General features: G+C 69.9%; 45 protein-coding genes and 1 riboswitch. Of the genes, 34 read left to right on the top strand and 11 right to left on the bottom strand.

Going from position 1 to position 46,493, the window contains the following annotated elements:
- Positions 1-49 precede the first annotated feature (49 nt).
- Together ABGB18_RS46325 and ABGB18_RS46320 are read right to left on the bottom strand one after the other, a co-directional pair.
- Positions 50-307 carry a DDE-type integrase/transposase/recombinase gene (locus ABGB18_RS46325; RefSeq protein WP_347702093.1) on the bottom strand — a complete coding sequence of 86 codons (258 nt, stop codon included), beginning with the start codon at positions 305-307 and terminating at the stop codon, positions 50-52.
- A 602-nt stretch (positions 308-909) separates the two neighbouring features.
- On the bottom strand, positions 910-1,044 hold the full coding sequence (locus ABGB18_RS46320; RefSeq protein ID WP_347702091.1) for a hypothetical protein: 135 nt from the start codon (positions 1,042-1,044) through the stop codon (positions 910-912).
- Between the two features lie 185 nt (positions 1,045-1,229).
- On the opposite strand from ABGB18_RS46320, the gene ABGB18_RS46315 reads away from it, so the two are divergent.
- The 6 genes from ABGB18_RS46315 to ABGB18_RS46290 all read left to right on the top strand — a co-directional run bounded on the left by ABGB18_RS46315 (position 1,230) and on the right by ABGB18_RS46290 (position 7,404).
- Positions 1,230-3,524, top strand: coding sequence for an ATP-binding cassette domain-containing protein (locus ABGB18_RS46315; protein WP_347702090.1), 2,295 nt, complete (start codon positions 1,230-1,232; stop codon positions 3,522-3,524).
- Between the two features lie 247 nt (positions 3,525-3,771).
- Positions 3,772-4,377, top strand: coding sequence for an MFS transporter (locus ABGB18_RS46310; RefSeq protein ID WP_347702089.1), 606 nt, complete (start codon positions 3,772-3,774; stop codon positions 4,375-4,377).
- On the top strand, positions 4,374-5,246 hold the full coding sequence (locus ABGB18_RS46305; protein ID WP_347702088.1) for an alpha/beta hydrolase: 873 nt from the start codon (positions 4,374-4,376) through the stop codon (positions 5,244-5,246). Before ABGB18_RS46310 ends, ABGB18_RS46305 begins: the two co-directional genes overlap by 4 nt.
- Entirely contained in the window at positions 5,234-5,959 is a 726-nt protein-coding gene (locus ABGB18_RS46300) for an alpha/beta hydrolase (RefSeq protein WP_347702087.1), read from the top strand. The genes ABGB18_RS46305 and ABGB18_RS46300 overlap by 13 nt, the downstream gene beginning before the upstream one ends.
- 100 nt (positions 5,960-6,059) lie before the next feature.
- Positions 6,060-6,869 (top strand): SRPBCC domain-containing protein, encoded by an 810-nt coding sequence (locus tag ABGB18_RS46295; RefSeq protein WP_347702086.1) that lies wholly within the window; start codon positions 6,060-6,062, stop codon positions 6,867-6,869.
- Position 6,870: 1 nt separating this feature from the next.
- Entirely contained in the window at positions 6,871-7,404 is a 534-nt protein-coding gene (locus ABGB18_RS46290; RefSeq protein ID WP_347702085.1) for an SRPBCC family protein, read from the top strand.
- A 6-nt stretch (positions 7,405-7,410) separates the two neighbouring features.
- Here ABGB18_RS46290 and ABGB18_RS46285 read toward each other — a convergent pair whose 3' ends face one another.
- Both ABGB18_RS46285 and ABGB18_RS46280 read right to left on the bottom strand, forming a co-directional pair.
- A complete protein-coding gene (locus ABGB18_RS46285; protein WP_347702084.1) occupies positions 7,411-7,899 on the bottom strand; it encodes a GNAT family N-acetyltransferase in 489 nt (162 codons plus the stop codon).
- A gap of 162 nt (positions 7,900-8,061) precedes the next feature.
- The gene (locus tag ABGB18_RS46280) at positions 8,062-8,946 is read right to left on the bottom strand and encodes a LysR family transcriptional regulator (RefSeq protein ID WP_347702083.1); all 885 of its coding nucleotides are present in this window, start codon (positions 8,944-8,946) and stop codon (positions 8,062-8,064) included.
- Between the two features lie 174 nt (positions 8,947-9,120).
- On the opposite strand from ABGB18_RS46280, the gene ABGB18_RS46275 reads away from it, so the two are divergent.
- Positions 9,121-9,486: a hypothetical protein gene (locus ABGB18_RS46275; protein WP_347702082.1), complete on the top strand. Its 366-nt coding sequence runs from the start codon at positions 9,121-9,123 to the stop codon at positions 9,484-9,486.
- On the top strand, positions 9,483-9,683 hold the full coding sequence (locus ABGB18_RS46270; RefSeq protein ID WP_347702081.1) for a hypothetical protein: 201 nt from the start codon (positions 9,483-9,485) through the stop codon (positions 9,681-9,683). Before ABGB18_RS46275 ends, ABGB18_RS46270 begins: the two co-directional genes overlap by 4 nt.
- A 43-nt stretch (positions 9,684-9,726) precedes the next feature.
- Here the strand turns inward: ABGB18_RS46270 and ABGB18_RS46265 are convergent, their stop codons facing one another.
- Complete coding sequence (locus ABGB18_RS46265; protein ID WP_347702080.1) at positions 9,727-10,242, bottom strand: NUDIX domain-containing protein; 516 nt, start codon at positions 10,240-10,242, stop codon at positions 9,727-9,729.
- Between the two features lie 5 nt (positions 10,243-10,247).
- Complete coding sequence (gene thiD, locus ABGB18_RS46260) at positions 10,248-11,051, bottom strand: bifunctional hydroxymethylpyrimidine kinase/phosphomethylpyrimidine kinase (protein ID WP_347702079.1); 804 nt, start codon at positions 11,049-11,051, stop codon at positions 10,248-10,250.
- A riboswitch (TPP riboswitch) is annotated at positions 11,043-11,138 on the bottom strand. (Overlaps the previous gene by 9 nt.)
- A gap of 303 nt (positions 11,139-11,441) precedes the next feature.
- Here thiD and ABGB18_RS46255 point away from each other — a divergent pair.
- Genes ABGB18_RS46255 through ABGB18_RS46245 form a run of 3 tightly spaced genes read left to right on the top strand, consistent with a single transcriptional unit; the run spans position 11,442 to position 14,360 of the window.
- On the top strand, positions 11,442-12,650 hold the full coding sequence (locus ABGB18_RS46255) for an MFS transporter (RefSeq protein WP_347702078.1): 1,209 nt from the start codon (positions 11,442-11,444) through the stop codon (positions 12,648-12,650).
- A 2-nt stretch (positions 12,651-12,652) separates the two neighbouring features.
- On the top strand, positions 12,653-13,273 hold the full coding sequence (locus ABGB18_RS46250) for a Type 1 glutamine amidotransferase-like domain-containing protein (RefSeq protein WP_347702077.1): 621 nt from the start codon (positions 12,653-12,655) through the stop codon (positions 13,271-13,273).
- On the top strand, positions 13,167-14,360 hold the full coding sequence (locus tag ABGB18_RS46245; RefSeq protein ID WP_347702076.1) for a beta-eliminating lyase-related protein: 1,194 nt from the start codon (positions 13,167-13,169) through the stop codon (positions 14,358-14,360). Before ABGB18_RS46250 ends, ABGB18_RS46245 begins: the two co-directional genes overlap by 107 nt.
- A 156-nt stretch (positions 14,361-14,516) precedes the next feature.
- Here ABGB18_RS46245 and ABGB18_RS46240 read toward each other — a convergent pair whose 3' ends face one another.
- Positions 14,517-14,687 (bottom strand): hypothetical protein, encoded by a 171-nt coding sequence (locus ABGB18_RS46240; RefSeq protein ID WP_347702075.1) that lies wholly within the window; start codon positions 14,685-14,687, stop codon positions 14,517-14,519.
- Between the two features lie 98 nt (positions 14,688-14,785).
- On the bottom strand, positions 14,786-14,971 hold the full coding sequence (locus tag ABGB18_RS46235; protein ID WP_347702074.1) for a hypothetical protein: 186 nt from the start codon (positions 14,969-14,971) through the stop codon (positions 14,786-14,788).
- A gap of 65 nt (positions 14,972-15,036) precedes the next feature.
- On the opposite strand from ABGB18_RS46235, the gene ABGB18_RS46230 reads away from it, so the two are divergent.
- The 8 genes from ABGB18_RS46230 (at position 15,037) to ABGB18_RS46195 (ending at position 22,328) form a co-directional block, all read left to right on the top strand.
- Positions 15,037-16,275: a transposase gene (locus ABGB18_RS46230; RefSeq protein ID WP_347702073.1), complete on the top strand. Its 1,239-nt coding sequence runs from the start codon at positions 15,037-15,039 to the stop codon at positions 16,273-16,275.
- Positions 16,276-16,539: 264 nt separating this feature from the next.
- The gene (locus ABGB18_RS46225; protein WP_347702072.1) at positions 16,540-17,940 is read left to right on the top strand and encodes an alpha/beta fold hydrolase; all 1,401 of its coding nucleotides are present in this window, start codon (positions 16,540-16,542) and stop codon (positions 17,938-17,940) included.
- A gap of 28 nt (positions 17,941-17,968) precedes the next feature.
- Positions 17,969-19,252 carry a histidine kinase gene (locus ABGB18_RS46220; RefSeq protein ID WP_347702071.1) on the top strand — a complete coding sequence of 428 codons (1,284 nt, stop codon included), beginning with the start codon at positions 17,969-17,971 and terminating at the stop codon, positions 19,250-19,252.
- On the top strand, positions 19,249-19,896 hold the full coding sequence (locus ABGB18_RS46215) for a response regulator transcription factor (RefSeq protein ID WP_347702070.1): 648 nt from the start codon (positions 19,249-19,251) through the stop codon (positions 19,894-19,896). Before ABGB18_RS46220 ends, ABGB18_RS46215 begins: the two co-directional genes overlap by 4 nt.
- Before the next feature lie 177 nt (positions 19,897-20,073).
- Positions 20,074-20,754, top strand: a complete 681-nt coding sequence (locus ABGB18_RS46210) for a hypothetical protein (RefSeq protein ID WP_347702069.1) — start codon at positions 20,074-20,076, stop codon at positions 20,752-20,754.
- 12 nt (positions 20,755-20,766) lie between these two features.
- Positions 20,767-21,642 carry a recombinase family protein gene (locus ABGB18_RS46205; protein ID WP_347702068.1) on the top strand — a complete coding sequence of 292 codons (876 nt, stop codon included), beginning with the start codon at positions 20,767-20,769 and terminating at the stop codon, positions 21,640-21,642.
- 272 nt (positions 21,643-21,914) lie between these two features.
- Positions 21,915-22,076 carry a hypothetical protein gene (locus ABGB18_RS46200; protein WP_347702067.1) on the top strand — a complete coding sequence of 54 codons (162 nt, stop codon included), beginning with the start codon at positions 21,915-21,917 and terminating at the stop codon, positions 22,074-22,076.
- 99 nt (positions 22,077-22,175) lie between these two features.
- Entirely contained in the window at positions 22,176-22,328 is a 153-nt protein-coding gene (locus ABGB18_RS46195) for a hypothetical protein (protein ID WP_347702066.1), read from the top strand.
- A 153-nt stretch (positions 22,329-22,481) separates the two neighbouring features.
- Here ABGB18_RS46195 and ABGB18_RS46190 read toward each other — a convergent pair whose 3' ends face one another.
- Complete coding sequence (locus tag ABGB18_RS46190; protein ID WP_347702065.1) at positions 22,482-25,289, bottom strand: BTAD domain-containing putative transcriptional regulator; 2,808 nt, start codon at positions 25,287-25,289, stop codon at positions 22,482-22,484.
- Positions 25,290-25,510: 221 nt separating this feature from the next.
- Here ABGB18_RS46190 and ABGB18_RS46185 point away from each other — a divergent pair, with 221 nt between their 5' ends.
- The 7 genes from ABGB18_RS46185 (at position 25,511) to ABGB18_RS46155 (ending at position 35,436) form a co-directional block, all read left to right on the top strand.
- The gene (locus ABGB18_RS46185) at positions 25,511-25,792 is read left to right on the top strand and encodes a hypothetical protein (protein ID WP_347702064.1); all 282 of its coding nucleotides are present in this window, start codon (positions 25,511-25,513) and stop codon (positions 25,790-25,792) included.
- Positions 25,793-25,907: 115 nt separating this feature from the next.
- A complete protein-coding gene (locus tag ABGB18_RS46180) occupies positions 25,908-26,879 on the top strand; it encodes a helix-turn-helix transcriptional regulator (RefSeq protein WP_347702063.1) in 972 nt (323 codons plus the stop codon).
- Between the two features lie 413 nt (positions 26,880-27,292).
- Complete coding sequence (locus ABGB18_RS46175) at positions 27,293-29,740, top strand: DUF4135 domain-containing protein (RefSeq protein WP_347702062.1); 2,448 nt, start codon at positions 27,293-27,295, stop codon at positions 29,738-29,740.
- Positions 29,737-30,996, top strand: a complete 1,260-nt coding sequence (locus tag ABGB18_RS46170; RefSeq protein ID WP_347702061.1) for a hypothetical protein — start codon at positions 29,737-29,739, stop codon at positions 30,994-30,996. Before ABGB18_RS46175 ends, ABGB18_RS46170 begins: the two co-directional genes overlap by 4 nt.
- Positions 30,993-32,204 carry a cupin domain-containing protein gene (locus tag ABGB18_RS46165; RefSeq protein WP_347702060.1) on the top strand — a complete coding sequence of 404 codons (1,212 nt, stop codon included), beginning with the start codon at positions 30,993-30,995 and terminating at the stop codon, positions 32,202-32,204. Before ABGB18_RS46170 ends, ABGB18_RS46165 begins: the two co-directional genes overlap by 4 nt.
- Positions 32,176-33,537, top strand: coding sequence for a lanthionine synthetase C family protein (locus tag ABGB18_RS46160; RefSeq protein WP_347702059.1), 1,362 nt, complete (start codon positions 32,176-32,178; stop codon positions 33,535-33,537). The genes ABGB18_RS46165 and ABGB18_RS46160 overlap by 29 nt, the downstream gene beginning before the upstream one ends.
- A gap of 252 nt (positions 33,538-33,789) precedes the next feature.
- Positions 33,790-35,436 (top strand): alpha/beta hydrolase, encoded by a 1,647-nt coding sequence (locus ABGB18_RS46155; RefSeq protein WP_347702058.1) that lies wholly within the window; start codon positions 33,790-33,792, stop codon positions 35,434-35,436.
- 287 nt (positions 35,437-35,723) lie between these two features.
- Here ABGB18_RS46155 and ABGB18_RS46150 read toward each other — a convergent pair whose 3' ends face one another.
- Entirely contained in the window at positions 35,724-36,200 is a 477-nt protein-coding gene (locus tag ABGB18_RS46150; RefSeq protein WP_347702092.1) for an ArsI/CadI family heavy metal resistance metalloenzyme, read from the bottom strand.
- Between the two features lie 84 nt (positions 36,201-36,284).
- On the opposite strand from ABGB18_RS46150, the gene ABGB18_RS46145 reads away from it, so the two are divergent.
- From ABGB18_RS46145 to ABGB18_RS46110, 8 genes are all read left to right on the top strand, one after another.
- The gene (locus ABGB18_RS46145) at positions 36,285-36,683 is read left to right on the top strand and encodes a metalloregulator ArsR/SmtB family transcription factor (RefSeq protein ID WP_347702057.1); all 399 of its coding nucleotides are present in this window, start codon (positions 36,285-36,287) and stop codon (positions 36,681-36,683) included.
- Between the two features lie 106 nt (positions 36,684-36,789).
- The gene (locus tag ABGB18_RS46140) at positions 36,790-37,329 is read left to right on the top strand and encodes an N-acetyltransferase family protein (RefSeq protein WP_347702056.1); all 540 of its coding nucleotides are present in this window, start codon (positions 36,790-36,792) and stop codon (positions 37,327-37,329) included.
- 116 nt (positions 37,330-37,445) lie between these two features.
- On the top strand, positions 37,446-37,799 hold the full coding sequence (locus ABGB18_RS46135; RefSeq protein ID WP_347702055.1) for a hypothetical protein: 354 nt from the start codon (positions 37,446-37,448) through the stop codon (positions 37,797-37,799).
- A 172-nt stretch (positions 37,800-37,971) separates the two neighbouring features.
- Positions 37,972-39,396, top strand: a complete 1,425-nt coding sequence (gene rox, locus ABGB18_RS46130) for a rifampin monooxygenase (RefSeq protein ID WP_347702054.1) — start codon at positions 37,972-37,974, stop codon at positions 39,394-39,396.
- A gap of 379 nt (positions 39,397-39,775) precedes the next feature.
- Complete coding sequence (locus ABGB18_RS46125; protein ID WP_347702053.1) at positions 39,776-41,041, top strand: CHAT domain-containing protein; 1,266 nt, start codon at positions 39,776-39,778, stop codon at positions 41,039-41,041.
- Between the two features lie 9 nt (positions 41,042-41,050).
- Positions 41,051-41,560 (top strand): hypothetical protein, encoded by a 510-nt coding sequence (locus ABGB18_RS46120; RefSeq protein WP_347702052.1) that lies wholly within the window; start codon positions 41,051-41,053, stop codon positions 41,558-41,560.
- 1 nt (position 41,561) lies between these two features.
- A complete protein-coding gene (locus tag ABGB18_RS46115; RefSeq protein WP_347702051.1) occupies positions 41,562-43,079 on the top strand; it encodes a hypothetical protein in 1,518 nt (505 codons plus the stop codon).
- Between the two features lie 8 nt (positions 43,080-43,087).
- A complete protein-coding gene (locus ABGB18_RS46110) occupies positions 43,088-45,787 on the top strand; it encodes a hypothetical protein (RefSeq protein ID WP_347702050.1) in 2,700 nt (899 codons plus the stop codon).
- 342 nt (positions 45,788-46,129) lie between these two features.
- On the opposite strand, the gene ABGB18_RS46105 is transcribed toward ABGB18_RS46110, so the two are convergent.
- On the bottom strand, positions 46,130-46,493 hold a 364-nt coding region (locus ABGB18_RS46105), incomplete at its 5' end, for a hypothetical protein (protein WP_347702049.1).

Genomic DNA, 46,493 nt, shown 5'->3' with positions numbered 1-46,493 from the left:
GAGCACGGATGGTCGCACATCCGCTTCTATCGAGGGCTCCATGCTCTTGTCAGGCGATCGACGACACCTCCACATCCATGGTCATCCGATCGCTATCACCCGGTTTGCCTGCTGAGAAAACTTCACTGCCCCTGTCCGAGTGAAAAATCGTTCCAACGGGAATATCGACCCGCATCGCGGGCATATCGAGGGCGGCGCACACCAAACCGGCCGGATATCGCACATCCAATGCCCAGCCGATCACCGCCTTCGAAAAGCAATCAATGACAGTAGCCAGATAGAGCGGCCCTTCTCCGTAGGCATTCAGTAGCTCTCGATCTTGCTGGCGTGAGGGCTGTCCGCGAGGTGCGATGATCTTTGGGTGCCGAAGATCCCGGAGCGCCGTCCGTCGTATGACGAGCTGGCATCGCTGGTGGTCCGGCAGATGGCCACGATCGAGGCTCAGCGCGAGACGATCGCGAAGCTGGAAGCAACGGTGGAGCGGCTGACCGCCCGGGTCGCCGAGCTGGAACGCCGGCAGAACCGCAATTCGGGGAACTCCTCGTTACCGCCGTCCAGCGACACCTTCGTCCGTCCGGAGAAGCAGCCGCCGGTCAAGAGCGGGCGGACACGGGGGCGCCAGCCCGGCGCTCCGGGAGGCGGCCTGGCCATGGCCGAGGTCCCCGACGAGGTCGAGGACCACCTCCCGGCGGCCTGCGGCGGATGCGGGAAACAGCTGTCGGCCACCGACAGCGTCGGCTACTCGCGCCGCCAGGTCCGCGACATTCCCCTGGTCACCGTGACGGTGACCGAGCACCGGGCGCATCGCTGCCGGTGCGGCGGGTGCGGCGCTGTCACCGGCGCGGACATGCCCGGGCAGGTGGCGGGTGCGCCGTCGTCGTACGGGCCGAACCTGCGCGCACTCGCCGCCTATCTGCTGGTGTTCCAGCACGTGCCGGTGGAGCGCTGCGCCCAGCTGATCGCCGACGTCACCGGGGCCCAGGTCTCGCCCGGCTGGGTGTCGTCGATCCTGGCCGAGGCCGCCACACTGGTCGCCGGCAGCATCAAGGTGATCCGCGCGCTGCTGACACTTACGCATGTGCTGCACGTCGATGAGACGACCACCCCGGATCGGGGCGGCGCGCCGCTGGCTGCACGTGGCCTGCACCACCACCCTGACCCTGCTCGGCCTGGGCGAACGCTCCCGCCAGGGCGCCAACTCCCTCGGCGTCCTGCCCGAGTTCCGCGGGGTGCTGGTGCACGACTCGCTGTCGCTCTACAACGGCCACCCGCACACTCGTCACCAACTGTGCGGGGCACATCTGGTCAGGGAGCTGACTGCGGCGGCCGAGGATCATCCCGGTCAGCGGTGGCCGGCGCAGATCCGGTGGGCGCTGGCCGAGTTGAACAAGCAGGCCATCAGAGCCCGCGCGGAGGGGCTGGCCGAGATCCCGCCCGAGCGGGCGCGGATCTACCTCGAATCCTTCCATCACGGGATCGCGGTCGGGCTGTCGCTGCATCCCCGCGCCCCTGGGCGGAAACAGTCCCCGGCCCGTAACCTGCTGGAACGCCTGCGGGACCGGGCTGATGAGGTGCTGCGCTTCGCCGACTTCCCCGGCTGGGTGCCGTTCACGAACAACACCGGGGAGCGTGCGCTGCGCCCGGTCAAGACGCAGGTGAAGATCTCCGGCTGCCATCAATCCGAAGACGGTGCCGCGCACTGGCTGACGGTCCGTTCCTACCTCGATAGCGCCCGCAAGCCGCTCCTTGCCATGGCTGTCCATCTGGCGTCCGGCTGCGCGGCGGCGTTCGGCCTGCTCGCCACGGCCGACGTGTTGGCCGCGCTGCTTCGGCAGGGTCCGACCCCGGCGCGGCTGCTGGAGTCGTTGCCCGCTCTGGCGGTGGTGGTGACGGCGTTCGCTGCGCGCGGGGCCCTCGACGTGGCCGTCGATGCGGTTGTGGGGATGCTACGGCCGCGCGTCATGCTGGCCGCGGACGGAGACGCCGCGGCGGCGCTGGCGGGCGTTCGCCTGCTGGCGTTCGAGGATGCCGAGTTCCGCGAGCTCGCACGCAAGGTCGAGCGTTTCGGACTCCCCGCGATCGAGGGCGGCGTCTCCGCCACCGCGCACCTGTTGTCGTCCGGTGTTTCGCTGGCCGCGGCACTGGTGGCGACGGCCTTGCTCAGCCCGTGGCTGGTCCTGACACTCGCGCTTGCCGCGGTCGCCGACGCGTCGGCCGTGGGGAAGGTGTCGACGTTGAGATACGGGATCTTCCTCGGTGCCGTGACCCGGGACATGCGGAGATCGGTCATCAAGGAGGTCGCCACCTCACGCGGGATGGCACTTGAGCGCAACGCGCTGAACCTACGGCAGCGCCTGCTGGCGGAATACCGCCGGGCCTCGGCAGAGCTCGCGCGGGAGGAGGTCCAGCTGGCCCGGAGCAGCGCGACGGTGCGCCTGATCGGCCGCGCGGCCGCCGGCTGTGGCGCCGGTGTCGCCTACCTGACCCTCGGAGTTCTCCTGTACACCGGATCACTGCAGCTGGCGCTCGCCGGTACAGCGATGCTCTCGATGCGGGCCGCCGCGCTCGCCATGTCCAACACCGTCAAGGCCGTCAACTCGCTGTACGAGGGCTCCTTCTACATCGACATGTACCGGCGGTTGTTCGAAGAGGCCGCCGCTCGACGGCCGACGCGTTCGGCCGTACGGGCACCCGCGCGGCCGAGCGTGATACGCCTGGAGAACGTCTCCTTCACCTACCCGGGACAGGACACCCCGGCCATCCACCACCTGAGCCTGGCGATCCGCTGCGGCGAGGTCGTCGCGCTGGTGGGGGAGAACGGTTCGGGCAAGAGCACGCTCGCCAAGATCATTGCCGGTCTTTATCCGGTGACCAGCGGCGCTGTCTTCTGGGACGACGTCAACCTCGCCACGGCCGACGAGGAGTCGGTCCACGACCGGATCGCCGTCATAGCCCAGAACCCGGCGCAGTGGCCCATGACGGCGTTCCACAACATCACCGTCGGCCGCGTCGATCAGGTGGACCCGGACCGTAGCGCCTGGCAGTCGGCACTCCGCCGGTCCGGTGCCGATGATGTGCTCGCCACCCTCCCCCACGGCGCGGATACCCTCTTGTCGAGGTATTTCCAGAATGCGCAGGACCTCTCCAGTGGCCAGTGGCAGCGCTTGGGCGTCGCCCGCGGCCTCTATCGTGCCGCATATCTACTCATCGCCGACGAGCCGACCGCCGCGCTGGACGCCAAGGCAGAGTTCCAGGTGCTGGAAGCGCTCCAGCACCGAGCGGCGAACGCGGACGATGCCGGGATCACGCTCGTGGTCACCCATCGGCTGGCCAACATCAGAACGGCCGATCGAATCCTCGTTCTCGATCGGGGGCGCCTGGTGGAGCATGGAACGCACACCGAACTGACGGCGGCCGACGGCCTGTACCGGTCGCTGTACGACGCACAGTCAAGGCCTGTCAACCGCGCCGATCAGCCGCTCAGGGCCCGGAATTCCAATGAAACGATCATTCTTACCGAATGAGCTCATCGCGGCCCCGAGGACAGCATGCCCATCATGACGTGGCCGTGGTGCTTGCCGCCCGTGCGGAACCCCCCTGCGCCGGCCCTCCTCCACGAAACCGGCCGGCTCTGGCCCCTGTCCATGTTCCGCGCCAGCGAGATCGGCGGGTCCGCGTTCATCCAACGGCCGATCTCCGGGTCGTGATGCCGGCGCCACGGCGCTTCGCTGTCGCGTAACAGTCGTTGCGCACATTAACGCAACGACTGTTATGCTAACTCGCCCCGTCTCCCCCGCTTCTTCCGGAGGTTCCGCTGTCTCCGCCCCCGCGCCCGCCGGTGGCCATCTGCGCCGCTGGCCGATTCTGTACGCCCTGTGCATCGCCCTGCTGGTCATGAGCTCCAGCGTGATGGCGGTGACGAACGCGCTGCCCGCCATCGCACTGGAACTGCGGGCCACCACCGCCCAGCTTCAATGGATCACCGAGACCACCATCCTGGCCCTCGCCTCCCTGCTGATCACGATGGGCGCGCTGGCCGACCGCCACGGACGCCGGCGGGTGTTGCTCGCGGGGCTCGCCGTGTTCGCCGCCGCCTCGCTGCTGGCCGCCGCCTCTCGGAACCCCGGAGAGCTGATCGCCGCCCGAGCCCTGCTGGGCGTGGGCAACGCCGTGGCGGTCACCGGCGCAATAGAGACGGCGGCCCGACTCGGCGGACAAAGCGGCGATGCACTCGCCGCACTGGCCCGCGACGCGTTCGTGGCCGGGTTCGCTGACGCCGCGCTCATCGCCGCTGGGCTGGCACTGACCGTGGCGTTCCTCACCACTGCGTTCCTGACCGATCCGCATCACCGCGACCTCGAGGAGAAACTAGGATGACGACCCCCTTGGCAAGCCCCGTCGAGAAATATGCGCTCATTGACGGCCGGCGGCTGGCCTACGTCGACTTCGGCGGTGCCGGGATACCGGTCCTGGCCCTGCACGGACATTTCGGCCGGGCCAGGATGTTCGCCCCGCTGGCCGCCGCCCTGGCCCCTGCCTACCGGGTCGTCTCCTTGGAGCAGCGCGGTCACGGCCACAGCGACGGCGGCGACTTCAGCCGGGAAGCCTACGTCGCCGACGCCGCCGCGTTCGTGCGCCACCTCGACCTCGGCCCGGTGGTCGCACTCGGGCACTCGATGGGCGGGGTGACCGCCTTCCAGCTCGCCGCCCGGCATCCGGACCTCGTACGCGCCCTGGTCGTCGAGGAGGGCGGGGCCTGCAACCGGCGGCCGGAGATCCCCCACCCGGTCCTGGACGTACGAGCCTGGCCCCGCCGCGCCGCCACCCTGCACGAGCTGCGCAGTCAGGTCGAGGCCCGTGGCATCCCCGACGCGAGCTACTTCCTGGAGAGCGCCGTCGAGCACCCCGACGGCTGGGGCTTCCTGTTCGACTACGCCGACATGATGGATTCCCAGCAGGCCCTGGTCGGCGACTGGTGGGCCGACTGGCTCGGCTCACACTGCCCGGCCCTGTTCGTGCACGGTCTGGACAGCTTCGTCCTGCCCACCACGATGGCCAGGCAGATGGCCGAGCGGCGGCCGGCCACCGAACTGCGGGAGCTACCCGGCTGCGGGCACTGGGCCCACGACGACGACCCGGCCGGTTTCGCCCGGGCCGTACGGGACTTCCTCGACTCGCGGGTGAAAAGCGGTGATATGCCGCGCACCCCGGGCGGCTCGTATGATCCGGGCACATGGGCTCAATGACGCCGGAGATCCGGCACGGCAAGGTCTCGCTCGGAGACGTGACGATCGCCTTCCGCGAGGTCGGCGTCCCTCGCGGGGTGCCGGTGGTGCTGCTGCACGCGTGGGGCAGCACAGCCGGGACGTGGGACGGCTTCGCGGCCCGGATGGCCGCCTGTGGCCGCCACGTCCTCGCCCTGGACCTGCGGGGGCATGGTGACAGCACCTGGACGGGGACGTACTCGCTGGCGTCGATGTGCGACGACGTGCTCGGCTTCCTCGACCACCAGGGGATCGACCGGGTGGACCTGGCGGGGCATTCGATGGGCGGGGCGGTCGCCGTCCTGGTGGCGCAGCGGCAGCCCGGCCGGGTCCGGCGCCTGGTCGTCGAGGACACCCCGCCTCCCCCGGAGACACGGCCGGGGGAAGCCGTCGCCCCCATGGCGGAGCCGGCCACCCCGCTGCCGTTCGACTGGCGCTCGTTCGAGCCGATCATCACGGAGATGAGGACCCCCGACCCCGGCTGGTGGGAGCGCCTGAAAGCGATCCGTGCGTCCACGCTGCTCATCAGCGGCGGGCCGAGCAGTCACGTCTCGCCGGACGCGCTGGCCCGGACGAGCGGGATCATCGGCGACTGCCGGCTGGTGACCGTCGGGGAGGCCGGGCATCGCGTGCACAGCCTGAAGCCGGAGGAGTTCTGGTCCGTCACCGCTCCCTTCCTCTGCGCGGAGCAGTGACCAACTCCCCGGGAGGCCGGCGGCAGGTCACGCGTTGACATGCAGCTGTTTGGCTGCTTATATCGAAAGGCAGCCAAAAGGCTGCATGATTGAGGAAGGCATGGACGACGTCTTTCGGGCGCTGGGCGATCCCAGCCGCAGGCTGCTGCTCGACCGGCTCAACGAGCGGAACGGTCAGACCCTCCGCGAGCTGTGCGCCGGGCTGGGCATGGCACGGCAGTCGGTGACCAAGCACCTGGCCATCCTCGAAGCGGCCAACCTGATCACGACAGCGCGGCAGGGCCGGGAGAAGCTCCACTTCCTGAACGTCGTGCCCATCAACGAGATCGCCGAGCGCTGGATCAGCCGCTACGACCTCGACCGAGTCCGCGCCCTGTCGGACCTGAAAAGAGCCTTGGAGGACACCCCGATGCCGGGCACAGAATTCGTGTACAAGACCTACATCAAGACGACGCCGGAGCTGCTGTGGCAGGCCCTGACGGATCCGGCCTTCACGATGCGCTACTGGGGAGTGGCCCTCGAGACCGACTGGCGACCGGGCTCGGAGATCACCGTCAAACTGAAGGAGAACGGGGTCGTGATCGCGGACCCCGCCCAGGTCGTGCTCGAATCCGAGCCCTGGCGCCGGCTCTCCTACACCTGGCACACCTTCACCCGCGAGTGGGCCGACGCGTACGGCCTGAGCGACGAATACCTGACCCGGGTCACCGCCGAGCCCAGGTCCAAGGTGACCTTCGACCTCGAACCGGATGGCGACGTGGTCAAGCTGACGGTGACCCACGACGGCTTCGAGCCCGGCAGCGCCGTGCTGGAGGGAGTCAACGAGGGCTGGCCGTCTATCCTGGCCGGCCTGAAGACCCTGCTGGAGACCGGCGAGCCGCTCATCGCCGAAACCCCGAAGAACAAGTGACATGCCTACTGGCAAGCTCGAAATCTCCGCTGTTCCCGAGGCCAAGGCGGGAATGCTCATCCGCCGCAGACCGGCCGAGGTGTTCCAGGCCATCGTGGACCCGGAAATCACCACCAAGATCTGGTACACCAAGAGCAGCGGAAACATGACCCCCGGCGCCGAGCTGCTCTGGGAATGGGAAATGTACGGGGCATCGAGCCGCGTGGTCGTCAAGGAGGTGGAGGAGAACAGCCGCATCCTGTTCACTTGGAGCGGTTACACCCCCGACAACCCGACCACGGTGGAGTTCCGCTTCATCTCCGCGTCGGGCGGCACCACCTACGTCCAGGTCACTGAAAGCGGCTTCACCGGCAGTGGCGACGAGGTCGTCCAGTACGCCATCGACTCCACCGGCGGCTTCACGTTCCTGATCAGCGGGCTGAAGGCCCTCCTTGAGCACGATCTCCCTCTCGGGCTCATCGGCGACGCCCATCCAAGGACGTGGCAGCATGAGGCCGGCCTCCGAGCGAGCCCGACACCGCCGAGCGGTGCGTGACCAAGCTCAAAGCCGCCGGTACATGATGTGCAGTCCCACGTAGCCGTGAACCGGATGGTGGAAGCCTGCCGGAAGGGTGGTCATCACTTCGAAGCCGAGTGACCTCCACAGCGCCACCGCCCGGGCGTTGGTCTCCACGACGGCGTTGAACTGCATCGCTCGAAAGTCGTCCTTACGTGCCTGTTCCAGGACATGCTCGCCGAGCGCCCGGCCAACTCCCCGGCCGGAGTGGCTCGGATCGACCATGAAGCTCGCGCTGGAGATGTGTGCGGCGCCGCCACCGTGGTTGCGGACGCTGTTAGCTGTGCCCAGGACGGTTCCGTCCGCGTCCACGGCGACGAAGGTGCGGCCCGGCGGCTTGGGGAACCACATCTGCCTGGCCTGAGATTCGGGGGTGCCACGATCCCACGAGAATGTCTCACCGGCCCGCACGATGCCCTCCATGAACGCCCACATACTGGGCCAATCGTGGGCCATCGCCTCTCTGATCATCATGGCCGCCAGCATGGGTCAACCAGGTAGGAGCCGCAACTGAGTTTCGACGGAGGAGGTGGCCAGGCCGAACCCCGACTATATGGTGCCTCGCAAAGCGATCACCTGATCCATGGGACAGGCCCTTGACGCGAGTTTAGAATCCCCGGGACTACGTGAACCCCTTCAACTGGGCTCATGGGGGGCGTCGATCAGGTGGCGCAGCAGCGCGTCGGCCACCGGGTTGGCCGGTCGTGGGGTGCGGGTGGCCAGCGCCACCCGCCATTCCACCTTTGGTTGCACCAGGGTGGCAGCGGGCAGTCCCGAGCGGTCAGCCCGGCTCCGGGTGACGATCGCCACGCCATGGCCGTTGCGTACCAGCCCGGCCTGGAGATCCAGCTGGTTGGTCTGGGCCACGAACCGGGCCCGCAGGCCGTGGTCCATGAACAACTGCCGGATGCGCTGCGCCAGTGCCGTGCCCGGGCCGAAGCCGACCAGCGGCTCCCGGCTCGCCTCGGCCAGCGACACCTGGTCCCGCCTGACGAACGGGTGCCCCGGCCCGGCGATCACCACCAGTTCGTCGGCGAACACGTGGTGCACGGTCAGCCCGCCCGGCACGGCGCCGCCCAGCACCAGATAGGCCAGGTCGAGCTGGCCAAGCCGGAGCGCCTCCACCAGTTCGTCGACGACCGTGTCCCGCACCTCGACGTGCACTCCCGGATGCGTGCGGCGGAAGCGCGCCAGCTCTGCGGGCAGGTCGACGTGCGCAAGCGACTGGATGGCTCCCACGCTGACCCGGCCGGTCCGCAGCCCGGCGACCGCGGCCACCACGTCGCGCACCGCCTCGGCGTCGGCGACCATGCGCCGGGCCAGAGGGATCACCTCCCTCCCGGCCGGGGTCAGCACGACCCGCCGCGTGGCGCGGTCGAACAGCGGGGCGCCGAGCTCACGTTCGAGGTTGCGGATGGACGTGCTCAACGCCGACTGCACGATCAGCACCTCGCGGGCCGCCGCGGTGAACCTGCCGTGTTTGGCGACCGCCAGGAAGTGTTCGAGCTGACGCAGCTCCATTCATCTCCTCCATCGATTGCCGGGTGCTGATTCATGTGTTGGGCAGGGCAAAGTGATCAGCACGGTGATGAGCGGCCTGCTGATCGGCATCCTGCTGTCCCGCACCGTGGCGGGGGTGATCGCGCAGTTGGCGGGCTGGCGCGCGGTCTACCTGTTGGTGCCGCCCTGACGGCGGTGGTGGGAGTGCTGCTGTGGCGGCAGCTGCCGGTGCTCGCGCCGCTGACGCGGATGCGCTATCCGGCGCTGCTGGGTTCGGTGGTGCGGCTCGTCCGCGAGGAGCCGGTGCTGCGCCTGCGGATGGCCTATGGCTTCTTCACCTACGCCTCGTTCGGCGTGCTCTGGGCCAGCTACGGTTTCCTGCTCGCCCGCCCTCCCTACGGCTGGGACCAGGCGGCGATCGGGCTGTTCGCCCTCCTCGGCGTGACCGGGGCGACCGCGGCCCGCTTCGCCGGCAAGCTCGCCGACCGAGGCTGGGCCAGGTATGCGACCGGCGGGTTCCTCCTGGCCTGCGGCGCCAGTTACCTGCCGCCGCCTACATGACCGCCTACTTCCTCGGCGGCGCATCGGGCAGCGGCCTGTCGGCAGCCATCTATGCCAGTCATGGCTGGGCGGGCGTCTGCGTGCTCGGCGCCGCCTTCCCCGCCGCCGGTCTGCTGCTGTGGGTGATCGAGATGCTGGCCTCCCGGCGCGCCTCGGCCCGCCGGGCCGAGGCCCGCGCACCGGCCGTCCAGGACTGACTCTCGTGCCGGCCACACACCCGCCGCATAGGACCGGCGTGTCTCAGGGGTACAGCTCGAATGGCTCGGCGATGCTCACCTCCGCCAGGAACTCCGGCAGGAGCTGCGGCAGCCGGCGCGGGTAGACCCGATCCGTGCTGGAGCCGACCTCGGCGACCGGCCACCAGCGGAAGCCGAAGTAGTCCTCGATCTCGAAGTCCAGCATCTCCGAGCGGTCGATGTCCGGGCCGGGGACGTCGAGGCGGACGCGGACCACCACCTCGTGTTGCAGCCGCCGCGCGCCCCGGTAGCGGAAGGAGCTGTCACGCCGCCAGGTGGGAGCGCCGATCTGCGCGGGGCGGGTACGGATCCCGGTCTCCTCCCTCAGCTCCCTGATCGCCGCGTCGACATAGTCCTCGCCGTCGTCGATCCCGCCGCCTGGGAGCTCCCACCAGGTTCCCTTCTCCGGCATCGTCGGATCGCGGGTGTGGAAGAGCAGCAACCGATCGCGGGTGTCGAGGACGACGAGCCGGACCACGTCCCTCTCGATGATCGGCAGGTCGTCGGGCGGCTCGGCCATCCGCCTCACCACACCGCGTGGAAATGGTGGACGGGGCCGTGACCGCCCCCGACGCGCAGGCTGTCGGCGGCACGCAACGCGCCGGTCAGGTAGTCCCTGGCCGCTCGCACGGCGGCGAGCCAGTCCCGGTGACGCACGCGCAGCGCCGCGACCGCCGAGGACAGGGTGCAGCCGGTTCCGTGGGTGTGGCGGGTCGCGACCCTGGGCCCGGCGAGGTCGACCGGCTCGCCGCCGGCACTGAAGACGTCGACGCAGACCTCGCCGTCCAGATGGCCGCCCTTGAGCAGCACCCGCCGCGCACCGAGCGCGTGCAGCCGCCGTACCTGCTCGTGCATCTCCGCCACGGTGCGGGCCTGCGGCTCGCCGAGGAGGTCCGCCGCCTCCGGCAGGTTGGGGGTGATCAGGTCGGCGCGCGGGAGCAGCACCTCACGCAGCGCGGACACCGCGTCGGCCGGCAGCAGCCGGTCGCCGCTCTTGGCCACCATCACCGGGTCGAGCACCACGTACGGAGGAGAGAACCTGTCCAGTGCCGCGGCCACCGCGTGGATGACGGGGGCCCGCCCCAGCATGCCGATCTTCACGGCGTCCGCGGGGACATCGGCGAGCAGCGTGTCCAACTGAGCGCTGACGAACTCCGCGGGCACCTCGTGTACGCCGCGCACGCCTGTGGTCGTCTGCGCGACCAGAGCCGTGGTCACCGCCATGCCGTAGCCGCCGAGGGCGGAGAAGGTCTTCAGATCGCCGTGGATGCCCGCGCCACCGCTGGGGTCGGTGCCGGCGATAGAGAGGATTTTGGGAACGGAGGTCACCCGTGACGTCCCTTCGCTAGTGCGAACTAGATCAGGTTCTACGGGTGTGATCTCAGCCCGGCTCGCCGGGCACCCCGCGTCGCATACGAGCGTAACAGGCGCCGTAACGGTAACCCGGCTGCACCAGGTTTCGGACCCGTCACCGCCCGGCGAGGGGCAGGGGACCTACCACGGCCAACCATCGGCTACAGTGCTCATCGCCGCATGACTGAGGTGTCCTCCCTTTCGGGGTGAACCTCCGAGGACACTCGTGCCAAGCCCAGTCGACGCGGCCCGCCGGCTGATCCCTGCGGTTGCGTCCCCCGGATCCCCGCCTCCTCGAAACCACTTGGCGGGTGCGGTCCGGGTGACGGCACTGCCCCGTTGGATCGACCGGTTGGAGGAAGAACCGTGGCGTTGGAGCGTGCCCTGGTGCGGCTGCTGGAGCTGACCTGTGGCATCACGATCGCCAATGTCTACTACGCGCAGCCGTTGCTCCCGACGATCGCCCGCGAGCTGGGGATCGGCCCATCCGCGGCGGGGATGCTCATCACGGTGACGCAGGTGGGCTTCGCCTGCGGGCTGGTGTTCGTGGTGCCGCTCGGCGACATCATCGCCCGCCGCCCGCTGATCACCACGTTGCTCGCGATCGACGCCGTGGCCCTCGCGGTCAGCGCGGCCGCATCCGGGCCGCAGGTGCTGGGGGCCGCTGCCATACTGGTGGGCGCCTCGTCCGTGGTGGCGCAGATGGTGATCCCGTACGCCGCGACGCTGGCGCGCCCGGAGCACCGGGGCCGTACGGTCGCGACCCTGATGGGCGCCCTGCTGCTCGGGGTGCTGCTTTCGAGGACCTTCGCCGGGCTCGTCGCCGAGGTCTCCGGATGGCGCTGGGTCTATGGCGTGGCGGCCGGGGTGATGGCCGTCATGGCGGCGACCATGTACCGGATGCTGCCGGCCGGGGGCCGCGAGGTCGACCTCGGGTACGCCGCCCAGATGCGGGCCGTGCTGCGGCTGGCGCGCGGCGAGCCGGTCCTGCGCTGGCGGTCGCTGATCGGCGCCGCGCAGTTCGCCATGTTCAGCTGCTTCTGGTCCACCGTGACCTTCCTGTTGTCGGGCCCGCCGTTCGGCTGGAGCAAGGCGGGGATCGGCTTGTTCGCGCTGGTGGGCGCCCTGGGTGCGCTGTGCGCGCTGGGCGGCGGGCGGCTGCTGGACCGGCGGCGGACGCGCCTGCCGGTCACCGGGGGCGCGATCGTGCTGCTGGCGGGCTCCTTCGGCGTGCTCGCCGCCGGGCGGAGCAGCCTGGTCTGGCTGGTCCTCGGCGCGCTGCTGATGGACGTGTGCTGCCAGGTCGTGCACGTGACCAACCAGGCGGTCATCTACGACCTGGTCGACGCCGCCCGGTCCCGCCTGACCACCATCTACATGACCACCTACTTCTTCGGCGGTGCCCTCGGCACGGCCGTCGGCATCAGCGCCTACGACCGCTACGGCTGGGGCGGCGCCTGCGCGGCCTCGGCCGGCTTCTGTGGTCTGGCGGCGCTGGGCTGGCTGGCGACGTACCGGCACGAACGGCCCACGGCGGCGCGCCTGCCCGCGATGAGCGACCAGAGGGAGAACTGAACGTGCGGAAAGTGTTCCTCGGCTCCGCCGGACTGGGTGCCCTGCCGCCCTGGCTGGCGTCGCTCCCCCTGACGGCGAGGCACGCGGTCCTGGTGCCGACCGCGGCCAATCCGCTGCCCGCCGCCCCGTGGGTCGAGGCGGCGGACAGCCTGCTGCGGGGGGAGGGCATGGTGGTCGAGCGCCTCGACCTCGAACGGGCGGGGGCGGCCGATGTCGAACGCGCGCTGCGCGGGGCCGACCTGGTCTTCGTCGCCGGTGGGTATCCCCTGTTCCTGCTGGAGCACGTACAGCGGACCGGTTTCGACCGCGTCGTCGCGCCGGCGGTGCGCGAGGGCCGCCTCGGCTATGCCGACGTCTCGGCCGGCGCGGCGCTGGCCGCGCCGGACCTCGGCTACTACCGCGAGGCCGACGCCGCCATCGACCCCGGGGATCCAGGCGCGCCCGAATCGACGCGCGGCCTCGGCCTGGTGCCCTTCCTGGTGCTCGCCCACCGCAACCGGGGCCGGGCCGAGCGGCATGACCGGCAGGTCGCGCGGCACGGCGAGCAGGCGTACCTGTCGATCAACGACGACCAGGCCGTGGTCGTCCACGGCGGCACCTGGAAGGTGCGCGCCTCTCCGTGACCGCCCGCCGTCACGCCTGGGCGGCGGTGCTACTGCTCGTTCGGTAACCGCCATCATCCCTTCCAGCCGCGCCTTCATCAGCGACAACATGGCCGGCGCCTCGCCCGAGATAGTGCGGGCCGTCGCCGCGGCGACGGCCGGGGATGCCCCTCCCTACGGCAACGACCCCTTCACCGACAGCGCCCGCCGCAAGCTGAGCGAGATCTTCGAGCGGGACGTCGACATCTTCCCCGTCTCCACCGGAACCGCCGCGAACTGCCTGGCCCTGGCCACCCTCACTCCGCCTTGGGGCAGCGTGCTGTGTCACCCCGACAGCCACATCAACAACGACGAATGCGGCGCGCCGAAGTTCTTCACCAACGGCGCCAAGCTGGTCGGCGGCCAAGGCGACGACAGCAAGATCGACCCCGGCGCCCTCCACCAGGCGGCCCGCCGCCGGGCCGGTGACGTACACAGCGTCCAGCCGTCCGTACTGAGCATCAGCCAGGCCACCGAAAGCGGCAGCGTCTACTCCCTCGACGAGATCCGCCGCCTGGGCAGCATCGCCAGGGATGCGGGACTGCGCGTCCACATGGACGGCGGACGCTTCGCCAACGCCCTGGACCACCTCGGCGCCACCCCGGCCGAGATGACCTGGAAGGCCGGCATCGACGTGCTGTCCTTCGGCGCCCTCTCCAGCAGCAGTTTCGGCCCGAACGCCAGCAGGACGGCCGCCGCCGGGTTCCCGGGCTGCGCCGCGAAGAGGTCGCGGTGCTGGCTGCTGCGCGCCGAAGCCGGACGCGAGCCCCATGACCGGGCCCTGCGCGACCTCGTCGGTGAGCTGTCCATGCTCAGCACCGAGTTCCGCAGCCAGTGGGCCGTCCACGACGTGCGCATCCGCCACGACGGCAGCAAGCGGCTGTGGCACCCCCAGATCGGCGACCTGGAGCTGACCTACCAGTCTCTCGACCTGCCCATGTCCAACCGGACGGTGTACGGCCTCACCATCTACACCGCCGAACCGGGCAGCACCTCAGAAGAGCGGCTCAAGCTCCTGGGCAGCCTGGCGGCCACCCAGCCGGCACACCCCACCAGCCAGCCGCGTTGAAGCGCGCCGACCTGCTCACCAGCGCGGCCAGAGGGGCACTGCGAACGATTCGCCGTGCCCCAGGGGACTCCGCACCCTCCTCGTCCGCGCCCCGCCGTCGGGGGACAGCGGGAAGGTCGGGAATCTTGCCGAGCTGCCGCAGGCCCGGGGCCGGGGCTATGCGCGCCGGCCGGCGTCTATCAGAGCCTGGACCAGGCGGGCCGGGTCCTCGGCGATGCGATTGCAGACGTAGAGCCACCACTGGGTGCCGAACACGACGTACTCCCTGATCGGATGCCCGAGATCCCGCATCGTCGACAGTTGGTCGATGCCGAGTCCCCGCAGCATCTCGACCTCGTACCTCCCGGAATCCGGCCGCAGGTGCGGCTGCAGTTCGGTCAGGAGGTCGAGGTCGTGGGTGGCGATCGAGCAGAGGTGGCCGCCGTTCAGCAGGAGGGTCGCGTAGGCATGGTGACGGCGACGTGGTCGAATCGCTCGCAGAGGCGTTCGTGGGTCCACAGGATGAGGTCCGCACGATCGGACCCTTCAACCGAGATCATCATTTCCTGGCCCGCGGCGGCGGTGGCCTCGGCCAGCCGGGTGGCGTTGGCCAGCCCCAGCTCGCGGTCCACCGCCGAGCCGATGTGGGACAGGTCGAGAGAGACCGAGCAGTTCGTCCCGCGGGCCGCGGCCTGCCGTGACAGATCCAGGAACAGCTCGTCAAGCTCGGGGCGCTGGCCCGATACGGCGTCCTGCTCCCGAAGCTGACCCCAGCCCCAAAGTAACGCTGTGTACTTGCGCCGGTGGATCGGCGGATCAAGGGGTCGCCGTAGTATCCGCCGAACTGTTCCTGGACTGCTTCACCCACGCCGGTGGCAAGCAGGCGCGCAGCGGCGAGCTCAAGCGCAATCTGCTGGCGGTGCTCATCGGCCATGCCACCAACCTGGGCCTGAGCCGGATGGCCGAAGCCTGCGGTATCTCCTACGACACCCTGGCCTGGACGGCCGAGTGGTACGTGCGAGAGGAGACGCTGACCGCCGCCAACGCCGCCCTGGTCAACTACCACCATCGGCTGCCACTCACCCAGGCCTTCGGGACCGGTACTCTGTCCTCCTCCGACGGACAGCGTTTCCCCACCCGCGGCAGATCAGTCATCGCACGCGCCGCCAACCGGTGGTTCGCCGACCGGGGCCTATCCACCTACACCCACGCCTCGGACCAGTTCTCCACCTATGGCACCAAGGTCATCGTGGTCACCCACCGCGAAGCGCAGTACGTGCTGGACGACATCATGGGCAATGCCACCGACCTGCCCATTACCGAGCACGCCACGGATACGCACGGCGTGACCTTGGTCAACTTCGCCCTGTTCGACCTGGTCGGGCTGCAGCTGTCGCCCCGGATGCGGGACCTCGGCAAGATCACCATGGGGCGGTTCGGCTCACGTGCGGCCACCGAGCGGTCCTGGCCGCTGGCCGCACGGCTGCTGACCCGCCGCTTCGACCTCGACCTGATCGCCGAGCAGTTCGACGACCTGCTGCGCCTGGCCGGCTCCATCAAGTTCGGCCAGGCCACCGCCTCGCTCATCGTCGGCAAACTTTCGGCCTCCACCCGGCAGAACACGATGGCGGCCGCACTGAAGGAATACGGCATGATCCGCCGTACCGTCTACGCCACCCGTTACCTGTCGGACGAGGCCTACCGTCGGCGCATCGCCAGGCAGCTGAACAAGGGCGAGAGCCTGCACGCGCTGCGCCGCGACCTGCGCTACGCGCACGGCGGCGCCTTTCGCAGCCCGCATCTGACCGGGCAGAGCGAAACCGTCAACTTCTTCGGCGCCATCAGCGTCGAAATCGACACAGAACTGGCCGAGCTGGATGCCACCGGCTACCGGCCACTGCGGTCCTTCGAACGCGTCGTCACCCCTCCTCCATGATGACCGGGCAACGATCCTCGGAACACGAGAAACGGGACCTTCCATGATGGTCCGGGTGCCGGTTGCCGGAATTGTCGGCACACATGCGCGACGTGATCTGCACCCCCGCAGCGTGCATGGCTGGTCGTAGGTATGTCTTGTGGCAGATGTGGCGGGAGATCGGCGTGCCTAGTCTGTGGGGTCATCTGCGGCGCTCGCCGCACCATCCTGTTGGAGGATTCGATGATCTGGCCTCGATCGGCACTGCTTGCCTTGCCCCTCGTGATGACGATAGGGGCATACGCTCCAGCCGCCTCCGCCTCGTCCAGCGGAACGCCGGCGCCGCCCCTGACTTGGTCGGCCTGCGGCGAGAAGATCTCGGCGGAGCTGCAGTGCGCCACGTTGACCGTCCCCGTCGACTGGTCGAAGCCCGGCGGAAAGACCATTGCCCTCACCGTGGGCAGGGCGCCGGCGACCGGTGCGGCGACCGTGGGCACCGTCCTGTTCAATCCCGGAGGTCCCGGTGGTGCCGGCGTTCAGGAGCTGTCGCGGGCGCTGCCCCATTTCGCCGGTCTGCGTACCCGGATGGACGTCGTCACCTGGAATCCGCGGGGCGGGGTGAGCGGTGAGCACATCCCGCTGGCCTCGTGCGCGGCCGGTCCCGCCTTCGCCACTCCGGACAGCCGGCGCGAGTACGATCAGGCGCTCAAGGCGAACGCCGCTGGGATCGCTGCCTGCCGGGACGCCGTGCCCGAACTGTTCGCCAACCTGGACTCCGCCACCCAGGCCCGTGACATGGACGCCATCCGCGCCGCCCTGGGCGAGGAGAAGATCTCCTTCTTCGGCAACTCCTACGGCGGCGTGCTCGGGGCCTCCTACGCTCGGCTGTTCCCGCAGCGGCTGCGCGCGATGGCGGTGGACAGCGTGCCCGACCATGTGGACCCGTTCGCGACGTCGGAGCGGCTGCAACATGAGGGTCTGGAGGCGGGCTTCCAGCGGTTCGTCCGCTGGTGCGCCGGCTCCTCCGGCTGCGCGCTGCGCGGCACTGACGTGGAGAAGACCTGGCAGGCCGTCGTGCGGCGGGCCGAGCGCCGGCCCCTGCCCGGCGCGCCGGCCGCCGGTGAGCGCCGCTACGACGGTGACGACCTGAAGTTCCTGGCCTACGGCCTGGTCGACAGCACAACGGAGTGGCCCGCGCTGGCCAAGGCCATCGCGAGCGCCGCCAAGGGCGACGCGTCCGGTTTCGACCCCCAAGGCCGCGGCCTGCCGCCGCGGGTGACCGCCATGCTCGCGGTGAACTGCGCCGACGGGTTCCGCTACGACGGCTACCACGCCTACCGTGCGGCCGTGCGGCGCTCGGCCAAGGTGTCGCCGAACTTCTCGGGCATGCGGGAGAACGCCTGGCTCGCCTGCTCTCCGTGGGCGGCCAAGGCAGCCAACCCGCCGGCGCCGCTGCCGGCCCGCAAACTTCCGCCGCTGCTCGGCGTCGGCCCGGTCTACGAGTACCCCTCTGTCCGTGCCATCACCGATCAGGTTCCCGGGTCGGTCACGATCAAGTACGACGGCATCGGCCACGGCCGGTATCTGAACGCCGGGGACCCTTGCGTCATCGGCCACGTGGACCGGTACCTGATCGACGGCAAGGTGCCCGCGTCCGGCACCACGTGCCCCGCCCGGCCGGCGTGATACTGGTCGCGTGAGACGATCAGCTGCTTTGCGCTCCTTTGTGACCGGCGTCTGGCGACGTTTGCCGCTCATCGGCCGCGACGCCCTGCTCGCCTGCGCCGTGGCGATCATTGCCTTGACAGGCTCGGCACTGGACGCATGGTGGCGCGGTGAGCCTGCCGAGGTCACCGGCGTGGGCGCGGCGGCGGCGTGGGCGGCGCCGATCCTGGCCGTCTGCGCGCCGCTGGCGCTACGCAGGCGGCTGCCGCTGACGGCAGTGGCCGCGTCCGCGACAGTGATGCTGGTGCTCGGCCTCGCGCTGGAGCGCGACGCCGGGATCTGGGTCCTGGGCCTGATCGTCGCCTCGGCGGCCTACCATCGCCATCGGCTGCGCTCGGTGCTCCTGATCGGTTCGGTCGCCTGGGCGGTGGCGGCCGGCCTCGGCGGCACCTTCGTGCCGGACCTCGCCACCGTGTCCGTCCACGCGGCGGCCGGCGCGGCACCGGTCGCCATCGGGTACGCGCTGCGGCTGCGGGCCGACCGCGCCGTCCAGGCCGCGCGGCTGCAGCGTGCCCGGGAGGAGCAGGCCCGCTCACAGGAGGCCGCGCGGATCGCCCGGGAGGTGCATGACGTCGTCGGGCATCACCTCAGCGCGATCAGGCTCCAGGCGGTCGGTGCCCGGCGGGCGCTGACCGGTCACGACTGCGCGGCCGACCGCGCGCTGGCGGGGATCGCCGGGCTGTCGGCCGAGGCGCTGGCCGAGATCCGGGCACTGCTCGCGACCTTGGTGCGCTCGGATCGTGGGGACCACGCTCACAGCGGCGGCCTCGCCGACCTGCCCGCGCTAGCGGAACGCAGCGGCGGGCCAGAATTGACCGTCGCCCTGAAGATCGACCCCCGCCTCGACAGCACCATCCACCCCGAGACAGCGGCCTGCGCCTACCGGATCGTGCAGGAGGCACTGACCAACGTGGCCCAGCACTCCACGGCCGCGCTTACCTCGGTCACGGTCCGTGCGGTGAGCAACCGGGTCGTCGTCACCATCGACGACCCCGGCCCGCCCCGACCGCCAGCCGACGACGACGTCCTGAACGGTGGGCACCGCAGTGGGCAGGGCCTGGCGGGCATGCACGAGCGGGTGGCGGCGCTCGGCGGGTACTGCCATGGCGGCCCGCACGGCAGGAACGGCTGGCGGGTGCGCGCCAGCCTGCCCGTGCTCCCCCCGCATACGCTGGACGAGCACAGACCGGCGGTGACGGCCGGCGGCACAGAAATCGGCCCCTTCACGATGTCCTCCACGAACGATCCTCCGGCCCGGCAGGTAGTCCCGTGATCCGGCTGCTGATCGCCGACGACCAGCACCTCGCCCGGGAGGGCCTGCGGCAGTTGCTCAGCCATGAGCCCGACATCGCCTTCCTCGGCGCCGCCCGCGACGGAGCCGAACTGATCAGCATGGCGCGCGAGCACCAGCCGGACGTGATCCTCACCGACCTGCGGATGCCGGGCACGGACGGGATCACAGCGATCCGGCGGCTGACGGCCCGCGCCCCGGACAGGCCGATCATCGCGCTGACCACGTTCGACACCGACGAATACCTCTTCGGCGCCCTCGAGGCGGGCGCCGTGGGCTTTCTGCTCAAGGACGGCGACCCCGACCTCTATCTGGCGGCGGTGCGCGCGGCTCACCGAGGCCAGGGACTGATCGACCCGCAGGTCACCCGTAGGCTGGTGCGCCGCTTCGCCACCCCACCGGTGCGGGGTCAAGGCCCGGAGCTGACGCTCCGGGAAACAGAGGTCCTCCGCCTGGTCGCGCTGGGTCGATCCAACGCCGAGATCGCCGCCGAGCTGCGTATCGCCGCAGGAACGGTCAAGATCCACGTGTCGCGTGTCCTGTCCAAGATCGGTGTGCGCACGCGTGTCCAAGCCGCAATCCATGCTTATCGCTCAGGATTGGTGTCCTCGGACGAGAAGAGGTGAAAGCCACCATCGCCGCCGCAGGGCCCATGCTGCCGCCGGGTGTCCACCTTACACCCGCAACACCCGAAGATCCTTTCAGTGAACTGCACGATACGGAACGTCAGCATATGGAGTGGTGCAATGAGTCGAAGTCGCAGAACGTGGCTGTGGCTGCTGTCCCTAGCCACCGGATTGGTCGTGGCCGTGGTGACCGGTGTCGTGGTGGCCTTTCCGTCGGTCGCCGCCACGACCTGTCCTGGCTGCTACGGCATGAAACAGGTCAGGCCCGGCCTGTATCTGGAGCCTGGGCTGCCGCCCGTACGGGAGCGCCAGGTGGCTGAGGTGATCGATGCGGCCAACCGCCGGGTGGCAGACTTCTACGGCGGACGCCGGAGCTCTCCCGACATCCTGGCCTGCGTGACCACCACGTGCTACCGGAAGATCGGCGGAGGCGGGGAGCGTGGCATCGCTGTAATGAACCGCGCGGTCATGCTCTCGCCGGAAGGCATCGACGCGGTGATCGCCTCACACGAGATGTCACACGTCGAACTGCACGCCCGCCTAGGATCCGATGCCGGGCCCCTACCGCAATGGTTCGACGAAGGATTGGCCGTTGTGGTCTCCGATGACCCGCGCTACCTGAAGCCCGAGGGAACCGGCGACCGGTGCCGGGTGGCCACGCAGGGAGCCCTGCCCCAGACGCTTGACGACTGGCTGCGCACCACGAAGGCTGACCAGGACACTTATGCCAAGGCCGCCTGCCGGGCGAGCCAGTGGCTCCAGGCGAACGGTGGGTCCAGGGCGGTCCTCGAACTGATCGAGCACATGGTCGCTGGTGGTGACCTGCCCGCCTCCCTGACAGCTGCGACGCGTGGATGAAACACTTCCGGGGTGCACGACGACGACTACCTCCGCGTGGAGGCCCACGACTGCCCGATGACCTCCTGCGCCGCCCCGGCCGGTTCCCCCTGCCGGACCGGCAAGGGCAAGGTGGCCGTCCAGTACCACACCGCCCGCTTCCGGCTCGTACCCGCGCTCGCCAAGATGCTCACCGTAGCGACCCCGGCCGTCCGCAAGCCGGGCACGCTCTGGATCCAGATGCCCCGCCAGGCCGCGACCGGCATCGAGCCGGCGGGGCACGTACGCATCGGCTACGCCCGCGCCTCCACCGTCCGCCAATCCATGGACACCCAGCTCGACGCGCTCCAAGCCGCGGGCGTCACCCGCGTCTTCTCCGAGAAGATCTCCACCCGCGCCACCACCCGCCCCGAACTCGACAAGGCCGTCACCTTGGCCCGCGAACTACGGTCGGCCGGGGTCGCGGTCACGCTCATGGTGCACGAGCACAAGCGGCTCGGCCGCGGCCTCGACCTGGCCGCCCTCGCCGAGCAGCTGCGCGCCGCCGGCATCGGCCTGGAATTCCTCACCGGCGAACTGCAGGGCTCCCACGACCCCTCCGGCGTCGTATTCACCGTGCTCGCGGCCCTGTCGGGGATGGAACGCGAGTACATCCGCGACCGCACCCTGGAAGGCCACGAATCCGCCCGCAGCCGCGGCAAGGCCATCGGCGGCGCCGCCGTCACCGACGACGCCATGCTCTCCATGGCTTTGCACCTACGCTCCCAGGACCTGAGCCTGCGCGACATTGCCGCACGCCTCGTCATCACCAAAGGCAAGAAGAAGGGCCGTCACCCCTCCCCGGCCACCGTCCTGCGCATGCTGCGCGAACACGACGAAGCCGCCGCAGTGCCCACGAACACGGGGTGAGCCACCCGTTCTCATCTCCTGCCGCGGCTGGGGCGACCCGGACCGGCTCCGGCGGGCGCTCGACCTGATCGCCCAGAACGGCCCGCCGCCCGTGGACCGGGAGGCGACCGTACGGGCGTTCGCCGAGGCTGCGGGTACAACTGCTTCACCTGGGTACAGGACGCGCACCCCGAGGACATCGGCAAGGTCGACTGCGGTGGTGCACGAGTGCGGCGAGCAGCAGCGCGGCTGGGCCGATGCGCGTCCGAAGACAACGATTCGAAAGTGAACTCATGAAGGTCAACAAGCGTACGTTCCTGATGGCAGGCGTCGCCGGCGCCATGGCCGTCCTGGTCAGCGCCACCCCGGCATTCGCGGGGACGGACATCGGATGGACGTACAACGGCGACAAGAAGGCCAGCGCCCGATTCGTACAGAACGGCGACAAGATTTAAATCTGTGACCGCGCAACGGACGGCCGGAGGGCCCGTGCCCGCGTCTGGGCGGGCAAGCCTTTCACTGGGACCAGTGGCGGCCTGAAGCATATCGCCGACGTGGACGACACGACCGCAAACGGCGACTGCGTCGTGCACAACCTGAACAGCAAGATCCCCGAGGGACTCCGGGTCATGTTCAAGATCTGCACATACCACGCGTCCACCAAGAAGTACTACAGCTGCAAGCAGAGCAGGGAGGGCCGCGCGTAGCGGTCGGCGGCCGCTACGCGCTCATCCGGACCCCGCCGAGGCCGATATCCCTGTCATCCGACGTGATCGCCTCGGCGGAGTCCTTCACGAATACTTACATGCCGCTTGAAATGCATGGGTTTGGTTTTCAGCGTGTGCGACACCGCACAACGCCTACATGTTCCTGCGGATGATTTCCGGCGTGTCCGGGTTGTCGCTGGTCTCGATGATCCGCCGCTCGCCCATGCTGATCAGGCCGAGCCGGTCGAGGATGGCGACGCATCTGCCGCGGCATTCCCTGGCCCGGTCCCGGTCGCCCAGGTCGTCGTAGGCCCGGCCGAGTCCCCACCAGTGTTCGGCTTCGAGAGGTGTTTCGAGCATGTTCGCCACGCGGTCGGCATCCAGCGCCTCAAGGTAGCGCTTCACCGCGGCTTCGGGTGCCCGTGTCATACAGTCGATCTCGGCGAGATGGCCCACGGCGACCGCTATCCCGGTCGCGTTGCCCACCTCTTCCGCGATGGCCAGCGATTCTGTGTGCGCATCGATGGCCTCGCCGAGGTGACCGGCCTTCTGGTAAGTGTTGCCGAGGTTGGTGAGCGTGATCCCCTCGATGAGCCGGTTACCCTGCCGACGGTCGATTTCGAGGGTTTGCTGGAACAAGCTGATGGACTCGTCGAATTGCCCCGACTGGCGGTGAGCGATAGCCAGGAGGTTGAGCTGCGCCGACTCGCCCCGCAGGTCGCCGATCTTCTGATAGGCGGCCAGAGCGGTCTTCAAATAGGTGATGCCCTCTGCGATGTTGCCGAATCGGGTATGCGTGCCGCCCAGGTCGCCGTAGGCGATCGCCCGCCAGCGAAGGTCGTCCGTACGGTCGGCCGATTCGACGGCGATTTGACCGACGACGAACTGCTCCCTCCAGCGGCCACGTACGTAGAGCGGCCCGTAGATCGCGGCGGCCAGCGCGACCGCCAGTTCGGGGGAGGCGCTGCCCGCCTGGGCTACGATCGCGGGCAGATTGTGCGCCTCGGCGTCTATCCAGGCGTAGACGTCGTCCGTGCTCTCCAGGGCCATTCCGGGCAGGCCCGGGTCGGTACCGATGTCGATCAACTGCTGCCTTCGCGCAGCGACCACCCGGGTGGCCGACCGGGCGGTGGCGAGGTACCAGTGCAGGACGCGCTCCACGGCCTGCCGGCTCTCCTGCTCGGGCTCCTCCTCCAGCACGCGCTCACGGCCGAAGAGCCGGAGCAGGTCGTGCATGACGTACCGGCCGGAAATGCGGGTTCCGGCCAGCTCGGCGTCGGTAAGCCGGTCGAGGAGGGTCTCGGCGTGATCCACCGAGACGCCGGCGAGAGCGGCGGCGGCGCCCACCCCTATGTCGGTGGTGTCCAGCAGGCCCGTTAAACGGAACATGCGGGACGATAAGTGGTCCAGGTCCCGGTAGCTCGGCATGAAGCTGGCACGGACCGCGCGATCGTCGACCTCCAGCTCCGACAGGCGGTTTTCCTCGGCGGCGAGCCGGTCAGCCAGCGTCCGTACCTCCCAGGCGGGGCGGCCGATCAGGCGCGCGGCGGCGATGCGGATGGCCAGGGGCAGGCAGCCGCACCGGCGTACGACCTCGGCCGCCGCCTCGGGTTCGGCGGCCGCCCGCGCGGAGCCGATCAGGCGGCCCAGCAATGCGTGCGCGTCGTCTTCCGGGAGCACGTCCAGCCGCTCGTGGACGACGCCGTCCATGGTGGTGAGCATTTTCCTGCTGGTGACCAGCACCCCGCAGGTCGGGCTCGCGGGCAGCAGCGGTCGTACCTGCGCGGCGTCGACGGCGTTGTCCAGCAGGAACAAGATCCGCTTCTGGCCGGTGACCGTGCGGAGCCGCCCCGCCGCCTCGTCGGTGTCGGTCGGTATGGCTGAGCTCTCGACACCGAGGGATCGCAACATCCTGCTGAGCGCTTCGATCGGTTCGAGTGGTTTGACCCCGGGAGTGGAGCCGTTCAGATCGATGTAGAGCTGGCCGTCGCCGTACCAGTCCACGACCTGATGAGCGACGTGGACGGCGAGCGCGGACTTGCCGCTCCCACCCACCCCGGAGATGGCGGCGAAGCGGCGGCCGGCGTCCGTCAGGACAGCGCGCAACCGCGCGACCTCTGCCGAGCGGCCCGTGAACGCATCCAGGTCAGCCGGAAGCTCCGCCGGCACGGCGGGACGCACCGCCCTCACCGCCGGCTCGCCCCGTTCCGGAATCGAGTCGCCGCGCAACATGACCTGGTGCAGGTCGCGCAGTTCCGGACTCGGCTCGATCCCGAGCTCGTCCACGAGGGCCTGCCGGGTCCGCTGGAAGGCCCGCAGGGCTTCGGCCTGCCGCCCGGACCGGTACAGCGCGATCATGAGCTGCGCCGAGAACCGCTCCCGTGTCGGATGATCGGCGGCGAGCGCATGCAGCTCCGCGATGACGCCGGCGTGCCTGCCGAGAGCGAGATCGGCGGCCAGCCGGTCGTGTAGCGCCCCCAGCCGCAGCTCCTCCAGCCTGGCCGCCTCCTGGCCAAGCGGCGGGCAGTCGGTCAGGCCCTCGAATGCGGGGCCTCGCCACAGGTCGAGCGCCTGACGGAGCAATGAGCTCGCTCTGGCGACGCCTCTCTCCTCCATCACCCGGCGACCTTGCGTCACGAGGTCCTCGAAGCGCTCAGAGTCCAACTCGCCGGGGCGTACGGCGAGCAGGTATCCGTGCCGGCTCGACGTGAGCCGCTCCGCTCCGAACGCGCGCCGCAAGTTGTGCACGCAGACCCGGACGTTGACCCTCGACGACGATGGAGCCTCACCGTCCCACCACAGCGCCTCGATGAGGCGGGATGAGGGAACCGGTCGATTCGCCGAGCAGAGTAACAGCCCGAGAAGCATCCGCTGCTTGCGCGGGCCGATGTCGAGCGGACCGCCCTGCACCGGCGCCGTGACCTCGATTCGGCCGAGCACACCGAAGGCCATCTCGGCCATGGATATATCTTTCACGGTGACCGTTAGACCAGTCCTCTTGACCCACGCCTCATACACCTTGTCATACGCCAACACTAACACCCGTATGCGACGCTCAACGCGAAGCTTCGTAGGAGCCCACATCATTGGCCGACCGGCAATTCCTGTATGAATGAGCATGCCAAGCCCGCTCTGCCGGAATTCCGCGTCTTCTAATTCCGGGCGCGTGGCGCTCGATCCCCATGGCGATCACGAAGAGCATGTACCTGACCACAGTGAGCGACGTCGCGCGCCGTAATGACGAGAGGTGGATTGAGCGCATGTGGAGACGCTCGCCGGCGACCATCGCTGTGGCGGTGGCGGTGGCGCGTTCTCCGGCATCGGGACGCCCGCTCCGGGGAACAGGCTTCCGCGAGGCGCAGAAGTTCAGCAGGGAGAAAAGGAATTTCATGAAACTCATGGCCGGCGAAGCCGCGTTCGTTGCGGCTGTTGTGATCTCCGGACTGACGTTATCAGTACGCTGATTACCGGGGGGCCGATACGGAGATCGAACCCGGCGGGAAACGCGGCGATCCGCCTGGCCGTTCGTCGGACGACACCGGGGTTGTGGAGAATGTCCGCCTTACTGCTGGAGAAAAGATGACCGAGGACACACTCGTGTCCCTCAAACTTCCTTCCGGATACCGTGCCCGGGGCCATGACTCTGGCCCGCTGACGGAGACCGACAGGCGACCCCTGCTCCTGGAGCAGCGGGAGACAGCACTCGGTGGGCTGCGACTGACGACCAAGGCCATCGCCCCGACGCGTATCTGGCGGGCCTCGCGGCCAGGTCGTCGCCACGACACCGGCGCGCGGCCCGGAGACGCCTTCCACATCCTGATTCCGCTGGCCGGCCGGGTGGACGTCGTCTGGGAGCACCGACGTACCAGCTCGGGCGTCGGAGACCTGCTTGTCCACGACCTCACCCGCATGGTCGCCTGTGACGTGTGGCCTCCGGATGACGGGCCCGCCTTCCGGGCCACCTGCATCGCCATCCCCAAGTGCCTGCTGAATCTGCCGGCCGAACGCCTGGACGGACTGCTGGGCCGCCCCCTCTCCGCCATCGAGGGCATCGGTGGCCTGCTCACCGACTTGGTCACCAACATCAACCAGACCATGCACCACCTGCGGCCCACCGATGGCCCTCGACTTGGCATGACGCTCGCGAGCCTGACCTCCGCGCTGCTTCTGCGCGCTCTGGAGGAGGACGGGGTGAAAGCGACCAGCCGGTCCCACAGGCGCGCTCTCACTCTGCGTATTCAGGGGTTCATTCAGCGGCACCTGCGTGAGCCGGATCTGACGCCTCCGGCGCTGGCCGCGGCGCACCACATCTCCACCAGTTACCTCCATCGGCTGTTCCAGGAAGAGGGACTGAGGGTGACCGCATGGATCAAGGCGCAACGACTGGAACGTGCCCGCCACGACCTGGCCGATCCGGCGTTGCGTCATGTCCCCATCCACGCGATCGCCGCCGGGTGGGGCTTCTCCCATCCCTCGGACTTCAGCAGGGCCTTCCGTCGCGTCTACGGCGTCTCGGCCAGCGCGTTCAGACGGCACGCGTTGCCGAACTGACGGTCGGTCCCCTTCCTCGTCGGCCCGAGCCAGGGTCGCCCGCAATCGCGACCTCTTAACCGAGAATCGCAGCCTCCTTGACCGAGAATCGCTATCGCTTGACGAGGTAATTTTACATAGTTGTACTAAATTTCGGATTTATCACTCAGTGCGGGAGGAGGGTATTCATGCAGGCTGTCGAGGTGAAGGGTCGGGTCGGGTCGGACCAGAGCGCCGATGAACTATTCGATCTGGTGATAGGCGATCTGGAACACGAGATTCCACCGCTCGCGTCACCGACGAACTCGGGTAGCGGTACCGCCTGTGGTACATGCGCAGGCAACTACTGCTGCTGATGCGTGCCGGGTGGTGCCGCTGACGGCGGCACCACCCGGATGGGCCCTACGTCCCGCAGCAACGAGTTGGGAGGACCTTTGCCGGATGCGTCAGCGGACGCCGAGCCGCTCTGGGAGATGTGCACCCCGGCCGGCGGCGCCGATCAGGACGTCTCCCCCGCGCTTCCGCCGGTTGCGCGGCGAATGATCGCCGCGGTCCGCGAGGGCACGGCGGGTGGGCTGTTCCCACCTGTCATCACGGCCGGCCCGGAAGGGACGGTCGCGGTCGACCGGCTGCTCGGTGGCGCCGCGGACGCGCGAATGCTCGCGCACGCGCTCGAGGACCAGCGGTTCACTCCCCTGCTGGCGTTGCTGGATCGGTTCGACGACTGGTGTGTTTCCGCCGCACGGCGATATTCGACGGTCATCGCCCCCGGCGTGCTGGACATTGCCAACGCCGATATCTTCGGGCCGATGGTGTCTGAGGCATTCGTGGCGTGCGCGACCGGACGAGCGCACTACGCCCGGGACCGGGTGGCGGAATGGGCGGCGCGCAGCGAGGCGTTCCTGACGCTCTTCCTTGATCGGTTGCTGCGGGACATGAGCGCCTGCTGGCCCGAGGACCCGGCGTTTCAGGGACCGGTCGTCGGGTTGTGGACACATGGCGAGGAAACCCACAACGGCCGGCAACGGGTGTTGCGGCTGGACTGCGCCGGCGGTGGCCGGGTCGCGTACAAGCCGCGGCCCGCGTCCGGCGAGCTGCTGTTCACCGCGTGCGCAGGAGACGGCCCGCCGGCGTCGGTGTTCGAACTGCTCAACAACTCACCCGCGGCGTCTGGTGAGGTCCGGCTGCCGGTGCTTTCGTGCTGGTCCGGTGCGGGCCGGGGTTACCTGTGGCAGGAATGGATCGAGCCGCCCGCGCAGTGGGCACCGATCCGCACGTCAGGCCCGTGGCGGCTGACCGGCACCCGGCTGACCCCGAGGGAGGCGGCGCGGTTCTGGCACCGGACCGGCTCACTGGCCGCCGCGATGTTCGCCTTCGGGATCACCGACATGATCGGCGGCAACGTGGTGACCGGGAGCAGGCCCGGCGAGCCTGAACCGCTGCTGTACCCGATCGATCTGGAGATCTACTTCTCCCCGGTTCGCCGGCTCTACGACACGGGTTTGCTGCACGACCGAACCGCCGAGATCGACCAGCACCACGTCGGCCTGGAGAGCACCCCGCGGTGGTGCAGCGCCGAGGGCCCACCGGTGTGCTGGCGTGCGGAGCCGTCGGGAGTGCTACGCCTGCACCGCCGCCGGTCCTCCTACACCAGGGATGAGACCAGGACCGTCGTCGCGGACACCGAAGGACGGGCCGGCTACGGTCACTACCTGCCGGCGATGCTGCGCGGGATGTTCGACGCCTGGACCCTGATGTGCCGGCAGCGGCCGGCGATTCGGCGATTCCTGTCGACCGCCACCACCGGGCACTACGTCCGGGTGCTGCGGCAGCCCACGTTCCGGTACTTCGACGCGCTGGTGCCACGATGGCTGTCCGGCGGCGGCGCCGCACCGGTTCCCACCGAGCCGGACGTCCACTTCGACCGGGCGGAACTCGACCAGCTTCGACGCATGGACGTGCCCTACTTCGTTCGTTCGCTGGATGGCGGGCCGGTGCTGCGGGTCGAGCCGCCGCCGCAGCCGTTCGAGACGGCCCCGGTCGCGGCCCGGCCCGTGCCCGAGAGCGGCTGGCCCCCGCTGCCGGAGCTGCTCGATGGCGCGAACCTCGAACTCGCCGGTCTCGGAGTGGCACTTCGAGACGCGGTGGAGCACGTGTTCGACGATGTGACGGAGCACGTCGTCACGGACGAGTCCCTGGGTGTGCGGCTGCACCTGGAGAGTCCCGCCGAGGGCCAGGTCGGCTTCGACTGGCCGGAGGTGGGCAGGCGGGTCACCTATGTCTGGAACCGGGAGAAGGTACGGCTGCGCATCGACGCGGTGGACGCGCCGGAGGTCCCGGTCGAGCCGGCGCCCGCCGGGGAGATCCGGCGCCGGCTGCTGCGCCTGGACCGGCTCGACGGTGCCATCCGGATGCCGTGGGCGGCTGGCGGCATGCTCGACGGTGCCGCCGAGCGCCGCCTGCGGACCCTGACCGACGCCGGCATCGCATGGCTGTCGAAGGTCGTGGCCGACCATGGGTGGCCGGGTCACACGATGGTCGGTGCCGCGGCGGCCGCCGCGGCGAGTCGCCTCGTACAGCACGCGAGAGAGCACCTGGACTTTCGTCGACATTGCCTTGAGCTGATGCGGCAGGCGGCGGCGGACGGTGATCTCCCGTGGCGTGAGGTCGCGTACCTGACCGACGAGTTGCGTCTCGCCGACGGGCTCCCCCAGGTGTACGGCACGAAGTTCGAGCCCGTGTCCGGGAAGCTGGTGCCGTGCCCGATCGAGGAGCCGGACGACGTGGACCGCCGGCGTGCCGCCCTGGGCATGGAGCCACTGGCGGACTACACAGACCGAGTTCGGCAGCGGTTCCCCCTGACGGGGAAGGAAGCATCATGACCACACTGATCCACGAGGCGCGACAGGCACCTGGCGACCTCGACTGGGCGCTGTTCGGGCGGCAGCACTGGGACAGGCAGCCCACCCGGCTGCGCGCCCGGCCACCGGTCGGCCTCGACCAGCTCCACGCCCTGACCGTTCAGGCATGCGCCCCGTTCCGCGCCGGCACCCGGTTCGGGGTGATGCCCGACGTCCGGATCCTGGTCGGCGACGGCTGGCTACGCGCGCCGGGCACACGGCTGCCGGACACCACCGACCGGACCCTGGACGATTACCTCGATCGGCTGGACGCCGACGCGTCCGAGCAGGGCTACCTGCTCATCGTGCGGCAGCCATTGCTCCTGGACTTCGCGCTGTGGTCCGCCGTGCGTGCCGCGATCTGCGGGCTGTGGCGGGCGGTCGGCTGGCCGAACCTCCCGGTGGTCACCGAGGTGCTGATCGGCGACCGGTTCACCCAGCACGCCGGCGAGGCAGGGGCGCCGACTCACGCGGCGCTGACGTGGGTGCTGCAGGGGCGGATGGACGTACGGCTGTGGAACGAGCGCAGTGGTCCCCCACCGGCCGCGATCGCCGACCCGGACCGGGACCTGGACGGTGTGCGAACCATGAGTGCCGAGGCCGGAGAGCTGCTGTACTGGCCGGGCGACCGGCGGCACGTGGCCGCCTACCGCGAGCGGTGCGTGGCGCTGCGCCTGTGGATTCCGGTCGACCGGCGGCTGCCGTTCACCGCGTTGCGGGATCTGCTCGCCGACCTGGTGCACAGCCGGCAGGGCAACAGCGAGGCCGTGCCGTACTTCCCGTTCGGTCCCGGATCCCGAGTCGACGAGCAGGGCGGGGTGCTGCCCCGCCTGACCGCGCTCGGCGACGAACTGCGTGCGGTCGTGGACGGCGAGCAACTACGCAGGATGCTGCGAGTCCGCTGGGCTGCGTTGCGTTCCGCGGCCGGTCTCGAACCGATTCCGGAGCCACGCGAGGGCATCGCGATGTCGCGGCAGACCCGGGTTCGCCGGTCGAGCGAGATCGTCCGGATGCCTGACGGGCCCGAGCACGAGGTGTGGGCGGTCAACGGGAACGTTTTCACCCTGCCCAGAGCCGCTGGCGACCGGGTGTTCGCCGCACTTCTCGACGGCGAGGAGACCAGCGTCGCCGAGGTGTGCCGCGCCGCCGGCGTCGGCGATGACAACAGTGTGCTCGCGTTACTGGACAAGCTTTACCGGCTGCGCGGCATCGATGTGGTCGAGGTGCCTGCGCGATGACGCTGACAATCGAGAAGTCATTCGACTGGGACACCTTCGTCGACCGGTTCTGGGACCAGAAACCCGTGTTGTACAAGAACATCGACGGCGTGCCGTTCGCCGAGGCGGAGGTGTTCGAGACCGCTGTGCTCGGCAGCCGGCCGCCGCATCCGCTCGCCATGCCAGGAAATATGCAGTTTCTCGTGCAACGGCGGCAGCAGACGCGGCCACACGACTACCTGCCGGAGCTGTCGGACCGTTCGTTCGACGGCTACGAGCGACGCATGGCCGACCGGTTGCACGGACAGCGTTACGCCCTCGTGGTGCACCGGTTTCACGCGTTCTGCCATCCCCTGTGGACACGCGCGCAGCGGTTCTATTCCGGTCTCTGGGAGCGGGTCGGGCAGCCGACACACACCGCGGGCTCCACGATGTTCCACGGCTCCTACGAGCACAGCCCGGTCGGCGTGCACCAGGATCGCTTCGCCACCTTCATGTTCTGCGTACGTGGCACCAAGCGGATGCGGTTCTGGGCCGAGCGTCCGTGGTCGGATCCGGTGCACACGGTGCTGGACTACCAGCCGTACCTGGCCTCCTCCTTCGTCGTCGAGGTCGAGCCGGGAGACCTGCTGTACTGGCCGTCGCGGTACTACCACGTCGGGGAGAGCGCCGGCGACGCACCGGCAACGAGTGTCAACGTGGGCGTTCCCCGCCGCGAGCACCGGCCGTACTACGAGATCAAGGATCTGTTCCGGGGCACCGAGCCGGCGGCGTCAGCCCCGTTGTTCACCCCGGACGCCGGTCCGGGCGGGCGGCTGGCCGGTGAACTGCCCGCGGCCCTCGCCCACGCTGTGGACGCCTTCACGGAACATCTGAGCCAGGCCCGGTTCGCCGATCGGGCCACCAGTCTGGCCCTGCGGGTCAGAACGGCGGGTGGGTTCTGGCCGACCCAGCCGCCCGCCGAGCTTCGCCCGCTTGACGACGACACTCCGGTACGCGGATGCGCTCCCCTGCTGGCCGCACCCGGCGACGGCGCCCGTAGGTACGCCGCCAACGGCAACGTCTCCTCCGGCACGACCACCGCTGAAGCCCTCGCGGTGCTGGACCGGCTGAACGCCGGCGAGGTGGTACGCGTCGGTGAACTGCCCGTGTCCCAGCGCGAGCAGGTACGCCACCTGTTGCAGGAATTGGAGAGCTTCCGTGCGGTCACCCGCGACGACACCGACTGACCGGACACCGGCCCACCGTCAGGCGGCCGCCAGGATCGTCGCCGAGATCGCGGACCGGCTGGCGGAGCCGGACCGGGTGGCCGAGATCGCGGGCGCGCCGGACAACCTCATGCGCTATCCGGGCAACCGCCAACCGGTGTGGGATCCGCTGCTGCTTTCCGACGGTCACCCCGGAGTCGCCTTGCTGTTCGCGGAGTTGGCCGCCGAGGCGCCGGAACTGCGTGGCCGGGCGCACGCTCACCTGTCCGCGGCGCTCGGCAGTGGGCTCCGGCTGCTGCCGCAGTCCCTGTTCGGTGGCATGGTGGCGCTCGCGTACGCCGGGCACACCGCGGCCACCGGATTCGGCGGCTACGCCACAATGCTGGCAGGACTGGACCGGCACATCACCGACCAGGTGCGACAACGCGCGCGAGCCGACCGGGAGCGGATGGTTGCTGGAGAGCCGGTCGGCGCGTGGGACCGCTACGACGTCCTCGGCGGCACCGCCGGAATCGGTCGTTACCTGCTGGCCCGGTACGAGTCGGCGACCGAGCGGGCGGTGCGGCAGGCAGCGGGTCTCGCGCTGACCGATGTGCTGGAGTCGCTGGTCGCCGCGGCGACCGCGGACGACATCGGGTGCCACGGCACCCGGCTGCCCGCGTGGTGGGTCACCGATGGGCTGGAGTACGGGCTGGTCGAGCATGTCAACCTCGGTCTCGCACACGGTGTCTGCGGGCCGCTCGCGCTCCTCTCCGTCGCCTGGCGGGCAGGGTTCCGGGTGGACCGTCAGGACGAGGCCATCGAGCGGATCATGGCGCTGCTGTCCCGATGGCGTACGACCGACGAGGCCGGCCCGCGCTGGCCGCACCTGATCACGCTGACACATTTCGAGAACGGGGAACCGCCCGAGCGCGGGCGGGACTCGTGGTGCTACGGCGCGGCGGGTGCGGCACGTGCCGTGTACCTGGCCGGCGCCGCGCTGGACCGTGCGGACTGGCGCGCCGACGCGCATGCCGCCCTTCATGGTGCGCTGACCGCGGCAAGCGACGAGCTGATCCATGACTCCGCGCTGTGTCACGGCTGGGCGGGTCTGCTACAGATCGCGCTGCGTATGGCACACGACAGCGCCGACTCGAACTACCACGTCATCGCCGACAGGCTGGCGGTGCGGGTGGTGGACGGGTTCGACCCCGAGGCGCCGTTCGGTTTCCGGTATCGCCACTCGCTTGCGGCACGCGATCTGGACCGCCCTGGCTTCCTGGAAGGAGCCGCGGGCATCGCCCTCGCCCTCCACACCTACGCCACGAGGAACGTGCCGGCGACGGCGTGGGACAACGCCCTGCTGGTGAACTGACAGCGCACCCGAACAGGGCGTTCCGAATAGGGCGAGCCGGCACATCCGGCTGGTGTCCGCACGCGTCCTTCGCCTCGGTGGGCGTGCACAGCGCCGAGAGCTCTCCCAGGCGCGACGAGTCTTACGGGATCGTATGACAGATGTCATCTGCGTTGATGACATCGGCTACTGCCGCTGTGTCCTTGCTCTCCGGAAGGATCAGCCGCGGGCGCCGTGGGTCGCGCCCGCCCCACCGATCGAGGAGAGCTGATCATGCGATGGCTTGTTTCCGGAGCACTGCTGGGATTACTGGCGATGGTCGTGTGTGCAGCGCCGCCGGGTGCGGCCGACGCTGGGCCGCTGCCGGTCCGGGCCGCTGCCGGTGGGGTGGCCGGGGTTCGGGTGCCGGAGCTGAAGTGGAAGGCGTGCGCTGATGTGCCGCAGTTGCAGTGCGCCAGTGTGCCCGTGCCGCTCGACTACGCTCGCCCGCACGGCCGGTCGGTGACACTGGCCCTGGCCAGGATCCCTGCCAAGGATCCGGCCAGGCGGCTGGGTTCCCTGGTGGTGAACCGCGGCGGCCCTGGCTACTCGGCCGTCGACTACCTGAGTGGCATCGCGGGAGGTACGCTACCCAGTCCGGTGACCGCCGACGTGCTGGCCAGATACGACATCGTTGGCGTTGATCCGCGCGGCATCGGGCACAGCAGGCCGGCCGTTGGATGCTTCGGGGACGCGGCCGAGGCGGCGGCGCTCGCCCGTGGCGTGTCGAACGTGCCGGTGACCGTGCCGGAGCGGCGTAAGCGGGCTGGGGCGGACGCCAGATACGCGAGCCTGTGCCGTGAGCGGAGCGGCACGTTGCTCGATCACCTCACCAGCGTCGCGATGGCACGCGACCTTGACGTGCTGCGCGCGGCCCTGGGCGAGGAGCGGCTGAACTACTTGGGCCAGTCATACGGCACCTACCTCGGCATGATCTACGCAAACATGTTCACGAGCAGGACCGGCCGGTTCGTCTTCGACAGCATCGTCGACCCCGAGCGGCGCGACGCGGGCGAGCCGGGCACCACGCCGTCAAGCCGCATCGGCAGTGACATCGCCAGTAGGCAGACGCTGGAGGAGTTCTTCCGGCTCTGCAAGGCGGGTGGCGAACGTTGCGCGTTCGGCGACGGCGACCCGGCGGCGGCGTTCGCGCACATCCTGGACGTACTGCGCAAGGGACCGGTGCTGCTCAAGGGCAGCGATGGCAAGGCGGTCCCGCTCACCTACTCCTACGTGGTCACGTGGACCGGGCAGTGGCTGTACCAGCCGGTGTTCTGGAACGTCCAGGGCGGCGGCGCGCCGTTCCTGAAGGAGGTCGGCAAGGCGATCAAGGATCCCTCTGGCGAGGCGGCCGCCGCCCTCGCGACCGAGATCGTCACGTTTCAGCAGGCCGGGATCGGCATCCCGCCGTACACCTCGCCGATCATGCCCGCCTACCACACGGTGACCTGTGCGGAAACGGACGGTCCCGGGACCGTCGGGGCCCTGACTCGGCTCGCGGCCGAGCGCGACGGGCGTGCCGGCCCGTTCGGCACGCTGCGGGTCTACGAGACGAGCCCATGCGTGCCATGGCGGAGTGCGAACAAGATCAGATACAAGGGTCCGTGGACCGCCCGCACCGACGAACCCGTGCTCATCGTGAACAGCAGGTTCGACCCGGCGACCCCGCTCTGGTCGGCGCGGCGCGTGCATGGGATGCTGCAGAACAGCCGCCTCCTGGTCAGCGAGGGGTGGGGGCACGTGGCCGCTCAGCAGTCCACCTGCGTGGTGGAGGCGGCCTCCCGTTATCTGACGGACGGTACGCTGCCCGCCGAGGGAGCCGCATGCAAGCCCGACACGGTCCCGTTCGCCACACCGGCGGTGGCCAACCGCACCAGCTAGGCGCTTCCGCGTGGATATCCGGCGCGGGCGTCCTTCGCCGGCGACACCGATCCAACCCTGCGGATGCCTGGTTCGGCGCTGCTCGTCGCAGCCTCGGCGACCGACGCCCAGGAGCAGGTCGGCCACGAAGGTCTTGCCGAGCCTGCGTGCGAAAAAGTCGCTGCGTCCGCTCGCGTCCATATGCACGAGACGCCTCACAAGATTGCCTCACAGCTGAATGGCACGAGCGCCGCCCGGAATCCCGGGCGGCGCCTGCGGGTACGGCGGCGTCCGCGCCGCCTCGCCGCTCAGCGGCGGAGCGTGCGGGTCGCGGTCGCCACCTTGGTGGGGTCGCTCCCTGACCTCGCCGTCAGCGTCACCGTGCCGTTCGTGGCGGTGCCGGCGCCGTCGACGCCGACGACCTTGACGCCCCGGCGGGCGCCGAGAAGCTGGGCCGCCTCGGCCATGGTCTCCTTGCGGGGTCCGGCGATCTCGGGGATCGGCGTACCGGGGGCGGCGGGGGCGGTGGCCAGGCCGGCGTCCTTGAGCCGCTGGGTCGCGGCATCGACCTGCGCGGTGTCGTCGACCTCGACGCCCAGGTGGTCCATGCGGGTGTCCTGGCCTTCCTCGCCCTCGATGAGCACCAGCTTGAGTGGCGGCTCGGCGATGGCGAAGTTGGCGTACCCGGGCCGCCGCTTGGCCGGTTCGGCGCCGAACAGCTTGGAATAGAAGGCGATCGATCCCTCCAGGTCGGCGACGCGGAGGGCGAGCTGGACGCGCGACATGACGATCCCCATCGCATTGTTTCGATTAATGTCTAAGCAGGATCGAGTTTGCGCTCCTGCTTAGAATTCTGTGAAATTAAGGTCATGTCGAAGCAGGAGCTGCCGGTGCTCGCCGCCGAGTGCTGCACGCCGCTGATCGCTGAACCGATCGCCGAAGACGAGACCACCGAGACGGCCCGCGCGTTCAAGGCCCTCGGCGATCCCATCCGGTTGCGGCTGCTGTCCCTGATCGGCGCGCAGGAGAACGGCCGCCAGGCCGGCGACGGGGTGTGCGTGTGCGAGCTGACCGTCGCCTTCACCGTCACCGCCCCAACGATCTCCCACCATCTCAAGGTGCTGCGGGAGGCCGGGCTGATCGACAGCGAACGGCGCGGGACCTGGGTCTACTACTGGATCATCCCGGCCACGCTCAAGCGCCTGACCGGCGTGCTCGCCCTGCCCGACACGCTGCCTCGGCCGGTTCCATGCCCGCCGATCAGGTGAACCCGGCCGGGCAAGGGCTCCATGCCCTACGGCCGGTCCGGGACGCGATCGGGACCCGCGTCCGTGCGCTGATCGCCGACCGCACCGCCGCCGCCGGGTGAAACCGGTGAGCCTCATCGCGCGCCCAGGCGCGGCCGCCCCCGGACCGCTCATCGCGGCCATGCGCGACGAGCACGCCGAGCAGGTGCTGACCGTCTACCAGCTCGGCATCGACGAAGGCCAGGCCACCTTCGAGACCACCGCCCCCACCTGGCCGCAGTTCGACGAGGCCAAGCTGCCCGGCCACCGCCACGTCGCCCTCGGCCCCCTCGACGGCACGCCGGACCGGGTGCTCGGCTGGATCGCCGCCTCGGCCGTTTCGGCCCGCAGCGCGTACGCCGGCGTGGTCGAACACTCGGTCTACGTCCACCCCGCGGCCCGCCGCCGAGGCGTCGGATCGGCACTGCTGCAGGCGCTCATCGCCTCGACCGAGGCCGCCGGCATCTGGACCATCCAGTCCGGGATCTTCCCCGAGAACGTCGCCAGCCTGCGCCTGCACGGCCATGCCGGGTTCCGGGTGATCGGCGTCCGCGAACGCATCGGCCGCCACCACGACGTCTGGCGCGACGTGGTGCTGATCGAACGCCGCAGCCGCGTCGTCACCTGAAAGCCCGCTCCCCCGGGCTGAGCCCCTTTCCCATCCCCCTCTCATCGTCTGTCGTCGATATTGGGCCGCCCGGCCCCTGCCCCGCCCGCCTGCACGCCGCCGCGAGGAGAAGCTTGATGAGCGAGCCCGCCGGCCCCGCCTCCGCGGCCCCGGAGGCCACCATCCAGCGCTACTCCGGTCTGGCCCGGCAGGCAGCCGAGGGCGGCACCCTGCTGGACCGCGAGGCCGGCACCGCAACCGCCGGCTGCTTCGGCGCCGCCGCCCACACCGGTGCCGACGCGCCGCAGGCTGCGCTGCGCGCCAGCCTCGGCTGCGGCAACCCGCTCGCCGTCGCCGACCTGCGCCCCGGGGAGACGGTCCTGGACCTCGGCTCCGGCGGCGACCTGGACGCCCGTCCGGAGTCTGATCACGTGGCTGGAAAAGGGTTGGACGGGGTGATGCCCGGGCTTGTAGCTTGCAGTCGACCGTGACACCGCCCGAGGAGGTGAGACCCATGAACGCTGTATCGATGTGGGTGCTCCCCCTTCCCCGTCACGGCCGGCGATTGACGTAGGTGTCGCCGGGAGCGCCTCGCCAACAAGGCACTCCCGAAAGGCAACACCAATGCACTCTCTGCAGTTCACCCCCGATCGCGCACCCCTCATGTTCGACGTGATCATTGCCGGGTGCGGGCCGACTGGTGCGATGCTGGCCGCCGAACTGCGGCTGCACGACGTGCGGGTACTCGTTCTGGAGAAGGAAACCGAGCCCAAGTCGTTCGTCCGCATAGTCGGACTGCATGTTCGCAGTATCGAGCTGATGGCGATGCGCGGACTGCTGGATCGCGTTCTCCAGCATGGAAGACAGCGTCCGGCCGGCGGATTCTTCGCCGGCATCGCCAAACCCGCGCCCAAGGGCCTGGATTCCGCCTACGCCTATCTGCTGGGCATCCCGCATCCGGTCATCGAACGCCTGCTCGAAGAGCATGCGATCGAGCTGGGTGCGCAGGTCCGGCGCGGTTGCGCGGTGGCCGGTTTCGAGCAGGACGACGAGGGTGTGACCGTCGAACTGGCCGATGGGGAGCGGCTGCGTTCGCGCTACCTCGTCGGCTGTGACGGCGGGCGCAGTACGGTGCGCAAACTGCTCGGCGTCGGCTTCCCCGGCGAGCCCTCACGGACCGAAACGCTGATGGGCGAGATGGAAGTGGGCGTGCCGCAGGAGGAGATCACCGCCAAGGTGGCCGAAATCCGCGACACCCATCAGCGATTCTGGCTCAGGCCCTTCGGCGAAAGGGTCTACAGCGTCGTAGTCCCCGCCGCGGGAGTCAGCGACCGCACGGAACCGCCCACCCTCAAGGATTTCCAACAACAGCTGCGCGCCATCGCCGGAACCGATTTCGGCGTGCACTCCCCGCGCTGGTTGTCCCGCTTCGGGGATGCCACCCGGCTGGCCGAACACTATCGGGTCGGGCGGGTGCTGCTGGCCGGCGATGCGGCACACGTCCATCCGCCCATCGGCGGACAGGGCCTCAACCTGGGCGTTCAGGACGCATTCAACCTCGGCTGGAAACTGGCCGCACAGATCCGCGGCTGGGCGCCGGAAACACTGCTGGACACCTACCAGGCCGAACGCCATCCGGTCGCCGAGGACGTGCTGGACAACACCCGCGCCCAGATGGAACTGCTGTCCACCGACCCGGGGCCGCAGGCCGTGCGCAGGCTGCTCACCGAACTGATGGACTTCGACGAGGTGAACCGCCATCTGATCGAGAAGATCACCGCGGTCGGCCTCCGCTACGACTTCGGCGCGGGCCCCGACCTGCTCGGCCGCCGCCTGCGCGACATCGACGTGAAACAGGGCCGCCTCTACGATCTGCTGCGTCGCGGCCGCGGCCTGCTGCTGGACCGCACCGAACGCCTGACCGTCGGCGGCTGGTCAGATCGGGTCGATCACCTCGCGGATCCCGCTGCGGACCTGGACGTCCCCTGCGTCCTGCTACGCCCCGACGGCCACGTCGCCTGGATCGGCGACGATCAGCAGGACCTGGACGACCACCTCGCCCGCTGGTTCGGCAAGGCCGCCAACTGATTTCGCCTGAGCCGTGGTCATCCCGCACATACGTGGCGGGATGGCGGGCGGATCCGCGGCGCTGTCGGCCAGGAGCCGGGAGCGGTCGGCGTTCTCCTCGGCCACCGCCCGCCGGCATGGCGGAAAATGGCCATGCCGGCGGGACGGGCGGGGACCTGAAACCGCCGCTCCGGGCGGTGTTCACGATCGCCTCGTTCGTCACGCCTCCCGGCTGATCGCCCGCCCGCGACCTCGCTGCTCCGACCTCTACCAGACGGGCGTGAGCGCCCCGCCCTCGCGAGGACGGGGACGAGCACGGAAGCAATCCCATGGTGTCGAGGCGCGGCCACTGTCACAATCTGACCGGCAGCTCAATGTGACATCCCGTGCCGGAGGTCTCATGCGTGAAGCGACCGGAACGGAGGGCATGCCGCGCATCGTCCTCGTCGAGTACTTCCTGAGTGAAGAGCGCGCCCTGGTCTTCGGCGTCACCGCCGACTCCCCCGAAGCCGACCTGGTCAGCGTACCCCTCGCGCGTACCGAGGTCCGCGCGCTGGCCAGGGAGATCCGGGCGGGGCTGGGCACGGGCCGTCCGGATCTCCGCGCGGCCCTGCGCGACGAGCGGCTCGCCCGGCTGGTCGAGCCCGTCACGCGATGGGCACGGCCGGGAGACCTGGTGTATCTCGTCCCGCACGACGTGCTTCACCTGCTGCCGCTGCACGCCGTCCCCGTTGACGGCGGCATTCCTCTCGCCCGGCGCAACCCGGTCGTGGTCACGCCGAGCGCGGCCGTACTCCAGTACTGCCTGGCCAAGCGGACCAACCGCCGCCGCGACACCGCGCTGATCATCGCCGATCCACCCTCGGAGCGTCCCCTGGCCTTCGCCCGCGAGCAGGCGTACGCGATCGCGGAGACGCTCGGGCCTGCCCGGGTTCTGGTGGGCGAGGCGGCCTCGCGTACGGACCTGAGGGCGGCGCTGGCCGCCCCCGAGGCGCCCGCGATCCTGCACTTCGGCGCGCACGGCGCCTTCGACCCCGCCGAACCCATGAGGTCCGGCATCGAGCTGGCCGACGGTCGCCTGACCGCCCAGGACATCCTCGGCATGACCCTCGACGTCGACCTGGTGACACTGGTCGCCTGCGAGACGGGCATCAGCGACAGGCGACCCGGCGACGAGCTCATCGGGCTGACCCGCGCCCTGCTCTACGCCGGCGCCTCCTCGGCACTGGTCACGCTGTGGCGAGTGGACGAGTTGTCGACCAGCATCCTGCTGCGCGACTTCTACGCGGCCCTGGCCGGCGGCATCCCCAAGGCCGAGGCACTGCGGCAGGCACAGGACCGGCTGGCCGAGCGGACGTTCGCCGAGGTGCTGGCCCACGCGCGGGAGTCCCGCAGAAGGCTGGCCGGCGAGCCCGCCGCGACGGCGGCGCTGGCCGGTGACGAGGCACGCCTGCTGGCCCGCGCGGGCGATCCGGACGCGGCACGGCGGCTCCTGGCCGGCACGCTCCGGACACCGGGTCTGACCGCCGCCGATCTGCGCATGCTGCGGGTGACCGAGAAACGGATCACGCTCGCCGCGCCGGCCGCCGGTGCCGGGGCGGGGTCGCCGGTGTTCGACGATCCGTACTACTGGGCTCCTTTCGTTCTCGTCGGCGACTGGTACTGAGAGGTGGAGATGGGAGATGTGACATCCGGGCGGCCGATCTCCGAGCTGGCGAGCGCCGGCTTCCACAGCGGAGAAGCCGTCCCCACGGGGGCGGGGGACGTGCCGTTCGTGCTCATCGACGCCGACGGCCGTACCGCCGGCCTGGTGGGGTCCGCCGGGCCGGGGCCGGCGGTCGCCGTTCCCGCCGACACCCCGCTGTCGGCGGTCCTTGACCTCGAAGAGGTACTGGACGCGCTGCTCGGAGGCGCCGACGCGCTGGTTCTCACCGATTCCCAGGACCGTCCCGTCGGCGTCGTGCCCGCCGCGGCCGTCCGTGACGAGCTGGCCAGGTCGCTGGCCGACCCGCACGAGCTGGGCCCCGGCGAAGGGCTCGCGAGCCCCAGGCCGCTGGCACCGCCGCTGCGCATCCGCTGCGGAGTCTGCGGGGAGGTCAACGGCTTCGTCAGGTTCCGGCAGACGGAGACCTACCTCTGCGTCTCCGAGGGGCACGACTTCGTGCCCTTCTACGGGACGTCCTGACATGGGCGGCCTGTTCGAGGCGCTGTTCGGCGCGCTCGACCGCCGGCTGTTCTCCACGGTGCTCATCCCGTTGCTGATCTTCCTGGGCGCGCTCGGCTCGGTGGTCATCGCGGGGGTCGGCTGGACCGAGTGCCTGCGCTGGTGGACGGCCATGCACGCCGAGTCGCGCGTGATCCTGGTCCTGCTGGCACTCGTGCTGGTGCTGCTGTTCGCCCAGTTGCTGGCCGCGCGCCTGCCCGGCCTGATCAAGCGCTACCAGGGTGACTGGCGCGATCTGCCGGGCGGCGAGCGGCTGGCCGGCCGGCTGACCCGGCGGCACCAGGTGTTCTTCGAGTGGCTGTCGGAGAACGACGACCGGTGGGCCTCCTACCCGGCGAGCAAGGGCCGCCTCATGCCCACGACGTTCGGCAACATCCTGCGAGGGGCCGCCGACCACAGCGCCGACAGGTACCTCCTCGACTCCTCGACCGCCTGGCCGCGCCTCTACCCGGTCCTGCCGGAGGCGTTCCGGCAGGCGTTCGCCCTGGCCACCGCCGATCTCGAGCTGTCGATCATGATCAGCGCCCTGGGGGGCACGTTCGCCGTCCTGGGCGGGCTGCTGGGCGTGTTCTTCCTGCCCTGGTACGGCACCCTTGCCTGCGCGTCGGGCGGCCTGCTGGTGGCCTGGATCGGCTACCGGTCGGCGATCCGGGCCGCCGAGCCGTACGGACAGCTCTACCGGTCGGCGTTCGACGTGCACCGCTGGCTGCTGCTCGACGCCATCGGGCTCGACCGGCCGGCCGACTTCGACACCGAACTGAGGCAGTGGACCGCGCTGGACCAGTTGTGGATGCGCGGCAGCGTCAGCACCGACCGGGTCGCCCATCTCGGCTATCCGAAGGGGCCTCCCCCGGCTCCGCACGAGGTGGTGACACCCGCTCCCCCGCCCGCGGCTCTTCGACCATCACCGGGGATCGAGGCGCCACCCAGCGTGGCCACCAGGCCGATCCCTCCTGCCCGCGTCCGGCGCACCCGTACGAGCCGGATGCTCGTGGTCCTGCTCACCGTGGTGTTCTTCGGCTGCGTCGGCTTCGGCGCCGCCGCGATCCGGATGTCGCCCGGACCGGGCGCCGCCGTCCGCGACCTGCCTGCCTACCACGTGATCAGCGGCGGTGACGTGAGCGGAGCCGCGGGCCACCTGCTCGGCCGGTACACGCTGCGGCCGATCGCGTCCAGGTCGCCGATCGTCGCCGGCGATCTCGGGCCACGGCTACCCGACGGGCGCCTGTCGGAGCGTTCCGTGCTGGCCCTCGGCCCGCCCCAGCTGACGGTCACGCCCGCGTTGAGCCGGGGCGCGACCGTCACGATCCGGGTCATCCCCACCAATCGCACGGAGTCATCCGTCACGGTCCAGGACGCCGTGGTCCTCGACGTCCCAGGCGCGCGCGGTGTCGTACTGGCCGTGGGCCGAGACCGGCTGGCCGAGCTCACCGACGCCCTGGCCGGCGGCACCGCCCACCTGGTGATCGAGCTCCCGTAGGAGGGTTCATGCCTGCCGACATCTGGTTCCGCCGGTACCCGAGATATCTCGAGAAGACGGTCGTCTTCGCCAACGTGTCCCTCCGCGTGCGGCACGAAGGGGCGGTCGTGGCCACCTTCAGGCCGGGGCGGCTCGTGTGGTGGGCGTTGGCCGGACTGCTGACCGCCGAACCCTACGCCGCGGTGCTGAAGGCCGGGCCGGTTGCGCTGGCGTGTGCCGCGGCACTGGGGCTGGCGCTCGGGCTTCTCGGCTGCCTGGCCGCGCTCGCCGGAGCCGCCCTGATGGCGACGGTGGGCGGCGTGCCGTTCGCCGATCTGTCGTGGTGGACGGTCCCGCTGCTCGCCGGGTGGGTCGCCGGGGCCATGCCCTGGCCGTCGGCGGAGGTAGGCATCGCCAGGGCCTTCTGCATTCTGGCCCCGGCCGCGCCGCTCGCGGCCCTGTGGGTGGAGAGCCGCTCGTGGCTCGCGGCGCTGATCATGTACGTGCTGCTGATCCGCCCGCACTTCGGACTGGTGGGCAGGACCACGGCCGGGCTCACTCGCCGGCACCGCGGCCAGATCTGGCTGGGCGCGGTCATCTGGCTGCTCGGCACGACGTTGCTCGCCCTCGGGCCGGCGGGGGCATGGTTCGTACGGACCTGGCCGCCGGGCCTACTGGGAGCCGTCGCGGGCACCGTCTGCGTCGCGCTGGCCATGCTCGTCGTGAAGGTGATCTATCTGCTGGCCGGCAGGGGCTCCCTGGCCAAGGTCACGCTCATCAAAGCCCCGGCCGGGATGAGACTCAACCGGGACAGATTCTCCGGGCTCTACGGGGCGGAGCTGGGAATCGCCTGGTTCTGCGTGACGGCCGCGGGCATCTTCCACTACGACGTGTACGCCCTGCTCGGCTCCGGCTTCGCCCTCGTCCTGTTCTCCACGTCCTACGCGGCCCGCTGGATAGAGATCCCCATCCGCCACACCATCGACCGGCTCGACGCGGCTCACTATCTGTTCTCCGTCGGCCGGCGCCGCGAGCAGCTCCAGCGCGCCTGGGTGGAGGAACTGGACACGGCGCTCACCGTCATGGCACGCATCCGGGTGGCCATCGGCGATCTGGAGCGGCGGCGCGGGCTCGCGGGCCGGCGCCTCCAGCGGCGCAAGGCACGGCTCGACCATCTGTGGGTCATCCGCGCCAAGACCGCCCTCCAACTCGTCGAGGTGATGACGGACGAAAGCGAGAAGACGGCACTCGGCGACGTCGACGACACCCTTTGGCTGCCCTTCCAACGGGCCGAAGGGCGTCCGCCGCTGCTGGACGTGGCGCTGAAGTGGGCCGACGAAGCCCTATCCCTGCTCGACCTGGCAGCCACGACCTATCCGGAACTGCTGACGGCCAGGGAACCGCTGCGCTCCACCTTCGCCGGGTACCGCTGCTACCTTCACGGAGTCCGCGGGCTGGCCAACCGCCTGCACGGCCGCTACGAGGAGGCGGTCATCGACTACTGGACCACCGCGGGCCTGTATCGACAGATCGAGGCGTTCAACGCGGAGGCCATATCGCTGGCGGTCATCCCCACGATCTTCCCCGGCGTCGATCCCCGGCGGCTGACGGGACGGCACCCGGGGCCGCGCCCCCTCCCGCTGGCCGAGGCGGACACCGCGATGGTGCGCGCCATGGTGGACGACCGGGTGCACAACCAGCTGCGCCGGATCATGACGGCCAGCGCCGCGCTGGTACGCGCCTCGTACGGAGACCAGCACTCCGCCGAACGGTTCCTGCGACTGGCCGCGGCGATTCCGCCCGCCCGGCCGGGTAGAACCAAGATGGGGACGGAGACGATCGAAATCACCGAGACCAGACTTCAGGTGCAGGTCGGACAGCATCACCTGAACACCATGCTGAATGTGGTGGACTACGGGCCGCTGCTGCGCGGCGCGGCCCCGGTCACGGAGTACCTGCCCACGGGCCACATGAGCAACCCCTGGATCATCCAGGAGATCCTCAACGGGCGGGCTCCGATCCCCGGCCTCCGCCGGCTGGCCCGCGGACTGACCAGCAGCATCCGGCCGAAAGGCATGTGGGTGGACATCCCCGACACCATGGTCATCGAAAAGTGGATCGAGGACGCGGAGCAGCGGGGAAGCTTCGCGATGGCCGCCCAGTTCCACGAGCTGCTCGGTCTCGAGCTGCGCTCGCTCGACCCCTACCCGGCCGCCGGCCACCTCGTCTCCGCCCTGAGCCACCTGCAGTCGGTCCACTTCGGCATCGTCGACGAAGAACTGCGCGGCACGGCCCGCGGCGCCGCCGACGCGTTCGCCGAACTCGTGATCGACCACCTGGCGACGCTGGCCACGCAGCCCCTGCCACCTGGCGTACAACCCGAGCCCGCGAGCCTCGCGGTCTTCGTCGTCCGCTCGGTGAAGTCGCGCGCGCTGGCCGAACTGCTCGGCGAGACCGTGCCGGCGCCCGCGTCGGAAGAGGACGCGCTCATGAGGCATGAGCGAGAGGCCCGCGCGCGCTACCGGGACGCACGCGAGTCGGGCGACCACCAGCGGCTGCGCGAGGCCAGGGAGGAGCTCGAACACTGCTGGAGCGAGCTCCAGGAACGGGACGGGCACGACGCGGAATACGCGGCCCTGCGCGCGGGCCTGCCCATCGAGCAGGGGCGCATGCCGGCGCTGCTCACACAACTGGCCTCGCCCGGACCGTCCGGAGAAGCCACCCCTTGAGAAGGCAGGCGCCCCGGGGGGCGCAAGCGCGGTGAGCTGTGCCTTGGGGACGACTGAGCTGCGGCGCGGGCAGCGGCACGCGGGCGGTGCACACGCAGAGCCGAGCGGGATGGTCCTTGTCGAGGTGTACGGGCGGAGCCCGTTCGCTTGTAAGTGCGGGGAGACTTTGTATTATCCCAGCGCCTTTACAATGTAGATCAATACCTCGTGCTTTCAGCCCCTGCCGTCGCCCCATAGAGATGTCATGCCCCCTCCGGTGCCCCCTGGCGAGCGCGGCCAGAGTTGGGAATGGGGTCCTGGTCATATCCGGCCGAGAATTCCCGCTAAGCAATGAGGCGCTGCTCAGCGGGGCTCGTCCCTGGTGGTCCAGCCGTGTTTGGTGATGAGTTTGGACAGCGCGTTGCGGAGCTGGTTGATGCGTTCTTTGGCGTCGGGGGCCTGTATGCCGATGGTGAGGGCTGAGTCGGTGGCGTGGTAGGTGGTGTGGCATCCCTCGGCGGCGACACGAGCCGCAGCGTGGATCCGGCCCCGAAGCCGGATGAGTTTGCGCTGGTCGGTTACGCGGTCCAGGCCGTCGATGAACTGGCAGGAGCCGTTGATTGACTGATCTGAGTTCCCGGCCGTTCGGGGCTTTCCATCACTGTGTGTGATCGCCAGGAGCGTAGGTCTTCCATGTTCCGCCGCCCTCGGCTGCGAGGTTCTCGGC

Source organism: Nonomuraea sp. B12E4, from assembly GCF_039871825.1.
Taxonomy (GTDB): domain Bacteria; phylum Actinomycetota; class Actinomycetes; order Streptosporangiales; family Streptosporangiaceae; genus Nonomuraea.
This window is presented reverse-complemented; position numbering and strand designations above follow the sequence as displayed.

Bases quoted from the DNA above. Each gene is read 5' to 3' on its own strand.
- ABGB18_RS46155 (WP_347702058.1), top strand. From the start codon at position 33,790: ATGCGATGGCTTGTTTCCGGAGCACTGCTGGGATTACTGGCGATGGTC.
- ABGB18_RS46120 (WP_347702052.1), top strand. From the start codon at position 41,051: ATGGGAGATGTGACATCCGGGCGGCCGATCTCCGAGCTGGCGAGCGCC.
- ABGB18_RS46245 (WP_347702076.1), top strand. From the start codon at position 13,167: ATGACCGGCAGGTCGCGCGGCACGGCGAGCAGGCGTACCTGTCGATCA.
- ABGB18_RS46190 (WP_347702065.1), bottom strand. From the start codon at position 25,289: ATGGCCGAGATGGCCTTCGGTGTGCTCGGCCGAATCGAGGTCACGGCG.
- ABGB18_RS46300 (WP_347702087.1), top strand. From the start codon at position 5,234: ATGGGCTCAATGACGCCGGAGATCCGGCACGGCAAGGTCTCGCTCGGA.
- ABGB18_RS46285 (WP_347702084.1), bottom strand. From the start codon at position 7,899: ATGATGATCAGAGAGGCGATGGCCCACGATTGGCCCAGTATGTGGGCG.
- ABGB18_RS46320 (WP_347702091.1), bottom strand. From the start codon at position 1,044: ATGCTGCCGGCGACCAGTGTGGCGGCCTCGGCCAGGATCGACGACACC.
- ABGB18_RS46200 (WP_347702067.1), top strand. From the start codon at position 21,915: ATGAAGGTCAACAAGCGTACGTTCCTGATGGCAGGCGTCGCCGGCGCC.
- ABGB18_RS46150 (WP_347702092.1), bottom strand. From the start codon at position 36,200: ATGTCGCGCGTCCAGCTCGCCCTCCGCGTCGCCGACCTGGAGGGATCG.
- ABGB18_RS46180 (WP_347702063.1), top strand. From the start codon at position 25,908: ATGACCGAGGACACACTCGTGTCCCTCAAACTTCCTTCCGGATACCGT.
- ABGB18_RS46185 (WP_347702064.1), top strand. From the start codon at position 25,511: ATGGCGATCACGAAGAGCATGTACCTGACCACAGTGAGCGACGTCGCG.
- ABGB18_RS46290 (WP_347702085.1), top strand. From the start codon at position 6,871: ATGCCTACTGGCAAGCTCGAAATCTCCGCTGTTCCCGAGGCCAAGGCG.
- ABGB18_RS46265 (WP_347702080.1), bottom strand. From the start codon at position 10,242: ATGGCCGAGCCGCCCGACGACCTGCCGATCATCGAGAGGGACGTGGTC.
- ABGB18_RS46125 (WP_347702053.1), top strand. From the start codon at position 39,776: ATGCGTGAAGCGACCGGAACGGAGGGCATGCCGCGCATCGTCCTCGTC.
- ABGB18_RS46165 (WP_347702060.1), top strand. From the start codon at position 30,993: ATGACGCTGACAATCGAGAAGTCATTCGACTGGGACACCTTCGTCGAC.
- ABGB18_RS46295 (WP_347702086.1), top strand. From the start codon at position 6,060: ATGGACGACGTCTTTCGGGCGCTGGGCGATCCCAGCCGCAGGCTGCTG.
- ABGB18_RS46310 (WP_347702089.1), top strand. From the start codon at position 3,772: ATGCTAACTCGCCCCGTCTCCCCCGCTTCTTCCGGAGGTTCCGCTGTC.
- ABGB18_RS46110 (WP_347702050.1), top strand. From the start codon at position 43,088: ATGCCTGCCGACATCTGGTTCCGCCGGTACCCGAGATATCTCGAGAAG.
- ABGB18_RS46115 (WP_347702051.1), top strand. From the start codon at position 41,562: ATGGGCGGCCTGTTCGAGGCGCTGTTCGGCGCGCTCGACCGCCGGCTG.
- ABGB18_RS46225 (WP_347702072.1), top strand. From the start codon at position 16,540: ATGACGATAGGGGCATACGCTCCAGCCGCCTCCGCCTCGTCCAGCGGA.
- ABGB18_RS46135 (WP_347702055.1), top strand. From the start codon at position 37,446: ATGAGCGAGCCCGCCGGCCCCGCCTCCGCGGCCCCGGAGGCCACCATC.
- ABGB18_RS46305 (WP_347702088.1), top strand. From the start codon at position 4,374: ATGACGACCCCCTTGGCAAGCCCCGTCGAGAAATATGCGCTCATTGAC.
- ABGB18_RS46280 (WP_347702083.1), bottom strand. From the start codon at position 8,946: ATGGAGCTGCGTCAGCTCGAACACTTCCTGGCGGTCGCCAAACACGGC.
- ABGB18_RS46270 (WP_347702081.1), top strand. From the start codon at position 9,483: ATGACCGCCTACTTCCTCGGCGGCGCATCGGGCAGCGGCCTGTCGGCA.
- ABGB18_RS46240 (WP_347702075.1), bottom strand. From the start codon at position 14,687: ATGCTGCGGGGACTCGGCATCGACCAACTGTCGACGATGCGGGATCTC.
- rox (WP_347702054.1), top strand. From the start codon at position 37,972: ATGTTCGACGTGATCATTGCCGGGTGCGGGCCGACTGGTGCGATGCTG.
- ABGB18_RS46145 (WP_347702057.1), top strand. From the start codon at position 36,285: ATGTCGAAGCAGGAGCTGCCGGTGCTCGCCGCCGAGTGCTGCACGCCG.
- ABGB18_RS46170 (WP_347702061.1), top strand. From the start codon at position 29,737: ATGACCACACTGATCCACGAGGCGCGACAGGCACCTGGCGACCTCGAC.